We start from the raw sequence: 57,671 nt of genomic DNA, 5'->3' as shown, positions 1-57,671 counted from the left end.
ATGATAAGGACAACATGATGCAACAAGTGGGAATTTATGAGCAGTTAATCACACAGCTCATCGCCAGTCGAATTGATCGAGAGCGATTTTATGTTGGTGAACGAGAGCTCAATAGCAACGAAGCATCTTTATGGTTATCACGCTTTTTATCACACATTCTTGAGTATGCTATCGAATCTGTACCCACCAGTGATGATCGTCTACAGCAGCAGATTGCTTTATCTAACCAATTGTTACTTTGGTTAAAAGAGCAAATCCAAGACAACGGTTTTATCGAAGACAATTTGCTCTCCAGTCAAGGTAAAATTCTGACCGCATTATACGAATTAGAAAATCCTGTCTCTGCCAATTTAAAAAACTATATTAATGAAATATTTCCACTAACAGGCTTAACCCAAAGCGAACTGTTTTGTGGTAGCAATGCTGGGCTTTCGCTTGAATCAGAACTCAAACGAGAGATCTTATCAGCGGATAGAATTTACTGGTTAGTGTCGTTTATTAAGTGGGCAGGGATACGTATTTTCCGCAAGGAGCTTGAGGAGTTTACTTCGAGCGGTCGCGAGTTGAAAATCATTACCACGTCTTACATGGGCGCAACAGATGCTAAAGCAGTTGAGTATTTAGCAAGCTTGCCTAATTCGGAAATCAAACTGAGCTATAACACCCAGCGCGAGCGCTTACATGCTAAGAGCTATCTTTTTCTGCGAGAAACTGGCTATCACACCGGCTATATAGGCTCTTCCAATCTTTCGTATTCAGCGCTAACCAGCGGCTTAGAATGGAATTTAAAAATCACCTCGCAAGAAATTCCGCATATTATTAAGAAGTCATTGAGTACATTTGAAACCTACTGGGCATCTCAAGATTTTGAACTATTTAGTGGCGATGCAAAGTGTAGGGAAAAACTTAAAAAAGCCCTGAATCAGCAGAGGGGCGATAATGAAAGCAGCTCGACACATTTCTTTGATATAACGCCTTTTCCTCATCAAAGCGATATCTTAGAACAACTTGCTGTTGAACGCTCTGTTCATAACCGCTTCCGTAATTTAGTTGTAGCGGCTACAGGCACAGGGAAAACCTTGATTTCAGCCTTTGATTTTGCGCGCTTCCTGAAAACGAAACCGGATGCAAACTTCCTATTTGTCGCGCATCGCGAAGAGATATTAAAGCAGGCCAGGTCAGCTTATCGTGGTGTATTACGTAACGGTGCGTTTGGTGAGCTCTGGGTCGGTGGGCACAACCCAGAACACTATGGACAGCTGTTTGTCTCCATCCAAACTTTAAACAATCAACTTAGCCAACTTAATCTTACGGCTAGCTACTATGATTATATCGTGATTGACGAAGTACACCACATCGCGGCTGCGAGTTATCGTGCAGTGCTTGAGCATTTTTCACCATCCATATTGCTAGGCTTAACGGCAACACCGGAGCGCCATGATGGGGGCGATATTTTAGCAGATTTTGGTGATGTAATTGCGGCTGAGATTCGTTTACCCGAAGCAATTAACCGGCGCCACCTTTCTCCTTTCCAGTACTTTGGCATAGATGATGATACTGATCTTCGTACCGTTCCATGGGCACGGGGTCGCTATGATATTACGCAATTAACCAATCTATATACCCACAACCAAGTACGCTTTAATAAAATATTACTCAGTATGCAGGAGATCATCACTGACATAGACAAAATGAAAGCGTTAGCCCTCTGCGTGAGTAAAGAACATGCTCTGTATATGACACAGCAGTTATTGCTTAAAGGGGTTAAAGCCGATGTACTGACCAGTGATAACAGTCACGAGCGACAACAAAAGCAGCAAGCTATTCGCTCAGGAAACATTAATGTACTCTGTGTTGTCGATATTTTTAACGAAGGCATCGACATTCCGGAAGTAGATACTTTGCTGTTTTTAAGGCCAACAGAAAGTTTGACTATTTTCTTGCAACAACTTGGACGAGGTTTGCGTTTAGCGCAGGGCAAAGAATGCTGTACCGTATTAGATTTTGTCGGAAACTCACGTCCAGAGTATGATTTTGCGAATAAGTTTAGAGCCTTAGTAGGCAAAAGTAGCCGAGCCATCAGCGATGAGATCAAACAGGGGTTCCCCCATGCACCTCTTGGTTGTCGTATTGAGCTAACGAAGCGAACGAAGGAAATGGTACTCAGCAATATTAGTCAAGCATCGTTGACGTTAAAGCGTTTAGTTGCAATGATCAGACAATACCCGCAACATTCTACACTGCCGTTAACATTGGCAAACTTCTTAACACAACACCCTTATATCGACTTAAATGAGTTTTATAAGCGAGGGTGTTGGATGAGTCTCGTTCAACAAGCTCAGGACCAAGTCAACGAAACAACACCAAATGAATCTACTCTAAAGATGCTCAAAAAGGCGATCCACAATCGAATTTTGACTTGTGATGACCACACCTACCTATCGTTCTTAAAGCAACTGTGTCAAAACAATTTTAAAATTGAAGATGCTACCCATCGCCATACCTTGATGTGTCATTACGATTTTTGGCAAAAAACTGGGCCAGAAAGTGGTTTCGGTTCGCTTCCAGAGAGTCTGGCTAAATTAAATTCGCTAGGCATACATGCGGAATTGTTAGATGTGCTTAATTGGCAGCTTGCGCAAACCAAACATGAACAACCTATAATGGAAGCTTTGCCAAACGTATCGTTAAGATTGCATGCACGTTATGCACGAGAGCAAATACTAGTAGCGTTTGGCGCAACATCATTTGAACAGCAACCTCCTTCACGAGAAGGGTTATTTATAATTAAAGCGCAAAACATTGAATTGATGTTTGTGACGTTAGATAAAAACGAAAAGCAATTTTCGCCAACGACTATGTATCACGATTACGCAATCAACGAACATTTGTTTCATTGGCAGTCTCAAAATAGCGCGAGACCCGATAAAGGTCGTGGATTGGATTACATTCAACATCAGAAGATTGGCAAGCGTTTATTTTTATTTGTGCGTGAGCAAACCAAAGATGAATTTGGTCGAACAATGGGTTTTGTCAATTACGGTGAAGTTGAATATGTATCACATGCCGGTTCACAGCCTATGAGCATTACTTGGAAGTTAAAAGAGCCAATGCCGCATTTTATGTGGCAACAAGCAGCTAAGTTGGCCATGGGGTCATAACCAGTACTAGTTTGGTTTAGGCTACATCATCAAGCCGAATCCTTTGATTCACTGGCACAGCTTTTTGAAACCGTGGCACAGCAGCTTGGGGACGCATGACTACTCTGGTCAGCGCCTAATCCACTACTGTCCGCACTTCCTGCGCGCCATTCATGCAGACCCTCACGAATTACCTGCCAAGCGGAGTGCAGAAACAGCCCAGCAATGGCCAAGCCGACTATAATATCGGGCCACAGGGTGTTCGTAAGTGCAACGAGGCCTGCCGCTACAATCACGCTGCTGTTGGCGAATAAATCATTTCTAGAGCATAGCCAGGTAGAGCGCATATTAAAATCGTCTGATCGATGGCGATACAGCAAGGCAAAGCAAATGCCATTGGCGACTAATGCAAACAAGCCAATCGCCCCCATCCAGTTGGCGTCGGGCACTTCCTGAAGTACTAGCTTACGAAGGGCATCGACCACTACCACGAGCCCAAATAGCAACATAAAAGCACCCTTAAATAAGCCTGCACCCGCACGTGCACGACGGCCTTTATCGAGTACAAATAAGGTCAGCACATAAACCGAGGCATCACCAAACATATCAAGTGAATCCCCCAGTAACGCTGTAGAGCTCGCCAACCAACCCGCTGTAAACTCAACCAGAAAGCCAACCAAATTGATAGCAAGCACACTATAAAGCACCTTACTCTGGCGACCCCTTAACAGCGCCAGCTCGCCGGCTTTGTTTTCACAGCAGCTATCCATTTAAATTACTCCAAACTATATAAGTTGAGGTTATTTTAAGGGTTAGTGTTGCTTTAAGGTCAAGAGTACTCAGTAAAAAAGTAACATAATGGATTTTGCAGCAGCAGCAGAAGTCTCGCCCTTTATATTTAAATTATCTTTGAATAGGATATTAATCCTATTTAAACTGCGAAAACGGCAATATAGTCCTACATTCTTTCTTATATCAGTTGCTTAGCTTCGGTGGCTGGACTATATTCCCATTAATGTTTGAATTATGGGAACATAGTCCCTTTGGTTGATATATGGCTAAGCGTGATTTACACAGTGTGTTGTTTCCTAAACAGCGAAAAATCCTTACGCAATTTGGTGAGGATTTGTTGTTAGCAATGAAGCGTCGCGGTTTTACTAAAAAGCTATTGTGTGAGCGAACTGGTTTTGATCCTAAAACAGTGAACAAGGTCTTCGCGGGTGACCCTGGTGTTGCTATCGGTACTTACTTGAAGATCATGGCCGTATTGGGAATGGAGAGTAACTTTGCAGAAATGGCTGCTCACGACGCAGTAGGCATCAAGCTGCAAAACATTAAATTGCTGGAAGGTTCGAGATGAGCCGTGAAATCATCGAAGTCTATGCCGACTGGCACCCAATTGAAGCGCCACTGCTAGTGGGACACCTTACTTACAGTGACTCAAGCCGAGGTGGCGTGTTTAGTTTTGCCTACGATAAAGCATTTCTTACCTCAGCCTATCGCTTGCAAATAGACCCTATGCTGACGCTTCACTCAGGTGAACTCTACAATGACGAAGTTGATAAGAACTTCCGAGCCTTTCTTGATTCATCCCCCGATCGTTGGGGGCGTATTTTGATGCAACGTCGCGCGGCAATTGAAGCGCGTAAGGGTATTCGGGAAACGAGTCGATTAAACGAATTGGATTACTTGCTGGGCGTAAATGATTCTTACCGAATGGGAGGGATTCGATTTAAGCGAGCAGGCTCAGATGCTTTCTTGGATGACAATACTGAGTTTACTGCGCCGCCAATGGCCTCACTACGTGAACTAGAGTACGCCGCCATACAGATTGAAAAAGACAATAACATCGATAGTGACGAGTATTATCGCTGGTTAAAAATGCTGATTGCGCCTGGCTCCTCATTAGGCGGTGCAAGGCCTAAAGCTTGTGTGACAGATGTGCAAGGCCACTTGTGGATTGCCAAGTTTCCCAATTTAAACGACACCTACGATGTAGGTGCATGGGAGATGGTCTGTTATGAGTTGGCTTTGGCGGCGGGTGTGGACATGTTTCCAAGTGAGATCAGGCAGTTTTCATCACATCACCATACCTTTTTAACAAAACGCTTTGATCGTCAAGGAGAGTTGCGGCTGCATTTTTCATCGGCCATGACTCAGCTGCAATACTATGATGGTGAACAATCTCAAGGTGCCAGCTACTTAGAGATTGCGGAGTTTCTTTCCACACAGGGCGCACAAACAGGAGCTGATTTAGCACAGTTATGGCGCCGTATTGTGTTTAATATTGCAGTTTCTAATACGGACGATCACCTGCGTAACCATGGTTTTTTACTGACCAAAGATGGCTGGAAGTTATCACCGGCTTATGACTTAAACCCCATCGTTGGTAAACATGGCCTACACCTAAATATTACGGATAAAGACAATACCTTAGACTACCAGTTAGCCTTTGAAGTAAAGGATTTCTTTCGGCTTTCTCAAAACCAAGCCATTCAAATTTACGATGAAGTACTTGGTGCCGTTAAACAGTGGCAAGCCGTTGCCAAGCGGTTAGGGATCAGCAGAGCAGAGCAAGCTATAAAGGAGTCGGCGTTTAATATTTAATGATACTGTCATCCCCCGATTTTAATCTCAGATAAAAATAATGTAGATGACTTAGTCTGATTCTAATTTGCAAATAAGGTATAGAGTGTTTTAAAAATACAACTCAGCTAAAGGAACCCAACTTTCGATGAATAGCTAAATAGTCTTTATTTGGCGGCATTACATTTGGCACATCAACCGTAGGTGTACAAATAATTCTTCCTTTCCTGAATCGATTTCTTGCAGCACACCAATATCCGTTAATTGCTTTAAATAGGTTCAAGCAGTTTGGCGTTTTGCTATATCACGTTCAACTAGATTACTGATGCGGCAATATGGGTAATTGGTTATAAGGCTGCTCTGCTTGCCAAGTCATGTTTAAATTTCCAGTATAAATCGACATAACTTTTTTCTGTGTCGATACGATCGACATATCAAGGCTCAATCCTAGAAACTCACCAAAAATGGAGTTTTAAGTAGCACGCCACCTCTTGGCCTTTGGGGCTGTAGGGGCAAAGCCTCAATTGCTCCCACGTAAACACCGATTTAACCACCAGCTGGTTGCTTCTTAATGTGTAGAGCGTTAACTAAAACTAACACACTAAGTAATCTACTAATTGAAAAATAAACCAGCTTTATACTCTTTTCTCTATATGTGCTCTTACCTCATAATAAATGGACACTCCTGTATCTAAATGTCTATTTATTACACTATAATGGATATTACTGTATCCATCAGGGTTGAGTATGAAATTTTCACTTTTAGATGACACCGACGTTAGCCAAGCTTTTGCAGCTCATCTTCGTGGCTTACGTGAGCAGGCTAAGCTATCACGACAGGCGCTTGCTCAGCGTAGTTGTGTACCTGCGCCTACCATTAAAAAATTTGAACTCTCTGGGCAAATTTCATTTCGTCAGTTACTACTCTTATGGCAGTCACTTGACTCACTCGATAGGCTTTACCGGCTAACCCAGCTAAGCGAAGACCGCACTGTTTTACCTACCAGTATAGAAGAGGTCCTTAAAGATGAGTTTTAAATCAATTCAAAAACTCAATGTGCAACGAACGCTTGCAACGGGTGAGACTGTGCTGGTAGGCGTATTAGCTCAAAACCGCCAGGGAGTATTCTTTCAGTACTATGATGAATACATTAGTAAATTTGGAAACTTGTCCCCGTTTACTTTAAAAGCTAATGGACAGCTTCAACAAGCACCTAAAGAGCCTCATCAGGGGATTCATGGCGTTTTTGGTGATAGTTTGCCTGATGGCTGGGGGCTATTACTCCAAGACCGAATATTTCGCCAACAAGGTGTTTTGCCTGCTCAAGTAACAGCGATGGATCGTTTAGCCATTGTAGGCAGCCAAGGGATGGGGGGATTGTCATTTACGCCCGTATCAGCGTTTTCACCTGAACAACATCAAAATATTGATATAGCTACACTTGGGCTAGAAGCACAAAACTTGTTTGATCAATCTCTATCTGAAGAGTTAGATGGTAAAACCCAGCAGGTTTTAGCAACTTTAGTCGCTGTAGGTAGCTCTGGCGGGGCAAGGCCTAAAGCACAAGTTTATATGCCTGCTGGTGATGCTCAGCAATGCCGAACGTACGCAAAGCACGGGGATGAAGCATGGTTAGTTAAGTTTACGTCGAAGAACTTCGCACTAGGTCATGAAGAAGGCTTATGTGAAGCCGTGTATCTACAAATGGCTGAGCAAGCAAAGTGCCAGCCACCGGTTTGGCAGTTAATTGATGCACCACCAAGTAGTGGTGCAAAGGCTTGGCTAGCACTTAAACGTTTTGATTATTTACCCAAAGAGCAAAGGTTGCAGGCCGATAAAGCCGATAGCGAACATCATGCGGGTCGTTTGCATATGCAAAGTGCCTGTGGCTTGTTAGATGCAGATTTTCGTACCCCTAGCTTAGACTATAGCGACCTTATTAAAGCCAGTCGTCAGTTGTGTAAGTCTCCTGCTGCAGGGCAACTTCAGTTTCGCCGTGCTATTTTTAATTTATTTGCTGCAAACCAAGATGACCACAGTAAAAACTGGGGCTTTTTACAAAGCGATGATGGTAACTGGCAACTAGCCCCCTTTTACGACATTACATTTAGCCCTCATCCCTTTAATGAGCATGCAACAGCCTTTGCAGGGCATGGAAAAGCGCCCCCACTCAAGGTAATGCAAAAGTTGGCAGCAAGTGCAGGTTTTGCTAATTGGAAAGAAGCCCAACAATGCATTCAAGAGGTTGTTGCGGCGATTGATAACTTTGCATCTCTGGCAATACAACAAGCGGTTAGTAAAACAACTGTGCAAGCAATTGCAGCGACGCTCGCTCAGCGAAAACAAGAGAACGCAGCGCTACTTATGTAGGGCAAGCACGCCAATAGAGAAGTTGCTCACTTAACCAATAAGCTAAATAAATATAGTCCCTTTGGTTTGTGGTATGGCTATGCGCGATTTATACAATGTACTGTTTCCAAAGCAGATGGTAACGGACATCTGCAAACCGATTTGGACGGGTAACTTTCTACCTAGGAAGCTACTCTATATTCTGAACCTGCTCCCGCATCTGCTCGATCAAAACTTTCAACTGAACCGCATTGCGCGTAATGCTTTCTTTAGTAGATTTTGAACCTAGCGTATTCGCTTCGCGGTTAAATTCTTGCATTAAGAAATCTAGCTTACGGCCTACGGCGCCTTTTTGTTTCAGTATGCCTTGGCATTCTTTTACGTGGCCATCTAGGCGGTCTAACTCTTCAGCTACGTCGGCTTTTTGTGCCAGCATAACGACTTCTTGTTCTAGTCGTTCTGGGTTTACTTCTACGCCTAGATTTAAGGCTTTTTCACGTAGGTTGTCGCGGAAGGTTTTTATCCACTCTGGGGCTTCTTCACGTATCGCGGCGACAATGGCGGTAATGTCGGTTAGGCGTTTATTTATGGCGTCTGCCAGTACGGCGCCTTCGCGTGTACGGCCGGCTAAGAAGTCGGTTAGGGCTTCGTCAAACTGCGCTAATAAGGCGGCGTTGACGGCTTCTATGTCGAGTGATTCATCAATCAATACGCCTGGGTATTGCAATAACTCTAGCGGGTTTACTGGCGCGGCGTTGGGTATTTGGGTGCGAACTTTTTCTAGGGCATTGCTGACCGCGGTGAGGCGGGCTTCATCTACGCCAAGGCTGTCTGCGCCTGAGTGTGCGTAGAAGCGAATGTTTACTTCTAGTTTGCCGCGTTTTACTTTTTGCTTAAGCCGTTCGCGCAGTTTCATTTCTACCGGGCGAAGGGTTTCAGGCAACCGAAACGTGGGTTCCAAATAACGTTGATTAACCGACTTAATTTCTATTGAAAGTGTGCCGAAATCAAAACTTTGCTCTTTGCGCGCGAACGCCGTCATGCTGTATGTCATTTGAAACCCTTATTTGTTTACCGTTGTATCTACTTTAATCTGGCTTTAACTGGCTTGTGTTAAGGCTTGTTCTTGCATCACACAAAGCTCTTTCACGCCTTTCTCAGCTAAGGCTAACATAGCGGTTAATTGCTCAGGACGGAACGGTTCGCCTTCTGCGGTGCCTTGAATTTCTACAAAACCACCATCACCGGTCATGATCACGTTAAGGTCTGTCTCGGCGGTGCTGTCTTCTGCGTAATCTAAATCTAGTACTGGGGTGTCTTGCCAAATACCGACAGAAATAGCCGCTAAAGAATATTTAATGGGGTTCTTTTTGATCGCGCCACTGGCTAATAAGCCATTGACTGCATCGGTTAACGCGACAAACGCACCGGTGATAGAAGCCGTACGAGTACCGCCATCGGCTTGAATAACGTCGCAATCAACAACAATGGTGTTTTCGCCTAGCTTTTCCATGTCTATCGCGGCACGCAATGAACGGCCAATTAAACGACCAATTTCAACGGTGCGGCCAGTTTGTTTGCCACGTGCGGCTTCGCGGTTGTTACGAGTGCCCGTTGAGCGCGGTAACATGCCGTATTCTGCTGTTACCCAGCCTTTGCCTTGGCCTTTCATGAACCGCGGCACACCAGACTCTACCGATGCCGTACAAATAACTTTGGTATCGCCGAAGCTAACTAATACTGAACCCTCAGCATGCTTGGTAAAGCCTCGTTGGATGGTAACTTCACGCAATTGATCATTCTGCCGGCCACTTGGACGCATACCTATCTCTCTCTTATTGATTGAAGCGGGCGATTATATCGGGACTGGGTACTAATCACCACTGAGTTCAGTGTATCCGCATCGTTACTCACTGCATTCAGTGACATTATCAATAAGCACCCACCGATAGCTATAAGGCGTTAGCTCTCGCCATTGTTCAACAGATTGCCACGGCAGTTGTGAGAGGTTATTGGTCCAATCTAATGATTCGGCTAATCGTTGCTCTACTAAAACAAAATGGCTTTCTAATTCGAACGACGTGACATCGATATATTGCCCTTCGACTAACTGAGGAAGACTAATAGAATGTGTCTGTTTCGACAGATTAACGATAACCATTGCTAGCGTACTGGGTTTGTCTTTATGACAGTGTGCAGCAACTCGAATATTTTTGTTGTTGTCTAAGGTCATCAACCCCTTTGGCCCCATATTGCGCTGCCAAAGTAAGCTTGCCCAATAATCTGGGGTCGGACTGTATCCATTATTGTAACTTAACAGAGCGTAGTCGCCACCGATTAAAGATTGACGAATGACCGTTTCATTCCCGTTTTTTACAGCAGTCGCAAGGTGCGCTAACCACCAAAGAGACGCTCCAAAGCGATCGGTCAATTTAGCTTTGCCACCGCACTGCGCCGGACCCGTTTCACCTAACCATTGCCGTGAATGAGGCGAATACTGCGCTAACCATTGCTTCACCTTTTTACTGTGCTTAGCAAATTCATCAAAGGTTTCGTGGTCTAGTAACCCTTCCCAATTGGCTCCTTCAATGCGAACAGTGCATCGCGACGATTGCGTTGGATAATAATGCCAAGTAAATACATCTGGGTTAGCTCCTGCTTTTAAAAAGTCTTTCGAAGAACCGACCACCTGCTTTAGTGGCTCGCCAATTTCCGGCCAGAATGCATTACCAGGTGCCGCCAATTGCAGCTCACTCTGTGCCTGTAGATAGGCTCGCGCCTGCTTGTATTCCTCAGCTAACTGTTCAAAACTTATTTGGAAGCGATACCCAAACATTAACCAATGAGCGCCAGGTTCGTTACCAAACTCTAATAAACCAGAAAAGTTTTCTGGTAACCAGGTTAATAAACGCTCCAATTGTAGTGGCTGCCATTGGTCCTCTAACCGAACGCGTGGACCCGTACTGATGGTAATAAAGGGCAGCGCTTTTACCGTGGACACAAAATTTAAAAAACCGGTAAAGTGGGCTCGAGTCAATTGCGGTATGGGCTCATTGGCACCGTCGTCTTCAACTAACCATAATTTATCGGCCTCTGTACCACCTAACCTAACCCAAGCTGGCTGCAATAGGGTTGTCCAGCGTACTAAGTCTGTATGGGTGAAGTCGATTGGACGAGGTGGCGAGTCTGAGCCTTCCCACCATTCGCCGTCAGTCAACATAGCGGCATCAACCGCGACACCTAAAAACTGTTCTGATATTTGATAACCTTGTTCGTCCCATACAATAATGGTGTGCGCGACCTGCTGTTGCTTCACCCAATGCCAAACACTGCTTATAACAATGGCTACCAAAACCAACAACGCAAGGCGCCATTTGTATTGAAGTAGCCTTACTTTTACATTCATAAATCATGCTCACTAAAGCTCTTATTTCACGGCATTATGTGTCGCTTTTATGACAGCTTGCTTGCAGTCCTCGCTTTTGCCCTTATAGTTATTTTATGTTTCCAAGGAATTGATTATGACAACCACCAACCCGTTACTCGAAAATCACGAATTGCCGCCGTTTGAACAGTTTAAGCCGGAGCAAATTGAGCCAGCTATAAACAGCCTAATCAAAGACGCCAAAGCTCAAATTGAGCAACTGACGAAAAATGCCGATCATGCCACTTGGGCCAACACCATTGACCCAATTGACCAGCAAAGTCGCTTACTGGATAACGCATGGGCGGTGTTTAGCCACCTTAACAATGTTGCAGATACGCCAGAGTTGCGAGAGGCCTACGGTAAAGCACTTGCGCAGGTCACTGAGTTCTCGACTTGGATAGGCCAGCATGAGGGTTTGTTTAAAGCCTATCAGAGCATAAATGACAGCGATGCCTTCGCGCAGTTAAGCCAAGCGCAACAAGAAAGCATCAATCAAGCGTTATTGGATTTCCGTTTAAGCGGTATCGACTTACCTAAAGAGCAGCAAGAGCAGTTTGCGACCTTAAAAGGCGAACTTGCAGCGCTAAGCCAGAAGTTTTCTGAGCAGTTACTAGATGCGACCCAATCTTGGTCTAAGCACATCACCAACGAAGATGATTTAATCGGTCTACCAGAAACCGCCAAAGCAACGCTGGCGCAATACGCTAAGCAAAAAGATAAAGACGGCTGGTTAATTACTCTCGAAATGCCATCGGTATTGCCAGTACTTACTTACGCCGATAACCGCGCGCTGCGCGAAGAGTTGTACCGCGCCAACGTCAGCAAAGCTTCAGATCAAGGTCCCGATGCTGGCAAGTTCGATAACGGCCCGGTCATGACGCAAATTTTAGAGAAGAAGCAACAAGTTGCCGAGCTATTAGGTTACCGCAACTATGCTGAAGTTTCTTTGGCAACCAAAATGGCCGACTCGCCAGAAAGCGTTATTGTGTTTTTAAATGAGTTAGCCGAGAAAGCTTACCCGCAAGCACAAAAAGAATTTGCCGAACTCGCTGAATTCGCAAAAGAGACCTTAGGCATAAACGACTTACAACCTTGGGATGTCGGTTACGCCTCTGAAAAATTAAAGCAACAGCGCTACTCTGTCTCGCAAGAAGAGCTTCGCCCTTACTTCCCCGCGCAAAAGGCGTTAGTTGGCTTGTTCGAAACGGCGACTCGGTTGTTTAATGTCACCTTTGAGCCAGCAGAAGATTATGAAACCTATCACCCTGACGTAAAGCTCCACAACGTTTATGAAAATGGCCAGCTGATTGCACGTTTCTATTTAGATTTATACGCGCGTGAAGGTAAACGTGGCGGTGCCTGGATGGACGATTGCCGTGTACGCATGCAAACTGGTGAGGAACTGCAACTACCTGTCGCTTATTTAACCTGCAACTTCACGCCACCAGTAGATGGTAAGCCTTCGTTGCTCACTCACGATGAACTCACTACCCTATTCCATGAGTTTGGTCATGGCCTACACCACATGCTCACCCGTATAGATGTTAAAGCCGTCAGTGGTATCAATGGTGTCGCATGGGATGCGGTAGAGCTACCTAGTCAGTTTATGGAAAACTGGTGCTGGGAAGAAGAAGCCTTAGCGTTTATTTCAGGTCACGTTACAACCGGAGAGCCACTGCCAAAAGAATTGCTCGATAAACTCTTAGCCGCGAAAAATTTTCAAAGTGCAATGGCGAACGTTCGTCAGTTAGAATTTAGCTTATTTGATATGCAACTGCACATGCGCAGCAATGGTTTCTCTGCGCAAGACATTCAAGATGTTTTAAATAATGTACGTGAAAAGGTATCCGTGGTCCCTGCGATTACTGAGAATAAATTCCAAAATGGTTTTGGTCATATTTTCGGGGGTGGTTATGCAGCGGGCTATTATAGCTACAAGTGGGCTGAAGTATTAAGTGCCGATGCCTTTAGTAAGTTTGAAGAAGACGGTATTTTCAACGAGCAAACGGGTTTGGCATTCCGTAATATTGTACTGGCCAATGGCGGATCAAAACCTGCTGGCGAGCTGTTCGAAGAGTTCCGTGGCCGAGCACCTAAGGTTGATGCTTTATTACGCCACAATGGCATTGCCGCATAGAACCTTGTAAGGTTTTAAACGAGAAAAGCCCGCTTAAAAGCGGGCTTTTTAGTTGATTGCTTACGACAATCATTTGGTAAATAAATCAGATAGGAATATCTATCTCGAAGTATTTGTTCATTAATGTAGTATAAATTCTAATACTTTTCAAATCAGGCCGAGAGCATTTCTTGTTTCTTGCTGATATTAAATTCAACGAAATTACTTTAAAGCAACCGATTCAGAGTCAATAGCTGGTTCATCAGTTGGTTGTTTCAGTTCTATTCGAGGTTCTCGAGTCACCATGATCGAACCTAAAATTAACACCGCTCCACCCACGGCTTGCTGCCAAGTCAGTGGAATATCTAACAGCAACCAGTTGATCATTACTGCCGCCACTGGGAAAAACAATTCACCAATGGTGCCATAGCGTGCCGGAATGCGTTTTAAGCCCTGATAGTAAAGCCACATACCCAATAAACCCGACATAGCGACCATTAAAGATAGCTTTGGCAAAGAGCCTGCACTGAGCAAGAAGTTCTCTTGATAAATCACCATTAAAAACAGCAATGTTATAAACCCTAGGGAAAAACGACCACTCATGATTTGATGACTTTTATAGCCCAGTAAAGTGAGTTTACGACCAAATACCGTACTACTGCCCCAAACAAAAACAGCAACCAATGCTGAGCCTGTCGCCAGTGCTATATTTTTCAAGGCTGGGTCATAGAACCATTGACTGGTTTGTAATAATGCCTTGATATCGGGGGCAATCATAAGTATTGAACCGCTTAAACTGACCAACGCCCAAAGTGCAAAGCGCTTACGTAGCGGTTCACCCAGAATGAAAGCCGCCATACTGATGGCCACCACCGGCTGCAGTTTTTGCAGCAAAATGACTAACGTTGGGTTCATCATGGTGAAGGCTTTGGTAAACGCCAGAGTACCTAATGCTGAACCAAGCACACCGATAAACAAAAAGGGAATAACGGCTTCTTTTTTAAACGGAAACTTAGTACGACGATTCAATAACAAAATACCGGCCAGTACAATAACCAGCAATAAATGCTCGTAGAATACAATTTGCAGTGTCGAGTTTGTTTCAAGTAGAGGATAACGAATTAACGTATCGGCAGCCCACAATGTAGCGGCTAGCATGATTAACAGAATACCTGTCACGTTGTATTTCCTTTATGGAGTGTTAACGTAAACAGGGCATAGAAAAGCAAAAAGCACACACTTGCCACGCACTAAAAAACAGCACGCAGGCAAAGCCTGAACCTTAGCAACTTCTCTTTATCCGGACTCTAACCGTCGGCTCTGGAGTTACACCAGATCTGCTTGACCTTACTTGGAGAAGTAAGCGCTCGTGGGCTTTGGCCTCAACCATTTACCACCGGTGGGGAATTTCGCCCCGCCCTGAAGTTGTGCACTTAGAGTGCGAAACACACAATACGGATTTTCTAACAAATGGCAAATTAAAACGACTGTTTTAATTAAAAACTTAGAGTTTAAATTCGATCGGCGGTAGGTCATTTGTATTATCTTCAGCTGCTTCAACGGGTACAGGGCTAGAATGACGGCCAGCAACAGCCTCTTGCACCACCTTTACATTTTGCGTTCCAAACACAGCTTTACCAGTGAGTCGAGTTTCTGCTCCAACTTCAGATTCAGGCTTTGGTGCTGGTGCTGGTGCAATAGCTTTCAATTTATCGACCAAAAGTGCGCACTTATTGACGGCTGTTGACTGGTTGAGCTCTTTTAAGGCGCTCACTAATAATTCATAGGCGGGTACAATATTGACGTACTTTAGGTCATCAACATGCAGGCCATTGATCATCAAGTAAACCGCTTTAAAATCACCTTGTTGATCACAGCTTTGCGCTAACCGATAGCGTAGCTCTGAAGATTGTGGTTTAAACTTAGGTACGACAAAGGCCAAACGGCGATACTGAGAATAAAGCCGGTCTAACTGCTGAGCTTTAGCCAATCGCATGAAGTAGGTTTCAGCAAAAGTTGTTAACGCTTTACTTTGTTTAAGCATTAAAAGTAAATCAAAGTATTTTTCAGAAAATTGTTTTTCATCTGGAAAGTTTGTCGCACCTTCCTTAAGCAAATCTAAACAGCGTGCGTATTCACCTTCTTTTAGCAGCGCGTTAATTCTTGCTGTCAGGTTATCTTGTGCGCTGCGTTGGTTATCGTAACCGCTGATGTTGTTCGTCGACGAAAAACCTAATCTGTCTTGGTATTGATACAACATGTAACCCATTAAATGAAACATCACCACGGTATAGTAGTTAGTTACAATCGATTGCAATACTGTTGAGACCGCTGCAAAGTCATTGCCGATAATAGATGAAATAAGCGCCACCGATGACGACATCACCATGATAAAGCCCAACAAAACCAAGTAGGGAAAGCCAACTCGAAACATCAAAGTAACAAACATTAAAGGGTTTAACGCCTGTAAAATACTGCCACTGTGCGCAAAGGTAATTAAGATAGCCGGCAAGCCAACAACAAATAAAATGGCCAGTAAATTAACCGCTAGCGACCCTAACTGAATAGCCGTAAGAAAAAGCAACACCACCATTAAAATGATCATCAAGATCATCTTAAACGATAGCCCCAAACCACCGACTAACGCATCGATCGCCGTTGGTGGTTCAAAGTCACCTTCTGAAGAAGTGGTCATCGCCATAAAACTGTAGTTGAGCATTGCGCCATAGAGCGCCAGCGTAATAATCAACAGTGTTAACCCACCAAACGGCAAGCTAGATACCACTGCCATCCCAACAGAGACACCAATGATCATCATTAAGGCTTCGCTGTTAACCGGGTATTTAAATGCATCTTCTATGCGACGCCAAAATGGCGCTACGTTATCGCTGTTTGCTACAGACTCTAAATAGCCACCGCACCTTATACAATGTGGGTCACCGTGAGCTGAAGTATCGTCAACACAAGTTGCACAGGTTGATTGCTCACACACATCGCAGTGAAAAGAAGTCGGCACTAAAGGGTGGTACTTACAGGTTTCCATGGGCACCCTCCTTGGCGATAGCCTGATAACGTTCTTTATACAAAGATAAATTTTGCTGGTCTTTGGTTTGAACGAAATACTCTAATAGATTCTTAGTTAGAACATTTAGATCAGCTGGTTTTTTCGATAACACAAAGAGCTTATCGTGTATCGACTTTGAAGCTCTTGCATCACCTCGGGTGACAAGTTTCAGCCCAACACGAACTAGTTCATCGGGTGTGAGTGTTGAAAAGCGATCACCAGACTCCAACCAGACATCCCCTACTCGCTTCTTTTCTGCATCAATGAGTGGCGCCATACTTAATAGCTCATTTAGTTCTTTAGTAAAGCTTTTGTTGCGCAGAACTCGATTTAAATTGTAACGGATCATGGCAAGTTCAAAATCTAAAGACTCTGAGTCGATTAGTTGATTTACTTGAGTTAAGGCAGATTCGAATCGCAAGGCCTCAATGGCTGCGTATATTTTCGAAAGTGCTTTTTGTCGTAGTGTGAAATCTTGGTCTTCTTCAATGTACTCATTATTAAGTATCGTTGGTGTTAAAAATAAAGAAATACCAATTAAGATTGCGCCCGCAACAAAACCACCGGCATGCGCCATAAAAGCTACATTTGAATCAATTGCGGTCATGTAAGAATAGATTTCTTTGCCAATATAGAACGGCAAAATAAGCAATGCGGGCGCTCGAAAGTAGCCAACAAAAAAGAATATCCAGTAAAAAAACTCAATTTTTCGCAAGCGAAATACGGCCAAATACATTGCCATGACGCCCGATATTGCACCCGAGGCCCCTACAAGGGGTACGCCGCTATCTAAGTGAGTGACCACTTGAGCTAAGCCGGCAAACACTCCGCCAATTAAGTAAAACAGCAAGAAGCGTAAATGCCCTATAGCGGCTTCAACCGCGTAGCCAAATATAAACAGGAACACCATGTTACCCACTAGGTGACTGACACTGCCGTGTAAGAATTGGTGGGTAAATAAATCGCCAATGGAGACATCATTAGAAACTAGGCCATGAGCAAATGAGCTAATTGATTCGAATTTTTCTTGAATTTCTTTACGCTGATTACGCCAACCATTGTAAAAACTGGCTTCAAATTCAGTTTTAGCCCGTCGCTCTAAATAAGTGTTAAACTCAGAATGCATGAGTATCATGGCAACGACATTTTGATAATATTCTTCGTAGTACGATTCTTGTACACGCTCTAAGGTGCTGGAATCTTGCTCATTTTCTAAGTATTCAATAAATATTGGATATTCTTTATCGAGATAGTCGAGCTCTAAGTATCGCTCAATCGCTTGGCCGGCACGTTCGTTGTCGTCGATCTGATAAGTAAAATAGACCAAGGTATTGAGTAGTATTAGTGCAATGAGAATAAACGGTGCACGTGATATGTCTAACCGTTTTTCGGTGGGGAAAATGAGCATGCTAAGTTGTTTCCTTACAATCAAGCCGCAAGGTTAACAAACTTTCAAATGAAATTCATAGAATCGTTTTATCTATGTTGATAATAAGGCAGCGAACGAGTCTGCACAGATCTTTGAACCGTTCGCGCCTTACTTACAGAAGAGAAGGCGCCGTCTAAAACTGATAGTTAACCGTAAACACCAGTCTATCTCTATCGTCAGCCCCATTAAGTAATACAAATTCACCCTCGACATAATCAATGTATTGTAACCCAGTGCTTACTTGGTCATTCACATCATATTCAATGCCTAAGCCCTGAATACGACCTGCATCACCACTAATATCGAAGCCAATAAACTGCCCTTTTACGGTAAGGGTTTCACGTAAAAAGGTTTTAGACACCAGTATCATCCACTGAGCACTTTGTTGCTCGGCTTGCATTAAATTTAACGAGTCGTAATCAAGAATAGTGTTGTACTGCAACTCTGCAAACACTCGACCAAGACTGCTGTTATTATAATCAAAGCCAACCACTGATTTGAGTTTTGAATAGTCGACCATTGTGCCGGGCGCACTTGACATACTCTCGTGTTTAGCCTGAGCCACTAGACCCTGTGTGATGCCTGCTTCAGCTTTAAGCAATATGCTGCCCAAAACATAACTTGCGGCAACGTTTGCGGACTGAGTGCGGGCGAATTCAGTACCTACTGGTTGCAGCCCTCCAGGACTGGCTTGCATTTCAATGGCTGGCACATGTTCAAGCTGGGTATTGGCATTTAATTGCCAGTCGAGTGCCCCCGCAACACCTGAGACGGAGACAAAAGCACTCATGTTTTCAACCGCCAGCTTCTCTTCTTGAATATTCATTGCTGAAATAGGCGTTACAAAGTCTGTACCGGCTATGCCAGCCACATTCATTTTATGTTGATGGATAACACCGGTTTTAAGTCGAACATGACCAATTGAACCGGTGGCCATGCTGGTCCATGCGGGAATCAGCGCATCGTCTATTTCGGTAACCCCAGGAATTGACATATCTTGTGCGTATAGGTTATTCGCAATCGACAAAGCATCGGCCAAGCCGAAAGTTACGGTTTGAATGCCGCTACTGTATTGCCAGTTGCCGCTACGACCGGTTGCGATTAATTCGTTAACGGCTAGGGAATATTGACGATTTTCAATATCTTCGTCGCTCCAGTTTTCTTCAGAGCGCAGCCAGAAAATAGCATCGGTGCTTAGCTTTAAGTCTGCTTGCACCGTAAACCAATCATTTGCGACATAGCTAAGTTTGGGTTGATAATAACCCTGCGCACTGCTTGTGCTTGAATAGCGTTGCTCGATGGCATTAGCTTCATTGCTATTAATATTAGCAATCAACCGCGAGCCTACTTCATGAGTGATTGAAAAGTTACTGGCTTCGCTTGAAGCTGGGATTTCGACTTCAACATCACTGAATGCATCTTCATTAAATAAGTCGTCAAATTCATCGGCTTGTGCTTGATTATAGGCTGAGACAGACCACACCAATAGCGTCACAGTGACTGCGGGCAACAATTTTAGCGGTTTCATATGGGTCTCCAATGCTATAAGCCTTGTTCTAATCGATTCAGCGTAAAGTCATTTTGGTTAACATCAACATTCACTTCTATGTTTGAAGTTTTCATTAAAGTTCGGTGCGTTGTGGTACCATTTTTTTGCGAAATCATTTGTACTTCTGTGTTAATCCAATAGCCGTCGAACTCTTTCGATTCGGCAACGTTGAGCAATTTAATTTCGCCATTTTTTTCTAAGTAGTTTATGCCACGTATTGGCTGAAAGTTGTCTTGACGAACATAGGCAATGGTTCTGACGTAACCTGACTTTTCTATAACGGCGTTACTAATCGGTACAGATTCAACAATCCATACTTTAATTCCGTTAACCTCGTCTTCTTTGATTAATGTATAAGTCCACTCTTCTAGGTTTCGCTTCGACATGTCGGCGTAAGAAAAATCACTGCCCATAAAGCTACCCGTCTTATCGGAGCTCGCTATTCGCTTGGCTTTATTTAGAGAAGGTAAAAACATCCACTGGTCATCGTCCTTGCTGGCTGCATCGTAATCCATCATTAAAAAGCCTGTACCTTTGACATCGGAAGGTTCCAAGAAAAACATTAATGATGCGTCATAATCGCCCAAGTCGGCTTTAATAGACTGCATTGAACGAACGCGCTGTTTACCTTTGCTATCGACCAGCACCATGGTCATGTTTGACTTAAGCGACGTTGGTGCTTCATTAGCATCGACTCTCGCCATAATTTCATCGGCCGTCATGGCAAAGGCTGGCATCACTGAGAACGCTAAAATTGTTGCGATCAGTTTTTTCATCTTCATATCCTCATTTAAAATGTTAAATTAACTAACGGCTGCGTCGTGGTTACGGTAGTACCAACGCAACAAGTATGGCGTTAGAGTGAAGTTTGAGATCATCGCTAAAACAAACGAGGTTCCGCATAAAAACCCAAGGTTGAAAATACTGCTGACTTCACTGAATAAAAATACATAGAAGCCAATCGACAGCACAACACAGGTTGTAAATAACGCCTGGCCTGCACCAGAGAACGCATCATCCATCGCAGCACGTAAGTTATGTCCTTTTTCGAGTCCGCGCCTAAAGTGATGCGTAAAGTGAACGGTGTTATCCACAGCGATTCCGATAGCTATTGTCGCAACTAAAATCGTAAGCATGTCTAACTCAATACCCATTGGGTACATTAGTCCCATGACCACTAAAATTGGAGCGATATTGGGAATCATCGCAATTAAACCTAAGCGTGCTGAGCTTAAAAGAATCATCATCATGATCGCGATAACAACCGCTGCAATGATATAACTAAAAGCTGCTGAGTAAATTAGTGCGACCATAGTCCCGGCAAGCAGAGCCATCATTCCGGTTACTGTCACATCTGCAGCACCTTCGAATAACTCATCCCCACGCTCTTGCAGTTCTATCACGAAATCTTGATAAAACATTAGATCACTCCAAGGCAACACCAAGGTCATTCTTGCTTTTTGGAAATCAGAATCCACCAGCTGATATAGTTGATCAGCGGCGCTGTTTTCAAATAGAAATATTTCTTCATTAAGTAAAGCTTGGCTATCAGGCAATGCGTAAAACTCCGTGCCGCCGCCTTGCAACGCTCGGTTAGACTCTTTGATAACATCGATAATAGAGTTAACGCCCTTAACTTCGACGTTGCCTTTTGAATAAGCCTCTAGTTCTTCTTGCCATGCGCCCATTCTCTTTAGAAAGGCAATATCTTTGGCGCCGTTAACAACTCCGGTATCAAACACAATATCCATAGTCATGGTGCCGCTTAGTTCATCGTCTATAATTTGTGTTGACTTCACTATGTCTAAGTCAGCAGGCATCCAATTCAGCGGATCGTGGGAGAACTGCAACTTGACGACTTGCGTTAAAGCAAGCAACCCAGCAACAAGCCATATCAAGGCAATTTTTCCGCCATGCCGCCAAGAAAATGCGGCCAAACTCTCGATGAGTTTCGAAAAAGCAGTCTGACTATTCGTGTTTTTGGGTTGCTTTAATGGCAAAACCATAATTAACGCAGGAATCACCGTCACGGTAAGTAAAAATGCAATCATCACGCCCAACCCAGCATAAATGCCTAGATTTCTAATAGGCACAACCTCAGCAATAGATAGCGACATTAAGCCCCCTGCTGTGGTTAGTGAGGTCAACAGCATAGGAATAGAGGTATTTTGCACGGCAACATGCATGGCCGTTTTACGCTCTTCACCCAGTTGAATTCGTTGATAAAAATGCGTTAACAAATGCACCGCATCGCCGATGGTTACTGCCAATAGGAAGGTTGGTAATAACACTAACGGTATCTGAATTTTATTACCCGCTAACACATATATTCCCATCGTCAGCAACAAGCCAGCCATCACAGCAATTATCGGGGCAACCACGGCGCTTAACTGTCTAAAAAACAGCAATAGGGTCAAGATGATGAGCGCTAATGTGATTTGCAAAAAGAAAACCATCTCATCTTTCATGGTGCCCTCTAATTGCACGTTCATCGCTGGCATGCCTGCCATTATGGGTTCTAACTGAGGATAGTCGGCCATTATCACTTCAATATCCGCGATCATATCCATGAGTTGAAATTGAGTTACAAACGGCACTGCTTCTTCAACTGTGCTCGCTGTATTTACATCTGCTGAGAACGCATCGGTGGAAAACGCATCATCAGAAAAGGCATCGTCAAAGTTATCAGTAGCAAATGGATCGGCATTTGCACTACTGCCATAATCGTATGTCGCTGGCTCAACCATCACCAATGTCATGGTGCGCGCTTCATTAACTAAAATGCTACTCGCCATGGTGCTTTCTTGTATGCGTTGCTCAATTTGGGCAAGGTCGGCTTCGTTTTCGGGGGTTTTTTCTATCAGGTCCAATACCAAAAGGCTGTCTTCTGTTCCTTTTTGATAAGGCGCATTGACTATTGAGGTTACGTCGTTGGCATAACGCACTTCTGTTTCTAGCCGGCTGTGTAATTCTTGTAAGTCTGTTATAAATTGTGTCGACAGTACATCGCCACGAAGCCCAAGCATCACAATATCATTGCGTCCGAAGGCCTCTTTTACCAGGTTATAATCAATTCGTACGGGTGACGTTTCTGAGACAAAGTTTTCCATCTCTGGATCAAACTCAACATTACGCAAGTTCTGGCTGAAACCGATAAATACCACTAAGAAAAGTAGCAATGAAAGCTTAGGCTTATTAATAATCGCCAGGCTAAGGTTGGCTATCTTATTTTCTAGCCAATTTTTCCATGAGGTCATAACTACTTCTCCAGATTAAAATAGGTTGCGAATAACTTGGCATTAAAGTGGGCGAGATCACGATAAAACGCCTCATTAAAAACACCGGGATCTAGGTCATTCATTGGTTTTTCTAGCAGTTTTGGCCCCAATAACAGGGATTGAAATGAAACCCGAACGACCATGGTTATTTCTTCACGGCTGGAATTCACAATAACGTTACCGAAGTACTCTTCTGCCAAAGCAAGCGTCGGTCTGATCAAGGTTTCTAGCATCCACTCGCGCATTTCACTTTGCTCAAAGATCAGGGTGCGAAACACCAACATGGCTAGCTCGGCGGGCATACTTCGATAGAAATTCAGCAAAATATCCTCTAGGGAGGACTCCTTCGGGATGACACCAATATTAGCTTTTAGCTCCGAGGTCACTTGAGCAACGTAAGAAGCCATCATCTCGCGAAATAAACCGCTTTTAGAGCCAAAATAATAGGCGATCATGGCTGAATTCACCTTGGCTCTATCGGCAATTCTACGAATAGAGATATTGCTATAGGCATTTTTAAGAAACAGTTCACGAGCCGATTCTAACAAGGCGGCTCGGGTGCTGTCGGACGGTGTTTGAGCTGAATCCATCGAATACTCAACTTTATTAATCGTTTGATTAGTAGATTAGTCAGCAATACCACAATTACCTAATGCTTTCGTTCATCGAAATCAATCGTTTGATTAATACCAGATACAGACCTGAAATCGACCGTAGTTTTGGTCACAAAATCGTCTATACTCAATGATTCAGTCGTTAGCAACGCTATGCAAATAGGTTTATTCGAAGATGTCTCAAGCAATACCGCCCACCTCAGAGCGCTTGGAAAAAGCATGGATCTCTATGATCCAAGCCCCTCGTGCGACATTAAAGCAACTCGATACCCTCATTGCTGAGCTCGATGAATCTGATCCGGGCTATGATATGGCCCTATTTTACCGTGGTAATTGTCTAATATTTACAGCAGACTATCGTGCCGCGATCAGCCAACTTAAAACCGCTTTGCAGCGTGCCGTAAAAGTCAACGATGAATCTCAAGTACGAAGGGTCAATAATGCGCTAGGTATGGCTTACAAAAGCACAGGCGAATATGGCAAAGCGTTGCAAGCACTCGAAACCTCTATTGAGCTATCTAAAGCACAGCATTACAACTACGGTCAATTAGCTGCTCAGCTCAACCTTGCCGATCTGTATTACGATGCACAAGACTATGTCATGTGTGAACAAAACATAAATGAGGTTATGGGGCTAGATCATTCCGATTGCGATGACGAGTCCATTGCCGAGCTGTATTTACAGCAAGCCAAAATATTCCTATTGCATTTAGACTTTGAAAGCGCCGAACACTCAATCAAAAATACACTCAAACTTGCTTACCAGCTTAACTACATTCACTTAACCATGACTGCGTTGGTCCTCAAAGGTCGGCTGTATCGCCTTAAAGGAGACTTGGCCGATGCTGTCACCATTTTAGAGAAAGTAATAAGCGACCCTAACTTTGAACTCGAAGGTTCCATGGGGTTAAGCGCTTACGTCGAACTGGCAAAGGCGCTCTTTAGCCAACAAAACCAGCCAAAAGCCTTATCTATCATCAATGATGCATTGAGAATCAATAGTCATCATAGCGACCCTTCTGCCTTACGCTTACAAGTGTATGAGTTAGCCGCGACCTGTTATCAAGAATCGGGCAACCTAGAGTTGGCGAATCGATATTTGCGTTTAACCATAGAAATGGAGCGTTCGGTTGTCAACCAACGCAATAAGAAAGCACTTGAACTGGGTAAAGCGCGACTGCAACGTGAAAACCAAATGATTAAGCAAGAGATCATTAAAAAAGAAAACGCCTACTTAAAAAGTGCGAGAAGCCAGTTAGAAGTGATAAACAAAATTGCTATCGAAATTGCAGAAACGCTCAATGTCAATGCGCTCGGAGATCGGTTATATTCATTACTTAGCGAATATTTAGATGCACACTTCATTGCCCTTTCAGAAAATGATCCTGAGCAATCACGGGTAGTTTTCCGGGCGATTATAGATGATGGCCACCCGCAAAAGCTCTACTCTATTCGGTACGATGAAGAAGGCAGTAAAACCATCGAAGCGGTATTAACACATCAAACAATCTCACTGGATGGTCTCAACCCAAAACGCAAACAAGTCGGCGATAGCGGCTTACAACCGCATTCGCAACTTTTTTTACCTTTGTTAAATAAAAATGATGTCATTGGTGTATTATCTATTCAGAGCGCCATTCCAAACCGATTTAAAGGCGACGAATATAAATTGGTCCTCGCCATCACTCCCTTTATTTCACTTGCCTTTAGTAACGCGCTAAGCCATGAAAAGCTTCAAAAACTCAATAGAATTTTGGTTAACGACAAAAAGGAGATCATCGAAGCCCAAGAAAAAATTGAATTTCTTGCCTTACATGACCCTCTCACAGAATTGCCTAATCGCCGTGCCTTGAGCCAATACTTGGACACTGCAATCGCCAATTTAGATGCCAATAAACCCTTCGCTTTAGCCTATATTGATTTAGACAAATTCAAACCGGTGAATGATTTATATGGACATCAAGTTGGTGATTTAGTATTGCAAATAGTTGCAGAGCGAATTAATAGTGTACTACGAAGTTCTGATTTTTGTGCTCGTGTTGGTGGTGATGAGTTTGTTTTGGTTATCGACCATATAGAAGATAGGTCACAACTAGTAAACATGTGTAAACGCATACTCATAAGCATTGAAACGCCCATCAGTGTTGAACAGCACCTGGTAAATTTGTCAGCAAGTATTGGTGTTGTTGAATACGAAAAACATGGACTCAATTTAGATGCCTTAATTCAGCAAGCAGATCGGGCAATGTACCAAGTTAAACAAGGCAGACAAGGTGGTGTGCTCTTAGCACCGTAGTAATAATGTTGATACTAAAATAATAGGTAATGTATGAATAAAATAATATTAGCGATTGTATTCGTTCTTTTTTGCTCAGTCTCTTTGCAGGCACAAGCTGTTCAGAAGTTTCCAAATATAATTAACGCGACCTATACCGTCACTGGCAATATCTATCGTTTCGATGTAACAATTTCATCTGAATACGACTCTGCGCAACGCTATGCCGATGCTTTTCGTATTTTAGATGAAGACGGCGTAGTTTACGGCATAAGAGAACTGGCACATGACCACGCTAATGAGCAACCCTTTACTCGATCACTTTCTGGCGTTAATATCCCCGACCCTATTAATACCTTGATTATCGAGGGTCGTGATCAAAAGTACGGTTGGGGCGGTGAGACGTTCTTAATTAAACTGATAGATAATTAACGACTAATTCTATTCATTTAGTGCTTTTTCATGAATGGAGATGATTGTTTTACTCGATACTGATTTCGCAAAATGAGTTTTCTGTATTGTTTGATATTCAGGGTCTGAAAAAAACGATTCCATGATGTCTATGCTTGGAAAGTCTATCGTAAACACTCTGTTAATATCGCCTTCGGTTTTTGAGATAAGCACCTCAGATACTTTAAAGTCGTAACCAAACGAACCTCCGTAAGTGTGCAAAATAGGCACCATACCTTCGCGATAGCGTTGGTACTCTTCATCATCTGTTACAAACAAACCCATTATTCGTTCTACTGCCATACTCTACTCCTTGCGCCAATATGTGCTGTATTCGTTATTTTAATCAAGCTTAGCTTTGTTACCGGCCAAAAAACCGGAATCTAATTCAGGAATATAATTTATTTTAGTCGCATCACTATATTGGGCAATGACTTGAAATGTTTCTGTTAGATAGACCATTAGACTACAATGAAGCCCAAGCGACTCATGACGATAAATGGCAACCATGTTTTCTGGCTTGCTATTTTTATTATAAATATCGGTCAATTGTATGGCTATTTCATCTAGTGCCATTGCCGCCATCATGGCGTCACCTAAATCTATTTTATACCAATCACTCATTAAATCACCTCCTGAAGTAAAGCTTAGTTACGCCCCCAGAAGTGGTAGATGTTTTAATTCATGATAGCGTAATGCCATTGTTAAACAGCCACGTAGTTCCTGAGTAGGTAGCGGCTGGTCAATTGGAATGACAATTTCTCTATTACCGACAAACTGAAAAGCAGAACCATAAATCTCTTTAGAGATTTCTACCAAGGTAGTCTTGCAGTTAAAGAATATAGACACTGCATTTGGATGTTTGGCTTTCCAATCCATTCGTATCGGGCTGCCTTTCTTTGACGCAAAACTCGGCTCACCCCACTTTAAGGATTCGGTAATTGAACCCAGGCTTTCTTCGTCTGCGATGTCTAGAATCATGTCTCTAATTTGCAATAAATAACGGCGTGCAGGTTCTGGGTAGGTTTCAAGTAATGACTGTATATCTTTATCCATTAGATTTTCCTTGCTTTATATTAGAAAACCCTTATATTGAAGAAATATAACTACTAGGGTGATTTTATGTTCGGTTTTCTTAAAAAACTATTTCAAGACGATACCACAGAATTAACAGCTGCAATAAGCCAAGGCGGTACCATTATTGATGTTCGCTCTGCAGCGGAATTCAGTGGCGGCTCAGCTCCAGGTGCCATCAATTACCCGCATGACACCATAGGCAAGCACGCTAAAAAAATTGCCAAGATGCCACAACCTATCATTCTATGCTGCGCCTCAGGCATGCGTTCAGGCGTTGCACTGGGCACACTAAAAAGCGCAGGCATTACCAACGCAATCAATGGCAAAACCCATGGTCGTGTAGCCCAAGCCGCCGCTAAAAAGTAAGCACTCTTTTACGCTCCACCTCACCAGGTAGGAGCCCGCGGAGACGCGAGTTTTTACCCCCGCACCACTTCACGCCTAGCCGCCCAATTACCTCAGCACCTCAAGGTAGGAGCGTTCGGAGCCTGCGGAGACGCGATTGTTTACCTCCCTGTAAGCTAAGCCTCGCCATCCATGGCTCGAATTCCCGATCAAGGGTAATTGGGCACCTAGGCTAACTTCTGTGGTTTTTTGATCTTTTAGACCCGAAGCCCGCAGCAAAAAAAATGTAAACAAAATCCTGATAATGCTAAGTTAATTAAACCTAAAAGGAGTTTTTATGAAACCACGCATTAGCATGATCACTTTAGGCGTTGATGATTTGACGCGCGCTATTAATTTTTATCAGCACGGTTTGGGGTTTCCGCGTCATGGCGAGGGGGAAGAGGCCAATGTCGCTTTCTTCAATTTGGACGGTACTTGGTTGAGTTTGTATGGTCGACAAGCACTGGCTGAAGATGCTCAAGTTGCGTTTGAGCCTGCGGCCTTTAACTCTTGTTCAATGTCACACAACCTCGCTACTGAAGCCGATGTTGATGAGGTGTTTCAACAAGCGCTTGATGCCGGTGCCACACTGGTTAAAATGCCTGAAAAGGTATTCTGGGGTGGTTATAGCGGTTATTTTAAAGACCCTGATGGCCACTTGTGGGAAATTGCATTCAATCCGTTTAATTGGATAGGACCTGAAGATAAGCCCTAAAAAATAAAGGCCCACGATATAAATAATATGGGCCTTGCCTGCTAAGTAGTGGGCTACTTATATTTGCCTTTATTTAAACCTCGCCAGTGAATTCGCCACGTGCTGGGTAATTATTTTTTATCACAAAATCCAAAGCACCGACTAACTCGGCAAAGTTTGGTCGAATAAACGGCATCGTTTGAATGGAAGAGAAGTACAAGCTTTGATCTGGGCCTATTAAGAACAAACCCGGCTCAGAAAATAAAGCAGGCTCTTCGATGCCTAACGATGTTTTACCGCGTGAAGTCGAGATAAACAAACCCCATTCTTTTGCCACCGGCAATGGTAAATCATAAGCAAACTGAAGCGTATCCGAGCCAATTTTATCGGCCATGGTTCGAGCGCGATGCTCCGGGTCACTGCTCACTGCAATCACATTAACACCACGCTCATTCAATGCTGGTAATTGTGCAGCAAGCTCAATTAAGTACTTGGCACAGATAGGGCAATGCAAGCCGCGGTAGAAAACCACAAGCGTGCCACGCTCGCCACTGGCGGTAGATAAATTAAAATCTGGGCCAGATAAGGTAGGCAGGATTAAGTTTGGCGTTTTCAGACGTGGAATTAGCATTTGAATTACCTCAGTTATGTGTTTAGTCACACCACTTTAATGTACAATTAGCTATAGTTTATACTTATTTAATGATGGATCGTACTTAATGCACCTTGATCGCCTCAGTACTTTGTTTCAACACGCAGAATTCAACGTCATAAGCAGCACGGCGACAGAGCTGGCTCCAGCCTTAGATATACGTGAAATAGATGCCGACTCTATCAAGGTAACCTACCTACGACATACTCAAAGCCAAGCACTCTCACCCGCGGCAGTTAAACTCGATTTCGGTGGACCACAAAGCGCACTCTATCAAGCTATCCCTGAAACCCTAACCATGACCCTCACGCACAATAGCAGCGCATGGGCCATGGCGCATACCGTGCTATTAGAAACCAACGCACCTCGCTGCGGTAGCCCTGTCATGCTCAATCGACTTATCGAAGTCTTACTAATTTACCTGCTTAGAGACGCCATAGAACACGGCACTCAAATGCCCGGAATGCTACTTGGCTTAGCCGATGACCACTTAAAATTCGCACTCGTCGCGGTACACGATTCACCCGGCCACCCTTGGACCGTTGATGAACTCGCCAGAATCAGCGGTGTTTCAAGAACCCTATTTTACAAACGATTCAACGAACTCGTCGGCTGCTCACCTCTTCACTATTTACGCCAATGGCGCATGACTCTCGCACGCGGTTATTTAATCAAAGGCAAACGCATCACCAGCGTAGCGCGCGATATGGGGTATCGATCAAATGAAGGTTTTTCCCGGGCATTCCATCAGCATTTTGGGGTTTGGCCGAGTGAGTGTAGGTAGAGATTGGTTTTTGGCTGCTGGCTTCGGGCTGCGTGTTAAAAACTAAAACCCGGCACCTTGGTTAGCACCTAGACTCGCAATTACCTTTGATCGGGTATCTGAGGCGTGGATGCCGAAGCTTAGCTTACAGGGATGTACTTGCAGCGACCGAGCAAGGGTGATTGGGAGGCTAGGGGCGGTTTTTGGCTGCGGGCTTCGGGCTACGGGTTCAAAAAACTAAAAATCGGTACCGTGGTTAGCACCTAGACTCGCAATTACCCTTGATCGGGTATCTGAGGCATGGATGCCGAAGCTTAGCTTACAGGGATGTACTCGCAGCGACCGAGCAAGGGTGATTGGGAGGCTGGGGGCGGTTTTTGGTTTCGAGCTGCGGGCTGCGTGTTAAAAGCTAAAAGCCGGCTCTTTGTGGTTGCCGGCTTTTAAAATTTCTACCTGACTATGGCAGTGGGAAGCCATCTGCGGCTACCCAAATTTCGAACCAGGTTTGACGATCAATTTCGATATCTAGTGCGCCCGCTAAGCCTTTAATACGGGATAAATTATTGGTGCCTGCTACTGGTAAAATATTTGCTGGGTGAGCTAGGAGCCATGCGATAGCGACTAAGTCTATGCGAGTATTTTGCTCTTTAGCAACACGTTCAAGGACAGGGCGAACTCGAACCGCGGCGGCGCTATCGCCGAACAATTCACCACCGGCTAACGGCGACCAAGCCATGATCCGAAGATCATCATTTAGCAGGGCAGAAACATCACCATTGGTGAATGAATTTTTTGCCATTACGTTCATTTCAATTTGGTTTAGCACTAACTTGTGCTGCATATTTTTTTGCAACCAACGCCAATCTTCAGGACGAAAATTTGAAACACCTACTGATTTTACCTTACCCGAATCGATCAGTTTATCTAGCACTGCACCGGTTTTTTCGGCATCCATCATCGGATCAGGGCGGTGCAATAACAACGTATCAACCATTTCAGTTTGCAGCAAACTTAACGACTGATTCACACTGCTTTCAATATAAGCCGGAGTTGTATCATAAAAACCGACACGGCGATCAGGAAACTTATCTGTCTTCATGCAGATATCTGTTTTGGTAACAATTTCCATCTGATCACGTAGCGATTTATCTTCAGCCAACGCCAAACCAAACAGCTTTTCACATTCATGATTGCCATAAATATCAGCATGATCAAACGTAGTAATCCCCTCCGCCAGCGCGGCATCTATTTTCGCTCTAACGTGTTTAATGCTTGTATCTGCATCATCTGCAATACGCCAAGCGCCATAAACCAAGCGGCTAAAGCTGACATCAGAGTTTGGTAAAGAAATACGTTTCATATTAAAAGCCCAATTATTTATAAACTAACCGACACTTTAAACTCCTGCTATTCAATAGCAATATCAAAGCCGACAAAACCTCGCACTTTAGTCCGACACCGACCCGGTTATCTACCTTAAAATCTGTTAAACTGCCCCAAACCCAAATGAGTAAGCACGTTGCTTTATATATCCAATCACGTCGTCATCCCCGACGACGAAATAGACCTAAGCGCCATTCGCGCCCAAGGTGCCGGCGGCCAGAACGTCAACAAGGTGAGCAGTGCAATCCACTTACGCTTCAACATACACGCATCCTCACTGCCTTATTTTTACAAAGAGCGATTGTTAGCGCACAAAGACAGCCGCATCACCGCCGATGGCACCATCATCATCAAAGCCCAAACCCATCGAACCCAAGAAAAAAACCGAAACGACGCTCTAGAGCGTCTAAAAACACTCATCTTAGAAGCCACCGTCATCCAAAAAACCCGCAGACCCACCAAACCAACCCGGAACTCGCAAAAGCGACGTATGGATAAAAAGACTAAACACAGTAAGACGAAAGCGTTGCGTGGGAGAGTTAAGGGGGATTAAGGCGCCCAGCCAGTATACTCAGACATATCGTATATGTAGTATTGGAATAGGTTTCAGGAGTCAAATACTTATCCCTCGCTATGCTCAGCGAGCAGCTCTGCAATCGTAGGGGCTTGTGATAATTTCCAGCCTGAAGGAAATTTAATCTCATCAAAGAATGCAATAGCGTTTTTAGAGCCTTTTTCATCTGATCGGTAGCTCAGTATGGCTAACTCATCTAAAATATTCATTTCTCTTTCACTACTGATAGCTTGGCTGGAATTTTTAAGAATCCCCCAACCTGTATCCCATGCCATAAGTTCAACTTTTCTTAGTGCATAAAGGTCACGTACTATATTTCCTTTAATAAACGAAAGGCCATTAAGGTTAAAAATCCCGAACTTACTCGGACCTTCCTTTTGCTCTCTGCAAAGCCTCCAAGCCTCCCCTGCATAAATAAATTCACTTTTAGGTACATCATATCTATCGAATTTTAAATCAAGTATATCTGAATGCACATCATCTAATTGCGCGTCAACCATTACCCAACGTTGATCAGCTTCTTGCCAGTACTCGCATATCCAATGATCTTCAAACCTATCAGGCGTTAAGTATTTCGAAAAACCACATCTAATCCTTGCTGGAATATCTTTTTCTCTAAAAATGGAACATAGCAACAATGAGAAGTCTCTGCATACACCAACCACTCTGTCTTGAGGCCGATGTATTTCAGTTATAGTAGCCCCTGCTTTGGACTCAGATGTTATCAAAATTTCATTTGCATATCGTATTTGCATTTCGGTTAATCGAGTATGGTTATCAATTTCGACACCATAGTGCTCAAGCCAATACGAATGAATCAAGTTATTTTGGACAAAGCTACAGATAGCTTCAACATTTTTTGGTATGTCTTGAATGACATCAACAAAGTCATTCACACTACTATAAGCGCTGTGTGATCGATAAAAATATAAATCCATTAATCGTCCTTAACAGAGCAGTATCTGGTTACGCAATACGTTCCAAAAGTATGGAACTCTCTTCACTTTCTAAAACAGTAAAGCCATTGTTCAAATAAAAACACAATGCTCGCTTATTCACATGAAAACACCTCAACCTTAATCGCTTATCAGGCTGAAGGTTTTGAATTAGGTGGAGCGCCTCCCTTCCTAAAGCCTCACCCTGAAAGCGTGGGTCAAGAACAATCATATTCAAGTAAGTGTCATTTTCATTTAACTCATACTGTACGTAACCGATTTTACTTTCTTTATAAATCACAAAGGAGGTATTTAATTCAAAAAATCGACTGTTAAACTCATTTGCTTGCCACTCTATTTCCCAGCTCCAAATTTTTTCGATATATGGCCTCATCGCAGGAACAAACATGTCCCATACTTCAGCCTTATCTTCCTCATTTGCGGGTAGTAATCTTACTTGCATAATTCCCTAAACATAACAGATAACTATTCGGCTGACGCCAATGCTGTAGCGTCATATATGTAATTTCGGTCATCGTGGCACTTAGCGCTTTTTCTGTCAATTGGGAGATTGAAAGGTGGTTATTGGCTGCGAGCTGCGGGTTAAAACCAAAAAAAAACGCCACCGGCGCAGTATCTGTTGGTAGCTGAGGCTAGACGTTGTGGTTAGCTGTCGCGTCTTCGCTTTGCTTCGAAGGCTCCTACGGGGTTTTTTACCAACAAATGCCGCGTTGGTGTATCAGATGTCAGCTTGGGTGAGGGGGTGAATTTAAAAGTGAATGACTGTTTGAGCAAAGCGAGTTGTTATGAACGGCTTAAATTTCCACCGGAACCCAAAAGCCAGCATCGTGGCATGGGCTTTGGGGAACGGTGGCTGTGGTTGGCTGTCGCGCCTGCGCAAGCTTCGGTCGCTCCTACAGGCTAAGCTATTGGTTTTGGGGTTAACTTGCAGCTGGCAGCTTGAAGCTCACGGAGCCCATAGGGCGACATTCTATTTCCCCTCAAAGGGCAACATTCTGTATTTCCCCCAAATAGCTTCTATACTGAAAAAACGACAATTTTAGACAGTAGGTTTAACCATGGCAGAGCAAAAATACAGATTGGTGACACGCAGTGATTTTGATGGGCTTGTGTGTGCGGCGATTTTGAAAGAACTTGATATGATCGATGACATTTTGTTTGTGCATCCTAAGGATATGCAAGATGGCAAAATAGAGATTACCGCAAACGATATTACCACCAACCTGCCTTATGTAGAGGCCGCCTACCTGTCGTTTGACCACCATTTGAGTGAAACCATTCGCAACGAAAAACGCGACAATCACGTGATCGACCCGGAAGCACCTTCAGCTGCCCGAGTTGTGTATGACTATTATGGCGGCAAAGAAAAGATAACCAATATTTCAGACGAGTTGATGATTGCCGTCGATAAAGGCGACTCAGCAGATTTCACCAAAGACGAAATTTTAGACCCACGTGGCTGGGACTTAATGAACTTCTTGATGGATGCCCGGACCGGGCTCGGCCGCTTCCGAGAATTTACCATTTCAAACTATCAACTCATGATGAAACTGATTGATGAATGCCGCAGAAACCCGATAGAAGAAATTTTGAAGATGTCCGACGTACATGAGCGCGTTGAACTTTATATGGAGCAACAAACGAAAGCCAACGAACAAATAATGCGTTGTGCCTCCGTTCATAAAAACTTAGTCGTACTAAACCTACAAAAAGAAGAGACCATTTGGGCCACCAACCGATTCATAATTTATGCGCTGTTTCCACAATGCAATATATCTATTCATCGCATGTGGGGCTTAAAACAGCAAAATACCGTCTTCGCCATTGGTAAATCTATCTTAGACCGATCCTCAAAAACCAATGTTGGCGAACTATGTTTGCAATACAACGGCGGTGGTCATCATGCAGCAGGCACCTGCCAAGTCAGCAATGAAGAGGCCGGAACAGTACTCACAAGATTGATTGATAAAATCACCAGCGATGGCTAACAATTGGCCATTGAACTGACCTAAATCAAGGCCCTATTGGTGTTAACATAGACACTGTCAGGGCTAATCAAAAAATGGGGTGAGTAATGATTCGACAAGCGACGGACACAGACTTTCCTGAACTAGCTGACATTTATCATGATGCCAGCTTGTTAGCGCATCCATTTATTGACCCTGAGTTTATCAGTCAAGATAAGAAACGCCTGCGTGATGAGTACTTACCTTTAAATAAATCTTATGTTTACGAAAAAAATGGCGACATACTCGGTTTTATTTCGCTCACCCTCGATCATATCAACGGGCTATTTATTTCTGTGGATGCACAGCGTTTAGGCATTGGCACTGCACTATTAGACCATGTTAAAGAACGCCATGAACATTTGGAGCTATGCTGCTTTATCGACAACTACAATGCGCAACGATTTTATTTCGCGCAAGATTTTGAAGTTGTCACCGAACAAAAAAATGAAAAACTACCCTTCGATGAATACCTAATGCGCTGGCCAGCTCAATAAACTGCTTGAATCTAACTTGGCGCAGTAAGAGGAGTAGCCAAAGGGTCTATTTTAATAAGCCTCAGCGAGAGGGATCTCGCTGTGGAGTGTCACATGGATGTGCTTGAACGACTTATTAAAATAAGCCTTTGGTTGCTCCGTAACAAACCACAGCTTCTGCCTATGCCTAGGTTCCAACTAGCCTAAATAACGGCTGTTAATGTGGTTTAGAAAATAAGCTGGGTTTAACGTCTCGCCAGTTGCCTGCACCATTAACTCATCGTAACTTAATGAGCTGCCCTTGCTCCAAATATTCGTAGCAAGCCAGTCAAAAATAGGTTCCAAGTCTAATGAAGCTACAAGTTGGGGGGCGTTTGGAATTTGCTTTAACATCGCCTCATGAAGCTGCGCTGCATTGAGTGCACCCAGCGTATAAGACGGAAAATAACCAACGGCTCCGCTTGGCCAATGCACATCTTGCATCGGGCCATTTTTGTAATCGCCTTTTGTGTCTAAGCCCAAATAACGACTCATAGATTCATCCCAACGTTCTGGAATATCGCTCACACTGGCTCGGCCCAAAATAATGTCGCGCTCTAGTTCGTAGCGCAAAATAACATGCAGTGGATAAGTCACTTCATCGGCGTTAACTCGAATTAATCCTGGTTTTACATGGGTGTACATTTTACGCATGTTGTCGGCTTGATAAGCTGCTTCGTTGCCGGAAAATTTTTTTACTATGGGTGCAATGGCGTCAATAAAAGGCGCGCTGCGGCCTAGCTGCATTTCAAAAAACAAACTTTGGCTTTCGTGTACACCCATGCCCATGGCTTGACCTACCGGCTGAAAACGCCAGTCTTTTGGTAAGCCCGTTTCATAGCGCGAATGACCGGTTTCATGGATCACGCCCATAATGCCCTCGATCACATTGTTTTCATCGTAGCGAGAAGTTATACGGCTATCGTCACTGACTCCACCACTGAAAGGATGCGCTGCTTCATCTAATCGGCCGTGATTAAAATCAAAGCCTAAATTGCTCATCAACTCTTTAGCTAAGGCAATTTGCTTGGCTTTGTCTACCGGGGCAGACGGCTGAATAATCGGAGATGCTGCATTTTGTTTTTCAGTAATCTGCGTAAGCAAACCGGGTATGGCTTCTTTTAATTGGGCAAATACTGGGTCAATTCTGCTCATGGTTGTGCCTGGGTCAAAAATATCGAGCAGAGCTTCGTAGTCGTTGGCGTAACCCCTCTCTGCACCTAAGGCATTATTTAACGCTTGAGCTTTTTCTTTAGTGAGGTCAAAAACTTTTTGTAACAACGGTTCAAAATCGGTCCAATTATTATCGGTGCGTAAAGAGCGCCAGGCGTATTCACATTCATTTGTCGCCATGGCATAGGCTTCAACCAAGTCTTTAGGGACAGACGTTGCTTGTTTCCAATGACTGCGCATTTGCTTTAAGTTGGCTAACTGCCAGTCATTTAGGTTTGCTTTGTCTTGCTCTGCCTGAGCAAAGGCATCGGCTAAGGCGGGGGCTTGAAGAATTTCAGTATTTAACACGTCGAGTTCGGCTAAGGCGCGACCGCGAGAATCATTACCGCCGCTAGGCATCATCACTTGTTGATCCCAACCTAACATTGCTCCGGCATGTTCTAGCTGGGCTAATCGGTAGAAGGTCTTTTCAAGCGTGCTGTAACTCATGGTTATTCTCTCCAAGTGATTGTCGAAACAGATTTAATTCGTCAGTATATAGGCTTATTCTTTGTTTAATAATGAGTAGCACTATGTTGTTGTCTGACTTGACTGTCAAAATAGGTTCACAGTCACTGCTGTCCATTGATCATTGGGCGATTGAAACTAACCAAAGCTGGTTAGTCATGGGAACCAACGGCAGCGGTAAAACCACCTTAGGTCGAGTACTGGCAAACGAACAAAAATTAAGCAGCGGCTCCTTGACCCATACGCCTAACAAGGTGCAGTTTTTGTCGCTAGAAAGCCAACAAGAACTCTATGAGCGCGAACTGTACCGCGACGACACTGACTTTATTGATCAAATAGATAACGGCACACCCGTGCGCGAATTGCTTAGTGAGGTTCATGCATGGTCAGACCGTCATGAGCAATTATCGGCCAGTTTACACCTGGAGCCATTACTCGATCGCGGTTACCGCGTGTTGTCCAGTGGCGAAGGTCGCCGAGTGATGCTCGCCCGTGCATTGCTCGATGAACCTGATCTCCTCATTCTCGATGAACCTTTTGAAGGCCTCGACCTGGCTAGCCGTAAGGAACTGCATGCATTAATTACCAACCTAATTAACGCAGGGCATTGGCTAATTTTGCTGGTGAACCAGTTTGATGATGTTGTGCAAGGCTTTGAGCACATGGCCTTACTTGATAAAGGCAAGTTACTTTATCAAGGCCCTTTATCTGCCGAATCGTCTGAATCTCAATGGCTTCACTTAGCCGCCTTGAATAAAACGCCTATTAGCTTGCCACCGACACTGGGCGACACAACGCCCTGGCCTGCAGACAAGCCACTGGTACAGCTCACCCGTGGTTTTGTGCAATACGATGAAACTTTCCAGTTTCAAGGCCTAAACTGGATGTTAATGCCCACCCAGCATAGCCAAATTCATGGCCCAAACGGATGCGGCAAGTCAACATTGCTTGGCCTAATCACTGGCGACCATCCGCAGTGTTACCGCAACAACTTAGAGGTATTGGGTTACCAACGTGGACAAGGTGAAAGCATTTGGCAGGTCAAGAAAAACATTGGCTATGTGTCTGGTGCATTGCATCGTGACTATCGTGTGTCGGGCAATGCGGTCACCGCGATTATATCGGGCTTAACCGACTCCATTGGCGTGTACCAAGCCACCGGCGATTCGGAGCACCATTTGGCGATGCAGTGGTTAGAGATCATTGGTTTAGCCGAAAAAGCCAACCGGCCTTTTAAGAAGCTTTCTATGGGTGAACAACGCTTGGTATTGATCGCACGCGCGCTCATAAAGCAGCCAAAGTTACTCATTCTCGATGAGCCTACGCAGGGTTTAGACGACTTTAACCGTCACTATGTTATGCAAGTGGTGAACACCTTAATAACAGGCAATGACAGTACTTTATTGCTGGTATCTCACCGTCAAGACGAGACCTTAGACTGTATTAAGTCTCGATTGGTGTTTACACCCTCGACACTTAAGAACACCTTATTCGACGTTAATTTTCTGGGCCCGGAATATCGAGAAGCTTAAAGCTGGTATGTCGCAGGCGATGGCTGATGGTTTCAGCCATTTTCCACAAAACTCTAAAAGCTAAGGCTGGTTCATCTTCTGCCATTTGTAATAATTGTCGCTTAGTGGTGATGACAAATTGCGTTTTCATGGTTGCCTCGGCTAAGCCAGAGCGGGGAGCCCCGTCGATCAACGATAGCTCACCAAAGGTTTGCGACTTTTTTAGCAACGCCAATGATCTAACCTGGTTGTCAGCTCCAGTCTTGCTGATCCGAATAGCGCCCGACACAATTAAACCCATGTAATCGGCTTTTGCCCCTTCATAAAAAATAATCTGGCCACGTTCGGCTTCGTAGGCAGTGAAATACCGCCCGATGAGCAATATATCGCTCCATTGGAAATCATTTGCCCAATTTGTTTTATCTATCAATTCCGCAACACTATGAGCAGAAAAGTTAGTGGCTTTGATTTTTTCCATCAAGTAAACCCTAATACGCTAAAGTTCAGTTAAGCATTCATTGATTGGCGGGGCAATGGCATAGGCGTTTATTTTAATTTTTAGAGCCAACTCACAGAGTTAGCGAAGCGATGCTATGATTTCATATTCTTCAATTGACACTGGAGATACCGAGAGCCGTGATTGCTTAACTAGCTTCATCTCAGTCAATTCAGCAATGGTCTTTATCAGCGCAAGCGTTACCGGCTTGCTCCATTTTTCGACAAAGCTGACATCAACCAAGCTCCAACGGTTATTTTCTGAACTGCTTTTCACATCAAAGTATTTGGAATTAACGTCAAGCGCATTGTAATCGTCATAGGCGGTTTTAATAATTTTACCCTCGCCAACAATCGCGGGTATTGCACATGCGGAATGATAAATAAGCACGGTATCGCCTAATGCCATCTCGCGTAAAAAATTTCTTGCTTGGTAATTACGAATACCATCCCAAGGTTCCCCTTTATTACCTTTGGCTTTTAAATCGTCAATGGAGAATTCGTTTGGTTCTGTTTTTAATAACCAACATTGTCTATTCATGCGTCTAAATTCCTTAAAAAATAGGGTATATGTAGTCTTTTACCGTTATTTGTCACAAAAGAAAAACAAAATTTGAACTTACGCACAGAACTAGGTTATAAATAGGGGCAGAATAATAAAAAGAAGTCAGAAGTAAGCACTTGCTCGCTATCTGAACATTGAGTAGTCACTAACGTAAGTTAATAATAAGAAAAGCTATGATTCAAAAACGAAGCAAACCCGATATTATTGTGTTGCTCGTATTGATGTTAGGTTTAGGGGTCACGATGTCGAGCGTGTCCAATAGCGATCAGCGTAAACCATTAAGTCAGGCTCAAATTCAAGCGTCTGGCATTATCATCAGTAACAACCAATAATTAACATACTCGCGAAAAGGAGTTCGCGGTGTTAAACCTCCCCCTCTCACTTTATTCGTATTCAACTAGAACTCTAATTCTTAAACCAGCCACGGAACGAGGACTGGCCCAAGGGGTTATTTTAATAAGCCTCAGCGAGAGGGATCCCGCTGTGGAGTGTCACATGGAAGTGCTTGAACGACTTATTAAAATAACCCCTTGGGCCAGCCCGTAAAAAGCCACAGTTTCAGGTTGCGAACTAGCTTAAAGACTAACGAACCCGGTAATAGCGTTGATCTGTGACTATACCTTTGAGCGAAATATCCCAAGGTTCCAACGGAACAATTTCTAACTTTTGACATTCATGCGCTACGCCAATTAATTTTGGCTGATGCGGCCAAGAAAGCGCTTGAGCGAATGTTCGATCATAAAAGCCACCACCCATGCCAATACGACCGCCATTTACATCGAACCCAACTAGCGGCAATAAAACGGTACTTAGCTGCCAAGGCTGAACTCTATGCGAAGTTTGTGGCTCTGGAATACCATAATGGTTGTTCAATAACGGTTCGCCTGGCAGATAACGGGCAAACCACAATCTAGGCTTAAAAGGGTGCAATACAGGCAAAAACACCTCTATTCGCTGCTCGAAGCAATATTCCATCAACGGTTGCAGTGATATTTCACCATCCATCGCCCAATACATGGCGATACGCGGGGTTTTAGAGGCTGATAGATGTGGTTTTAATGCATTGACTAAAGAAGTCGCTGCAAGACGCTGCTGTTCGGCAGATAAAGATCGTCGTTTGCGTCTTAGCTGGCTTCGGAGAGTTGTTTTTGATTGCGCAACTGTTGAGTCAGACGTAGAGGATGAATTCGACATAGTGCTGACTAAGCCTGCTTTTAAGAAGGTAAATAGAGCCCCAAATTACCGCTGCCATGTGAGACCTTGAACCGTAGAGTTCAAGTCGGGGCCTTCCGAACTGAATTAGGCTTTCTGCCGGAGCAGACATGCACACATCAATTACAGGCCGACCCCTGGATAAGATTTATCGGCAGAGGACTTAACACAGCTGGCGAGTAACCCAGGGTTAAGTTGATTATAACGAATATTTAAAAAATCACAGCCTTGACATGACTGTTTTAACAAAGAAAAACAACACAATTCACGGTAAGCCAGCCTAGGCCTACCGTACAGCGGTTAAAACTTATTCAACCAATCCGCATGGCTGTAGGTTTTAAGCAAAACGGTGTTGAGATAGGTCGAGACACCGTTAGCATTGTAGGCGACTCGCAAGACGTTTCCGGCGCTATCTGTGTAATTTACCACGCCCTGCACTGCACTCAACTGACCATTAATTAACCGCCATTCGATTTCGGTTACGGTTTGCGCAGTAATGGTCCCTTTGTACTGGTGGGTGTCGTAGTTATATTTGCCGCCATGTTTGTAGTAAATGGTATCGTCCAGACCTGCTTTGCTGCTGTATCGGGCGTCTGCGCTGTAATCGGCAACCTTGATGGTTTGTTTGCCCGCTTTAAAATCAACATCGCCCTTGGCACTGTATTCAATATCAAGTGCGCCAGTACTGATCAGTGCGATAAAAGAGCCGCCAATGACCCCTTCAACAAGGCCTTTGGGTGTTTCGCATTGACTCAAAGCTAAGAAGTAATCGCCAGTCACACCGTCTTGAATGTCATCGTATTGGCCAGTGAACTGATATTTACCACTGGTTTGGCAGTCATCGACCACGTTGAAATTACCGAGCGTACGCACAGACATGCGTGACAGGCTTTTGGCCAAAGAGGCTTGTGAACCCACACCGACTTTTATAGTTTCATTAATTTGATTGGATACCGCCGTGGCAGCCAAAATAGATTCGGCGTTCTTAGAACTTATTTCGGTCTCTGGCAAACAAGCGGTCAGTATCAAGGCAGCGATGATACTCGTCAGTCCCTTAATATTCATCAACATCCCCAATGAGAAGCATTTTCATTATGATTGAGCAATATAGCATCAATTTTAGCCAGTGGTGATGCATTTTTTTAGTACTGAGTCGCAAATATGGCGATTGCACATAAGAAAGTAGAGCGACCTTTTTTACACTACCGCAAAAGCAACCTCTAGATATAAAAAGGCCTTAACCGGGCACCGCCGTCCCATAGTTTAGAAGCGGCCCATTGCTTGGAATTCGGGTGTTTGAAACATGGATGTTTCAAACAAGCCCCCATGGACGGGTTTATGGCGACCGAAATTTCAAGCAGTGGGCCGCTGAACCCCGCCTAAAGCCTGGGATATTTATGGGGCAACAGTGCCCAAAGGTACAACTTAACAACGACATAGCTTAAAAATAAGTATTTCTTAGTCCCATGAACAACTAATCCAGCAACGCACGCACTTCTGCCGCGGTTCCTTTAGATAGAGCAGCTTGAGCTAAGCGTCGACAGTCAGCTAAATCTAGCGAGCGTACCTTTTCTTTTACCAGAGCCAACATCGGAATGCTGGCCGATAATTCAGTAACGCCTAAACCAATGAGAATAGGCACGGCTGATACATCGCTGGCGATACTGCCGCAAATACCGGTCCACTTACCTTGTGCAACACTGGCTTTTGCTGTTGTTGCTATTAATCTTAAAACGGCTGGGTGTAGGGCATCTACTTGGGCCGCTAATTTAGGGTGGCCGCGATCCATGGCTAAGGTGTATTGGGTTAAATCGTTGGTGCCTATTGAAAAGAAATCGACTTCTTTGGCAAACTGATCTGCCAGTAATGCCGCTGAAGGTACTTCGATCATGATGCCAATTTCAATAGCCGTTACGTCTGCAAGTTTTTGCTCTTCTAAGACCAACTGTTTCGCCGCTCTAAATTCTTCTAAACTGGCAATCATCGGAAACATTATTCGCGGTTTACCCGCACTGGCTGCGTTCATAATGGCGCGGACTTGTTTACGCAATATGTGTGGGCGATTTAAACCCACTCGAATACCACGCTCACCAAGAAATGGATTCTCTTCCGCGGCCATAGGCAAATAGGCTAATGGTTTATCACCACCCACATCTAACGTACGAATAATACAGCTGCGCTGTGCACCTATGCCACTGAGAATGCCTTGATAGACTTTTGTTTGTTCTTCTAAACTTGGCTCGCTGACTCGATCAAGGTACAAAAATTCGGAGCGCACCAAACCTATACCATCGGCGCCGGCCTGTTCTGCTGCAATTGCGTCGTCTACACTACCTACGTTGGCGGCCACTTCAATGACAGTGCCATCAGTCGTGATAGCAGGTTTATTGGCATCTAGTTTTGCTTGTGCCAGTTGGTCTCGTAGGGCTTGTTGTAAATTGTTAAACGCAACCACGTCTTCATCGCTTGGGTTTAGTACAACAGTACCCTTGTTTGCATTTAAAATAACGCGCGTGCCCGCCGCTTGTTTGGTAATAGACTCTGATACGTTTACTAAATATGGGATATTTAATGAGCCAGCCAAAATGGCCGCGTGTGATGTTGAACCGCCACCCGTCGTGATGATTCCGACAACATTTTCTCTATCTAAACTAACCACTTCAGAGGGTGTGATGTCTTTCATGACCAGCACGGTATTTTTTGCCACCGATTGGGTTTGATCATCTATACCCAAAAGGTTACACATAACGCGGTAACCGACATCTTCAATATCGCTCGCTCGAGCTCTGAGTAAAGGACTTTCAACTGCGGCTAATGTTTTTACTTCTGCAGAGTAGGCACGATGCCATGCGGCTGCCGCACTCAATCCCTGCTGAATATTTGCGTGCGCCGTATTAATAATGGCGGGATCTTCTAATAACTCTAAATGCGCTGAAAACACTTCGGCTTGTGTGGCTAGTTTATCTTGCGCTAACTTTTCGACCAATTGCTGCAACGATTTCTTGGTTTGTGAAACCGCGTAATTTAGCTGCGCCGTTTCATCGTTAATATTGATACCTTGCTCAGGGAAACTTGGCAACTCTTTGTGGCGATACTCTAATGTACCCACCGCAATACCAGGCGCTGCTTTCACACCCTTAAGGCTGTTTCCAGTTGCATCATCTAAGGATAATAAAGGTGGCTCTTCTGGAAATTCATTGTCATCTGCTTGAGTCGTTTGGTTAACGTCTTCACCTAAACCAGCTTCAATCGCTGCGATTAATTCAGACAATGCTGCGGAGGCATCGGCACCGGTAGCCGTGACTAAAAGGGTGGTATTGAGTTTGGTTTGCAAACCCATAATGCCGGTAACGCTGGTTGCGAGACTGGTGCGTTCTGTCCCCGGAATTGTCAGGATGACAACGCTATTAAAACGTTTCGCCACTGCAGTTAATTGAGCCGCAGGCCGAGCATGTAAACCTTGTGGATTCTTAATAATAACTTCGCCCGATACGCTTGATTCATCTGTGCTTGCAACGGTATCGGCACTGAGCTTCGCCTGACTTAAAGGCAAAGCAAATAATTCATCTTTGTTGGCCGCAATAAGACGCGGATACGTTAAATTTGGCACGGTTTGTCCGCTGGTGATTAGTACCACCGTCTGGGCACTTAAACCTTGCTCTTCTATATAGCTTTTACTGAACTCAATTAAGGGCTGACCTTGGCTAACGGTCTGCCCTATTTTTACTTGAGGCTCAAAACCTATTCCTTTGAGTGTCACGGTATCAATGCCAATGTGCATCAATAGCTCAACATCATCTGTTACTTTGATCGCGACCGCATGTCCGGCATCGTGCAGTTGACTAATTGTGCCATCACAAGGCGCTAGCAGTACTACACCGCTAGGCTCTATGACAACACCGTCGCCTACCAGACGCTGAGCAAACACAGGGTCTGCTGAGCTTTCGATTGATAACAAAGTTCCATCTAATGGTGCTGACAGAATAAGGTTTTGAGCGTTCATATTTTTACCTAGTTTCGGTTACGAATTTATGTCTCAGGGTTTAGCAATTTCATTTCATCGGCAATAATTTCTGCCTCTGGGCCAATCACAACCTGAATGTTATTACTGCCAATTCGAACGACCGCTGCTGCACCTAAAGCTTTAAGTCCGGCTTCATCTACAACACTGGTGTCTTTCAACGTTAAGCGTAAACGCGTAATACAAGCGTCAATCTTAGTCATGTTGTCAAAACCACCGAGCAATTTCGCATAGTTTTGAGCTTGTTCAGTCTTACCTGAGCTCTTCGTTGGTTTAGCAACTTCTGCAGATGCAACACTTGCACTGCCACTACCGGCAACGGCTATTGTTTCTTCACGGCCTGGAGTCGTTAAGTTGAACATACGGATCAGCGTATAGAAAATACCGAAGTAAGCTGCAAAGTACACTAGACCAATAATCACCAAGGTCACTGGCTTAGTCGCTAAGCCCCAGTTTAGCACCATATCGAACAAGCCAGCTGAGAAGCCAAAGCCTGCCAAGACACCAAATAGGTTAGTCACAACAAGTGAGATACCTGTTAACACGGCATGAACGATATACAGCATCGGCGCCATGAACATAAACATAAACTCAAGCGGCTCTGTGATACCTGTTAGGAACGAGGTCAAAGCAACAGAGAACAAAACACCACCAATTTGCTTACGGTTTTCTGGCTTAGCGGTTAAGTACATTGCTAAAGCGCCCCCAGGAAGACCAAACATCATCACTGGGAAGAAGCCCGTCATGAATACACCGGCAGTTGGATCGCCAGCGAAGAAACGGTGTAGATCGCCATTAACTAACGCGCCTGCGGCGTTAGTGAAATCACCTAGTCCGAACCAGAAGTAAGAGTTTAATACGTGGTGTAAACCAAGCGGAATTAACGCGCGGTTCAATGTGCCGTATAAGAAATGCCCTAAAGAACCAGATTCAGCAATGCCATGGCCAAATGCATCAATACCGTTTTGGATAAATGGCCAAATATAACCTGCAGCCCAAGCAATAATTAAAATAATGAGGCCAGTCATGATCGGCACTAAGCGCTTACCGCTGAAGAAGCCAAGGTAAGTTGGAAGCTGCGTCGCTGAGAAACGGTTGTAACTGTGACCCGCTACGATACCAGCGATGATCCCGCCAAAGAACGACATGTTGATGTCAGGGTTAATTGTCCCTGCCGCTGCCGTTAATACGAAATAACCAACGGCGCCAGCTAAAGCTGCCGACCCTGCGCTATCTTTGGAGATACCGACTGCAATACCCATGGCGAATAGCAATGGTAGATTACTAAAAATAGCATCGCCGGCTGCGGCCATGAATGCAATATCTAATAAATCGCCCTGCCCAAGTCGCAACAGTAATGCTGCCACCGGTAAGACGGCGATGGGTAGCATAAGTGCTTTACCCAGTTGTTGGAGATAACCCAAGATGTTCATAAGCTTGCCTCATTTTTTTATGTTTTTGTTTGAACCCATTAATTCACGCTATGAATTAATGGTGAGATTAGACCTCCTAGTTATGTATTTCAACTGTAAATATAGAATAAATTGACTTTTGAACGACTTTTTTCACAGCATGAATTAATATATTGGTACTTTCATCTAATTGGTCTTAGGAAGCGCAACCAATTATGGGCAAAAACAAACATTTCGACTTGGTCGACAAAAAGGATTTATGAGCATAACCCCAGTGGCGAATCTCGATCGCGTTAAGCAGCATAATCTCGCACGTCTGTTCAAAATAATCGTAGAGTACGGGCTTATTTCACGTACCCAGCTCGCCGATGTTTCAAAAATGGCGGCAGGCAGTGTGACCAAATTAACTCGACTCTTAATTGAGCAAGGCTTAGTACACGAAGTCGATCACATTGCCTCTGAACGCGGACGCAAAGCAATTTTGTTAGCGCCAAAATCGGATGATATTCAGGTGCTCGCTGCTCGTGCTGATCGCGATTTTATCTATATCGGCTTATGCGATTTATCAGGAAACTTATTACACCGTATCTCTGTGCCGTTAAAAGCCAGCACCGAAAAGGCTTTCGTCGCGCAAATAACCAAAACATTACAGCGCTTTCTCGATAGCCAAAAAAGCATGATCAAACACATTATTGGCTTAGGCATTACGATGACAGGTATTGTGAGTCCAGAACAAAAAACGGTCTTTGCAATGCCAAAGATTCACATTAATCAGTTAAAGCTGGCTGATATTCTTGAAAAAGAGCTAAATTTGCCATGCCACCTTAATAACTTCAGTTCTGCGATGGCCTTGGCAGAGAAACAGGTAGGAGCCTCTTTCCATGCAGAAAATAGCTTGTTTGTTGAAGTACATAACGAAGTCAGCGCTGGGTTAATTGTAAACAATAGACTGGTGAGTAACTTAGGCGTGGGCGAAATAGGTCATATACAAATAGACCCTCAAGGTAAGTTGTGCGAATGCGGTAACTATGGCTGTTTAGAAACCTTGGTATCCAATGATGCCATTGTGGCAAATTACTGTAAGCAAGCTGAACTACCTAACAAAAATAAAGTGACCATCCAAACCATTTTAGAACTCGCTGATGCTGCCGATGAGTGTGCGATTTCGGTGTTAAACGAGGCTGCGCAACACCTAGGAAGCGCGCTTTCGAACGCGGTTAACCTATTACGCCCAGAGGTGATTATTATTGCAGGGGAAATAACGCAGGCTTGGTCGATAATAGAACCGACACTCCAACTACAATTAACCTCGAAGAGCTTGCAGATAGAAGGCGTAAAACAAGTCACCTTATTGCGCTCAGAGCTTTATGAAAGCCCTTGGTACAGTGGCTATGCGTTGGTTCGGGAGGCGCTTCTAAGCGGTGAATTGCTCCCTAACCTACTAACTGAAGAGCAACCGATAGATATGAGTAAGTTTTAGCGTTCGTCTGGTTGCTCAAAGTCTAGGTCAAAACGAGAATCATCAGCTTCAGGTAAAAGTGCTTCAATTTTAGCGCTTAAACGCTCAATCGCTATGCTGTTATTCTCAACATTGGGGCTGGCTTGCAATAGTTCATGGGTGATGTTTAGCGCAGCCATAACAGCAATACGCTCAATACCAAAGACCTTACCCGTGCCGCGAATTTCTTGCATTTTTGCATCAAGCTTGCGGGCGGCTTCAGTTAACTCTTTTTCTTGACCTGAAGGGCACGCAACGCGGTAATCTCGATCTAAAATCGATACATTCAAAGTATTTTGTTCAGACATCCGGCGCCTCCATCGTTTTTAGCCGCTCGATCATGGCTTCTACACGGCTACGTGCAAGCTCATTTTGTTTAATTAACTTGGCACGCTCCGTCTTCCATGCTTCTCGTTCAGCACCGAGCAAGCGATTTTCCTGTTCTATTTTCTTATACGCCTTGATCAACTCGTCTATCTTGTATTCGAGCGCAAGCAAATCTTGATTAGCCATAATGTAAGGTATCTCAATGTACGACATTAGGGTGTTATTTTTAATAACACCAAAAACCCTTTCTTTTTACAGCACTGGGGCTGAAAAATCATCCTTCGCTTTAAGTTTAGCAGCCTGTTAATGGTGATGCATTGCCCAAACGTAGTGATTGTGTGAGGAAATCATCAAAAACGAGCTTTTTACAGGGAAAATACAACAATATAGCCGCGAAAGTTTAGCAACCGCCTTGAATACAGTATTATCCACAGCATTAACTTGCACATGATGATTTTTTAAAGCCTAGCCCAATACATAAACGGCTTTCAATTAATCGTGTTAACCCATTAATTGGAGAATGTATGACCAACTTAACCCAAACGGGTATTGCGCTGTCTTATGATGATTTGGCCGCTCTTTTTGTAAAGCTAGGCTCTAGCTTAGCACCCAACTATTTACACGGTTCTATTTGTGGTGTTTTAGCAGCCGGGAAGCGCATGGCACAAGACGATTGGCTAGACTGGGCGCTCGATCAAATGGCGCCTACCCAAGAAGTTGAAGAAACTCACGTGACCATTTTACAAGGTCTCTATTTTAAAGCACTGACCGAGTTCGAAGACCCTGGGTTAAGTTTTAGCTTGTTATTACCCGATGAAGATACGCCCATGCTTGATCGACTCTTTGCACTGAGCGAATGGACAGGAAGTTTCCTAGGAGCTTTTGGCGCTGCAGGCACCGTGCAAGAAACCAGTGATATGCCTGCAACTATTCAAGAAATACTTGAAGATTTAGCAGAAATCGCGCAAGTTGATGCACAAAGCGGCGAAGAACTTGAGAACGCCGAAGAAGATTATTTGGCCATTGCTGAGCACGTAAAGGTAAGCGCAATAACCGTTTACTTAGAATATAACGAGCCGCCAGCAGCTGAAAACCCAGAAACCGTTGTTCACTAAAGGTCACCTACATGAAAACTATCAGCCATAGCGAATTTTCGGCACGACGCGCGAAATTGATGGAACAAATGGAACCTGGCAGCATAGCCATAATTCCATCGGCTAAAGAACAAATTCGCAACAACGACGTACATCATTTGTTTCGTCAAAACAGTGATTTTCAATATCTAACTGGCTTCGAAGAACCCGATGCACTGTGTGTATTAATGCCCGGCCGTGAACAAGGCGAATATGTATTATTTGTTCGTGATAAAAACAAAGAACGTGAGATTTGGGATGGTTACCGCGCCGGCCCAGATGGCGCGGTTAACGAATTCAAAGCAGACGACGCCTTTCCTATCGACGACATCGACGACATCATTCCTGGTTTAATGGAAGGTAAAACCCGTGTCTATGCGCACATGGGTGTAGACTCCGGCTTCGATCATCAGTTGATGGCTTGGCTCAACCAAATTCGCGGCAAAGTGCGTCAAGGCGCGGTACCTCCCGATGACTTTTCTGACATTGCACATTTGCTTCACGATCAACGCTTGTTCAAGAGTAAACAAGAAATTGCCATAATGGCAGATGCCGCTCGTATTTCAGCACGCGCTCACACCCGTGCCATGCAAGTTTGCAAACCGGGCATGATGGAATACCAACTGCAAGCCGAAATTGAACATGAATGCATGATGGCCGGTAGCTTACGCCCTGCTTATACCGCCATTGTGGGTGGCGGTAAAAACGGCTGCATTCTGCATTACATTGAAAATAATCAGAAACTAAACGACGGCGACTTAGTACTTATCGACGCCGGTTGTGAACTGCAATTTTACGCCTCAGATATAACGCGCACCTTCCCTGTAAACGGAACGTTCAGCCCAGAGCAACGCGCTATATACGATTTAGTGCTTAAATCGCAACTTGCATCCATCGCTGCAGTCAAACCTGGCAACAGCTGGATAGAACCGCATGATGTAGTGGTGCAAATATTAACCGAAGGCTTAGTCGAGCTTGGGTTACTAAAAGGCAACGTTGATCAGCTAATTGAAGCTGAAGCTTTTAAAGAATATTTCATGCACAAAACCGGTCACTGGCTAGGTATGGATGTACACGACGTTGGCGATTACCGAGTCGGTGGAGAATGGCGAGTATTAGAGCCCGGCATGGTATTGACCATTGAACCTGGTATTTACATCTCACCCAATAACATGGACGTCGATGCAAAATGGCGTGGCATTGGAGTCCGCATTGAAGACGACATAGTCGTCACCAAAGACGGCTGCGATGTACTCACCAAAGATGTTATTAAAGACCCAGCAGACATAGAAGCGTTAATGAAGGGTGGGCAGTCTAGTTTGTTTTGATTCTTTTAAGCTGCAAGTTTGTAGCTGCAAGTTTCAAGCAAGTTCAAAAGATAGCGCGCTGTTCATGGGGTTGCTTGGTTCTTAGTTTTTGACATTACTTGCAGCTTGCAGCTCAAAACTCGCGGAGCCCAAAGGGCGCCGTTCTATTTTTTTCAAGGAAAAAAATAATGCACATCATCATTGCCGGTGCGACTGGATTAATTGGCCAGTCGCTTTTGAATTATTTAAATGAAGACCAGTGCGATAAAGTGACGGCTTTGACTCGTCGTGATATTACATTACCTTTTAAGCATCAGAACGTTGCTATTATTGATTACGATGAGCTGACGTTAGAGTCGGCGACTGATGACTCTGATACGGTTATTTGTACATTGGGAACAACGATCAAAACGGCTGGCTCTAAACAGGCTTTTGAAGCTGTCGATTACGGCATGGTGATTGCCCTTGCCACTAAAGCAAAACAACAGGGTTATAAAACCTTTGCCGTTGTTTCTAGTTTAGGGGCTGATAAACCTGGTAATAACTTTTATTTAACAACCAAACATAAAATGGAATCGTCTTTGCAATCTTTAGGTTTCGATACTCTAATTATTGCCCGACCTTCTTTGTTGCTTGGTCAACGAGATGAGTTTAGATTAGGTGAGCGAATGGGTGAATGGGTGTCATTTATCTTAAGCCCGTTGATGGTTGGACCGCTGAAAAAGTACAAACCCATTCAAGCGTCACAAGTTGCCAAAGCAATTGTAAAACAAAGTCAAAGCCATTCGCCTGGTTTGAAAATCTTAGAGAACAATCACCTGCACGCTCTATAGAATGTTTTTCTACCCAAGCAATGTTCCGCATTTAGACTATCGGACAGTAGCGGTTAAGACTTTGCTTTTTCGTTTAACCAATAAAATACCTTATTTTCGAATATGTCTGGGTCTACGGGTTTGGCAATAAAATCATTCATACCAGATTCTAAGCAAGCATCTCGCTCGCCTGCCATTGCGCCGGCAGTTAGCGCGACAATCGGGATATTTATACTGGCTTGACCTGCATGACCGTTTCTAATTTCACGGGTTGCGTCAAAGCCGTTTAAAACCGGCATCTGGCAATCCATCAAAATTAAATCGATCTTGGGATTGTTCGGGTCATTCAGAAATTCCAATGCTTGTGCACCATCGTTGGCGGCAAATGCCTTAATTGGAAACTTACCAAGTAGCCCCTGTGCGACAACGCGATTAATTTCATTGTCATCAACAACTAATACGTTGTAATTGGCACCTTCTAAACTTTGAATATCCTTGTCATCGGCTCCTGTAGTTAGCTTTTTCGGGTCTACATGAGGGTGCCGTAGTTTTTTATAGGTAGAGTAAAGTTGATAGGGCAGTATTGGTTTAGATATTTTACTACAGGGCACATTACCCCTAGCGGAATATTGCTCACATAGACTACATTCACCGACCACTATCAATTTACTATCGCCTTCGCTTTCTAGTTTGCTATAGAGAAGTTCGAACAACCCACCAAGTAAACCACCATCTACAATGACTAAATCAAGCGGCTCCCCCGCGTGAATGTTTAAGCAGCTATTTACATCATTATGAAGTGAAACCTGTATGCCCCACAGTTCAAGTTGTTTTTGTAAAGTGCTCCTTTCTAAATTGTCTGTCATGACAACATGACAGTGAATCTTGATATTATCTGGGAACCCCGTGTAAAAAGATTTAACCTCAAGTGCATGCGCTGAGAAGGAAAAGGTAAAGTGACTGCCTTCATTGATTGTGCTGTCTAAACCGATTTCCCCGCCCAGTAACATCGCTAATTGCTTGGAGATTGATAGGCCTAAGCCAGTTCCACCATAATTACGGGCTGTTGAAGTCTGAGCTTGAGTAAATGGTTGGAACAATTTTTTTTGCTGATCAGTAGATATGCCAACTCCGGTGTCAATGACTGAAATATTAATATTCGATTGACTGGTTAATTGATCGGGTTTCTTAGAGGATACCTTAATAAGTACATGACCATGCTCTGTAAACTTTATCGCATTCCCGACCAAGTTGGTTAAAATTTGTTTAATTCTATAGGGGTCAGACACTATAACTTCGTGCTCTAATTCAGTACTATCAAACAGTAATGTTAAACCCTTTTCATGTGCTTTCAGTGACATTGTTTCGGCAATACTACTGGTTATCTCTATAAGGTTAAGCTCTGCCATTTCAATATCGAGCTTGCCTGATTCAATTTTTGTTAAATCAAGCAAATCGTTGATCAGTACAGATAAGGTCGCGATACTGCTTTTTGCCATTTGAACATAACTATGTTGATTGTCTGTTAAGGCTTCTCTTGCCAATAGCTCTAACATTCCTCCAATGCCGTTCAGGGGAGTTCTTATTTCATGGCTTATATTCGCTAAGAACGCACTTTTTGTTTTGTTAGCTGAAACAGCCTCTACTGTTGCAAGCTCTAGCTGCTCAGTTCTCTCAACAACTTGCTGTTCCAACGATTCATTTATAGATATAATTTTCTCTTGGTTTTCTTTTGATTCAGTAATGTCTCTAATAAGTGCAGCTACACTCGGTTTTACAGCCGAACCTTTTGGCGCAACCGGTGACAAACTAATACTTAGAATCTGACTTTTACCTAATGAATTCTTTGAATTTACTTCGAGTGCCTTAGTACTATTTTCGGAAACGATGGTTTTAAATACTGGTGCTGTTAATTGGCTTCCACTTGCCGAAGTTGGAATGAGATCAGAAATTCGCTGACCCTTGCCCTTTTTATCATTCAGTCCAAACATATAGGCAGCAGAATCATTCCAGCTTAGAATTCGGCCGTTGATATCAATATTTATAATTGAGTCTGATGATCCCGATACAATTGCCTCATAGCGAGACTGATCTTCATACAATTTAGAATTTCTATTCAGGTATCTTTGATAACCACTAATGAGAAGAAAAACTGCGATGTAAATTGCGATCACAAAATAGATTACAATACGTCTTTGTTCATCCCACAATGCAATTAGGTCTTCATCTGAAAACGATGAAACTAATACATTAGAACCGCCAGCTATATTCGACAAAAACAGCCTATTAGCCGCTATATAACTAGGTACTCCATCAATAACTACTTTCGAAGTTTCTTCAGTTGAAGGGAGTGTCGCTCCCGATGTTAAATTGCTCCAATTGGCAGAGAGGTTATCTAAGTCAAAACCAAATTCTAGGGATGCTTTCGGTGCAGTAATAAAAAAGCCATCATCATTTAGAAGATATATTGACAGGTTCTCTCGTTGATAGTTTTCTTTAAGTGTCGAAATGAGTGACGTTGCATTAAAGTTGATTATAACGAAACCGAAAAAATTATAATTGTCGTCATATACAGCCTTCGCTACTCGATAAGTCGGCCAAATAGGCTTTTCAACAACTCCATATTCTCGATTCAAACTAATGGTAGATAAATAAGTTTCATTTGGATTGAGCTTTTCAATCGCTTTAAAATAGTCAGTATCACCTTTTTCTTGCAGTAACTCATCGGGAATAGCCGTCACTAAACTTGACCTGCTCTCTACTCTAACCAATTCTCGGCCATTATTTTGTTTGCCAATAAATCGAATTTGCCGAACATCTGGGTTTCCTCCCAAAAAGGCAACCAGTGTCGTTTCAAGCTGGGACTTCCACTGATCCGTGGTAAGACCAGATGCTGGATCTAAATCACTATTAAGCATCGCCCTAGTAATGCCTGTAATTGAAGGAATGGCTCCTAGAAACTCCACCATTCTTTTAGATTTGGCTACCTGGCCTTGAAGCGCACTATGATTCACTTGGTTTACAGAGAGAAGTTTTAGTTGATGGCGCTCTAAAATATTGTGCTTTGTATATTCGCTCAAGCCATAATAAATACCCAGGCAAACCACAAATAATATTAGGGCGCTTCCAACAGGAATGCTTTTTTTGCTTAAACCCAGCGAGTTAATTAGACTAATTTTCATTTAATGTATCTTCTGATTCTGAATAAGCTCTAAAAACTCATCGAAGGCGATTGGTTTACTGAAGAGATAGCCCTGGCCTACCTTGCAACCAATATCCAATAAGGCATCGCATTGCCCTTGTGTTTCAACACCCTCAGCAACCAACTTTAGGTTTAGGGAATTGCCAAGCAAAATTATTGTTTTTACTATTTCTAAGTCTTGCTTGTTTAAAAGTATTTCCTGTACAAATGACATATCGATTTTTAAAACATCAACATCGAATTTTCTTAAATAGGATAAGCTGGAATATCCAGTCCCAAAATCATCTATTGATATATTAATACCCAGTTTTTTGAGCTTTGTAAGTTTAGCTTGTGTTTGAGTAGCATCGGTCATAATAGCAGTTTCAGTAATTTCTAACTCAAGTAAGTGAGGAGGTATGTTATTTTCCGCTAGCGCTAATGCAATATGGTCTTCCAAGCTTTCCGATTCAAATTGCGCTGCAGCAACGTTAACAGAAACAGGCACCTCAAAACCTAATTCTAAAATCTGTCTTGCATACAAGCACGCTTGTCTCAGAACTTGCAAACCCAAATCTACAATGAGTCCAGTTTCTTCTGCTAGCTCTATAAAACTATCAGGAAACAATATCTCATCATTAGTTGCTTTCAACCTTACTAGAGCCTCTGCTCCTACTATTTTTTTGCTGTCTAATTCAAACTTAGGTTGGAAATAAACTAAAACTCGCTCATCTACAATGGCACTTCTAAGATCTACTTCTTGCTTAAAACGCCTTCTTACAGCGTCTTCAAGGTCAAATGAATAGTAGCTGTATCTATTCCTGCCCTCTTGCTTTGCTCGATACATTGCAACATCGGCATGGTGCATTATCTGCTCCGCATCTTTCGCATCATCTGGATAAACACTAATTCCCATACTAACGCTGACCGAATGGCTCTGCCCATCAAGCAAGTAAGGCTCCTTCATAGCCTCAAGCACCTTATTCGCTAGCTGCGACGGTGGGCTAGCCATATGGTAATCACTAGACAGTATGACAAATTCATCTCCACCTAATCTTGCCAAGGTAGACGAATCAGGGATTACCAACTTAAGTCGCTCCGCTACTTGGCATATCAGGTCATCACCAACTTGGTGGCCGAAAGAGTCATTTATGTATTTAAAATTGTCTATATCGAGCAACGTTACATAAACTTTTTGTTTTAGAGAGTTGGCTTTTTTACAGGCGACAATAATTCTATCTTGTAACAAAATTCGATTAGGCAAGTCGGTAAGTTGATCATGATTGGCGAGGTGGCTCATTTTTAGAGCCATCGCCATCATTTGGCTGATGTCATGAAATACAATTATCGCGCCAATTACGTTGCCGCTTACATCATTTATAGGGGCTGCTGAATCTTCTACGGCATGAACACTGCCATCCTCTGAGACCAGTTCACAATTAGTCCCCATCGCCACGCTACGGTTTTCCTTAATCGCAAAATGGATGGGGTTGGTAACCATATTTTTAGTATCTTTATCTCTTAGATTCATAACTTCATCGATACTCTTCCCTTCTGCTTTCGAATACCGCCAACCTGTCATGCGCTCTGCGATGGGGTTCATAAAAGTTACCCGCCCATCACGGTCTGTCGCTATGACTGAATCACCTATTGAATTTAGCGTTACTCTTAAATGTTCTTTTTCGGTGACTAAAGCTTGCTTAGCATTTTTTGACTCAGTAATGTCTACGAGTGTAATTAGGCAGCTCTGTTGTTTGGTTGGATTAGTAAAATAAGATTGATAAACTTGATAGTGGTAGATTACAGAATCTATAGATACTTGAACTGAAAAATTCAGATCATCTTCGTTCTGATTTTTAGATCTGATTGTTTCCGCAAGCTCCTTAGGCAACACATTCTCTATTGATCTCTCATCTTTAACAACATCCTGCATAGCAAACCAACTATTGTTTTCATCGTTCGAAAACAATAGTTTCCAGTTTTTATCCCAATATGTAATCAATACTGGAACCTGTTTTACAAGGTGCTTAATTTCCTTTTGACCACATTCAATCAGTCTGTTTTGGCGCTGTATTCTTAGTAAATTGCCTACGCGTAGGCGGCAGATTTCTGCATCGAAAGGCTTGGTGATAAAATCAACTCCACCCAGCTTTAGAGAGAAAACCTCTACGTGCGGCCCTGTATGGCTAGTTATAAATATCACAGGGATTCCGGACAACAGTGGGTCCTGCTTGAGTATATTAATCATTTCCCAGCCGCTCATTTCCGGCATTTCTATATCGAGGAGTATTATATCGGGCATTAAATTAGGGATGAGCGTTAACGCATCGCTCGCAGACTCAGAGAAATGAACATCACCGCATTCTTGTAAGATAGTCTTTATAACCAATACATTTTGTAAGTTATCATCGACAACCAGAATCGTACTCTGATAGTCATCTCGCTCTGTTAAAAGCACTCTTTTAACCTCTTAAGCACCATTTACTGGCTTTAAAACAACATTTTGTTCAGTTTCGATTATATTATTCAAAAAGACATACTAACATGAAGATTAGTACAGTTTATTAAAAGCGCAAGGTCATAGAGATGGTCAGACTAGGTGGAAATACTCAAAGTGGTCATCTAGAGTTATACCCATGCAGCCAAATTGAAAGATTTTTATAGAGATGCCTAATGAAGGCTAGGAAAACATGTTATGAATAATAGGTTAATTTTTAGGCTGTGGCTTCCACTTGGAATACTATTAATCGGTTTAATCAGTGCCTATCACGTTAGAACATCGGTCGACCATGATAACTCAGATACCATCAAAGAGACTGTAAAGGCAGAGCTTAGCCAAATTAACAACGATATTCTCACTGCCGTCGGCCGCTACGAATACGGAGTTAGGGGAATACGTGCGGCTGCAGAAACAATCGGTTTTGAAGCATTCAATTACAACGAGCAATTACGCTATTTTCAAAGTCGCGAATATGCTGTTGAATTTCCAGGTGCTAGAGGGTTTGGGCTGATTAAAAAAGTACCGCAATCCAATTTAACCAATTTTCTACAAGCCGCTAATGCAGAGCGAGATAAACCGTTTAGTTTAACGCAATTAGACAATCCACAAGACCCTCTCTTTATTATTCAGTACATTGAGCCACAGGCCCAGAATGAACAGGCTATTGGCTTAGATATTGGCTCCGAAGCCCTTCGTCGGCAGGCGGCTTTAACCAGTGCAACGTCTAAATCA

Annotated in this window: 50 protein-coding genes, 1 other RNA gene, 1 pseudogene and 1 riboswitch (1 of these 53 only partly in view); of the genes and pseudogenes, 21 read left to right on the top strand and 31 right to left on the bottom strand. The window is 43.6% G+C overall.

The window, feature by feature from the left end; genetic code table 11:
* Positions 1-14: 14 nt before the first annotated feature.
* On the top strand, positions 15-3,161 hold the full coding sequence (locus ACI882_RS02645) for a DUF3427 domain-containing protein (protein WP_411742851.1): 3,147 nt from the start codon (positions 15-17) through the stop codon (positions 3,159-3,161).
* A 29-nt stretch (positions 3,162-3,190) separates the two neighbouring features.
* On the opposite strand, the gene ACI882_RS02640 is transcribed toward ACI882_RS02645, so the two are convergent.
* Positions 3,191-3,910 (bottom strand): cation transporter, encoded by a 720-nt coding sequence (locus tag ACI882_RS02640; protein ID WP_411742852.1) that lies wholly within the window; start codon positions 3,908-3,910, stop codon positions 3,191-3,193.
* A gap of 284 nt (positions 3,911-4,194) precedes the next feature.
* Here ACI882_RS02640 and ACI882_RS02635 point away from each other — a divergent pair, with 284 nt between their 5' ends.
* Positions 4,195-4,500, top strand: coding sequence for a helix-turn-helix domain-containing protein (locus tag ACI882_RS02635; RefSeq protein WP_411742853.1), 306 nt, complete (start codon positions 4,195-4,197; stop codon positions 4,498-4,500).
* Positions 4,497-5,747: a type II toxin-antitoxin system HipA family toxin gene (locus tag ACI882_RS02630; RefSeq protein ID WP_411742854.1), complete on the top strand. Its 1,251-nt coding sequence runs from the start codon at positions 4,497-4,499 to the stop codon at positions 5,745-5,747. Before ACI882_RS02635 ends, ACI882_RS02630 begins: the two co-directional genes overlap by 4 nt.
* Positions 5,748-5,906: 159 nt before the next feature.
* On the opposite strand, the pseudogene ACI882_RS02625 reads toward ACI882_RS02630, so the two are convergent.
* A pseudogene (locus tag ACI882_RS02625) lies at positions 5,907-6,077 on the bottom strand (hypothetical protein).
* A gap of 396 nt (positions 6,078-6,473) precedes the next feature.
* Here ACI882_RS02625 and ACI882_RS02620 point away from each other — a divergent pair.
* Both ACI882_RS02620 and ACI882_RS02615 read left to right on the top strand, forming a co-directional pair.
* The gene (locus ACI882_RS02620; protein WP_411746627.1) at positions 6,474-6,764 is read left to right on the top strand and encodes a helix-turn-helix domain-containing protein; all 291 of its coding nucleotides are present in this window, start codon (positions 6,474-6,476) and stop codon (positions 6,762-6,764) included.
* On the top strand, positions 6,754-8,097 hold the full coding sequence (locus tag ACI882_RS02615; RefSeq protein ID WP_411746626.1) for a type II toxin-antitoxin system HipA family toxin: 1,344 nt from the start codon (positions 6,754-6,756) through the stop codon (positions 8,095-8,097). Before ACI882_RS02620 ends, ACI882_RS02615 begins: the two co-directional genes overlap by 11 nt.
* Positions 8,098-8,266: 169 nt before the next feature.
* On the opposite strand, the gene ACI882_RS02610 is transcribed toward ACI882_RS02615, so the two are convergent.
* The 3 genes from ACI882_RS02610 to ACI882_RS02600 all read right to left on the bottom strand — a co-directional run bounded on the left by ACI882_RS02610 (position 8,267) and on the right by ACI882_RS02600 (position 11,482).
* Entirely contained in the window at positions 8,267-9,130 is an 864-nt protein-coding gene (locus ACI882_RS02610; protein WP_411746625.1) for a YicC/YloC family endoribonuclease, read from the bottom strand.
* Between the two features lie 45 nt (positions 9,131-9,175).
* Positions 9,176-9,898, bottom strand: a complete 723-nt coding sequence (gene rph, locus ACI882_RS02605) for a ribonuclease PH (protein WP_411744316.1) — start codon at positions 9,896-9,898, stop codon at positions 9,176-9,178.
* A gap of 84 nt (positions 9,899-9,982) precedes the next feature.
* Entirely contained in the window at positions 9,983-11,482 is a 1,500-nt protein-coding gene (locus ACI882_RS02600) for a hypothetical protein (RefSeq protein ID WP_411744315.1), read from the bottom strand.
* A 115-nt stretch (positions 11,483-11,597) separates the two neighbouring features.
* Here ACI882_RS02600 and ACI882_RS02595 point away from each other — a divergent pair, with 115 nt between their 5' ends.
* Entirely contained in the window at positions 11,598-13,640 is a 2,043-nt protein-coding gene (locus tag ACI882_RS02595) for a M3 family metallopeptidase (protein WP_411744314.1), read from the top strand.
* Between the two features lie 201 nt (positions 13,641-13,841).
* Here the strand turns inward: ACI882_RS02595 and ACI882_RS02590 are convergent, their stop codons facing one another.
* The 7 genes from ACI882_RS02590 to ACI882_RS02560 all read right to left on the bottom strand — a co-directional run bounded on the left by ACI882_RS02590 (position 13,842) and on the right by ACI882_RS02560 (position 23,529).
* Positions 13,842-14,798 (bottom strand): DMT family transporter, encoded by a 957-nt coding sequence (locus ACI882_RS02590; RefSeq protein WP_411744313.1) that lies wholly within the window; start codon positions 14,796-14,798, stop codon positions 13,842-13,844.
* A 104-nt stretch (positions 14,799-14,902) separates the two neighbouring features.
* Positions 14,903-15,050: riboswitch (FMN riboswitch) on the bottom strand.
* Between the two features lie 73 nt (positions 15,051-15,123).
* Positions 15,124-16,662: a B-box zinc finger protein gene (locus tag ACI882_RS02585; RefSeq protein ID WP_411744312.1), complete on the bottom strand. Its 1,539-nt coding sequence runs from the start codon at positions 16,660-16,662 to the stop codon at positions 15,124-15,126.
* Positions 16,649-18,091 (bottom strand): rhomboid family intramembrane serine protease, encoded by a 1,443-nt coding sequence (locus tag ACI882_RS02580; RefSeq protein WP_411744311.1) that lies wholly within the window; start codon positions 18,089-18,091, stop codon positions 16,649-16,651. Before ACI882_RS02580 ends, ACI882_RS02585 begins: the two co-directional genes overlap by 14 nt.
* A 154-nt stretch (positions 18,092-18,245) precedes the next feature.
* Positions 18,246-19,640: a hypothetical protein gene (locus ACI882_RS02575; RefSeq protein WP_411744310.1), complete on the bottom strand. Its 1,395-nt coding sequence runs from the start codon at positions 19,638-19,640 to the stop codon at positions 18,246-18,248.
* 14 nt (positions 19,641-19,654) lie between these two features.
* Positions 19,655-20,437, bottom strand: coding sequence for an outer membrane lipoprotein-sorting protein (locus ACI882_RS02570; RefSeq protein ID WP_411744309.1), 783 nt, complete (start codon positions 20,435-20,437; stop codon positions 19,655-19,657).
* A gap of 27 nt (positions 20,438-20,464) precedes the next feature.
* A complete protein-coding gene (locus ACI882_RS02565; protein ID WP_411744308.1) occupies positions 20,465-22,918 on the bottom strand; it encodes an efflux RND transporter permease subunit in 2,454 nt (817 codons plus the stop codon).
* A gap of 2 nt (positions 22,919-22,920) precedes the next feature.
* Positions 22,921-23,529 carry a TetR/AcrR family transcriptional regulator gene (locus ACI882_RS02560; protein WP_411744307.1) on the bottom strand — a complete coding sequence of 203 codons (609 nt, stop codon included), beginning with the start codon at positions 23,527-23,529 and terminating at the stop codon, positions 22,921-22,923.
* Between the two features lie 199 nt (positions 23,530-23,728).
* On the opposite strand from ACI882_RS02560, the gene ACI882_RS02555 reads away from it, so the two are divergent.
* Together ACI882_RS02555 and ACI882_RS02550 are read left to right on the top strand one after the other, a co-directional pair.
* Positions 23,729-25,849 (top strand): diguanylate cyclase domain-containing protein, encoded by a 2,121-nt coding sequence (locus ACI882_RS02555; RefSeq protein ID WP_411744306.1) that lies wholly within the window; start codon positions 23,729-23,731, stop codon positions 25,847-25,849.
* Positions 25,850-25,882: 33 nt separating this feature from the next.
* On the top strand, positions 25,883-26,260 hold the full coding sequence (locus ACI882_RS02550; protein WP_411746624.1) for a hypothetical protein: 378 nt from the start codon (positions 25,883-25,885) through the stop codon (positions 26,258-26,260).
* A gap of 9 nt (positions 26,261-26,269) precedes the next feature.
* Here the strand turns inward: ACI882_RS02550 and ACI882_RS02545 are convergent, their stop codons facing one another.
* Genes ACI882_RS02545 through ACI882_RS02535 form a run of 3 tightly spaced genes read right to left on the bottom strand, consistent with a single transcriptional unit; the run spans position 26,270 to position 27,334 of the window.
* On the bottom strand, positions 26,270-26,581 hold the full coding sequence (locus ACI882_RS02545; protein ID WP_411746623.1) for a DUF1330 domain-containing protein: 312 nt from the start codon (positions 26,579-26,581) through the stop codon (positions 26,270-26,272).
* A 39-nt stretch (positions 26,582-26,620) separates the two neighbouring features.
* Positions 26,621-26,902, bottom strand: a complete 282-nt coding sequence (locus tag ACI882_RS02540) for a hypothetical protein (RefSeq protein WP_411746622.1) — start codon at positions 26,900-26,902, stop codon at positions 26,621-26,623.
* Positions 26,903-26,929: 27 nt separating this feature from the next.
* On the bottom strand, positions 26,930-27,334 hold the full coding sequence (locus ACI882_RS02535; protein ID WP_411746621.1) for a DUF1801 domain-containing protein: 405 nt from the start codon (positions 27,332-27,334) through the stop codon (positions 26,930-26,932).
* 66 nt (positions 27,335-27,400) lie between these two features.
* On the opposite strand from ACI882_RS02535, the gene ACI882_RS02530 reads away from it, so the two are divergent.
* Together ACI882_RS02530 and ACI882_RS02525 are read left to right on the top strand one after the other, a co-directional pair.
* The gene (locus ACI882_RS02530; RefSeq protein WP_411746741.1) at positions 27,401-27,721 is read left to right on the top strand and encodes a rhodanese-like domain-containing protein; all 321 of its coding nucleotides are present in this window, start codon (positions 27,401-27,403) and stop codon (positions 27,719-27,721) included.
* Between the two features lie 316 nt (positions 27,722-28,037).
* On the top strand, positions 28,038-28,457 hold the full coding sequence (locus ACI882_RS02525; RefSeq protein ID WP_411743841.1) for a VOC family protein: 420 nt from the start codon (positions 28,038-28,040) through the stop codon (positions 28,455-28,457).
* Between the two features lie 73 nt (positions 28,458-28,530).
* On the opposite strand, the gene ACI882_RS02520 is transcribed toward ACI882_RS02525, so the two are convergent.
* Entirely contained in the window at positions 28,531-29,067 is a 537-nt protein-coding gene (locus ACI882_RS02520; protein WP_411743842.1) for a peroxiredoxin-like family protein, read from the bottom strand.
* An 88-nt stretch (positions 29,068-29,155) separates the two neighbouring features.
* Between ACI882_RS02520 and ACI882_RS02515 the strand changes: the two genes are divergently transcribed.
* Positions 29,156-29,872: an AraC family transcriptional regulator gene (locus ACI882_RS02515; RefSeq protein ID WP_411743843.1), complete on the top strand. Its 717-nt coding sequence runs from the start codon at positions 29,156-29,158 to the stop codon at positions 29,870-29,872.
* 436 nt (positions 29,873-30,308) lie between these two features.
* Here the strand turns inward: ACI882_RS02515 and ACI882_RS02510 are convergent, their stop codons facing one another.
* On the bottom strand, positions 30,309-31,211 hold the full coding sequence (locus tag ACI882_RS02510) for an aldo/keto reductase family oxidoreductase (protein ID WP_411743844.1): 903 nt from the start codon (positions 31,209-31,211) through the stop codon (positions 30,309-30,311).
* Between the two features lie 159 nt (positions 31,212-31,370).
* Between ACI882_RS02510 and arfB the strand changes: the two genes are divergently transcribed.
* Positions 31,371-31,787 (top strand): alternative ribosome rescue aminoacyl-tRNA hydrolase ArfB, encoded by a 417-nt coding sequence (arfB, locus tag ACI882_RS02505; protein WP_411743845.1) that lies wholly within the window; start codon positions 31,371-31,373, stop codon positions 31,785-31,787.
* 68 nt (positions 31,788-31,855) lie between these two features.
* Here arfB and ACI882_RS02500 read toward each other — a convergent pair whose 3' ends face one another.
* Together ACI882_RS02500 and ACI882_RS02495 are read right to left on the bottom strand one after the other, a co-directional pair.
* Positions 31,856-32,746 (bottom strand): transglutaminase domain-containing protein, encoded by an 891-nt coding sequence (locus tag ACI882_RS02500; RefSeq protein WP_411743846.1) that lies wholly within the window; start codon positions 32,744-32,746, stop codon positions 31,856-31,858.
* A 28-nt stretch (positions 32,747-32,774) separates the two neighbouring features.
* On the bottom strand, positions 32,775-33,206 hold the full coding sequence (locus ACI882_RS02495) for a GNAT family N-acetyltransferase (RefSeq protein WP_411743847.1): 432 nt from the start codon (positions 33,204-33,206) through the stop codon (positions 32,775-32,777).
* Positions 33,207-33,822: 616 nt separating this feature from the next.
* Here ACI882_RS02495 and ACI882_RS02490 point away from each other — a divergent pair.
* Complete coding sequence (locus tag ACI882_RS02490) at positions 33,823-34,752, top strand: exopolyphosphatase (protein ID WP_411743848.1); 930 nt, start codon at positions 33,823-33,825, stop codon at positions 34,750-34,752.
* Positions 34,753-34,838: 86 nt separating this feature from the next.
* Positions 34,839-35,267, top strand: coding sequence for a GNAT family N-acetyltransferase (locus ACI882_RS02485; RefSeq protein WP_411743849.1), 429 nt, complete (start codon positions 34,839-34,841; stop codon positions 35,265-35,267).
* Positions 35,268-35,444: 177 nt separating this feature from the next.
* Here the strand turns inward: ACI882_RS02485 and ACI882_RS02480 are convergent, their stop codons facing one another.
* Positions 35,445-36,947: a carboxypeptidase M32 gene (locus ACI882_RS02480; RefSeq protein ID WP_411743850.1), complete on the bottom strand. Its 1,503-nt coding sequence runs from the start codon at positions 36,945-36,947 to the stop codon at positions 35,445-35,447.
* 83 nt (positions 36,948-37,030) lie between these two features.
* Here ACI882_RS02480 and modF point away from each other — a divergent pair, with 83 nt between their 5' ends.
* Positions 37,031-38,497, top strand: coding sequence for a molybdate ABC transporter ATP-binding protein ModF (modF, locus tag ACI882_RS02475; RefSeq protein WP_411743851.1), 1,467 nt, complete (start codon positions 37,031-37,033; stop codon positions 38,495-38,497).
* On the opposite strand, the gene ACI882_RS02470 is transcribed toward modF, so the two are convergent.
* Together ACI882_RS02470 and ACI882_RS02465 are read right to left on the bottom strand one after the other, a co-directional pair.
* Positions 38,463-38,954 carry a Crp/Fnr family transcriptional regulator gene (locus ACI882_RS02470; protein ID WP_411743852.1) on the bottom strand — a complete coding sequence of 164 codons (492 nt, stop codon included), beginning with the start codon at positions 38,952-38,954 and terminating at the stop codon, positions 38,463-38,465. The two genes, modF and ACI882_RS02470, sit on opposite strands and share 35 nt — an antisense overlap.
* 99 nt (positions 38,955-39,053) lie before the next feature.
* Complete coding sequence (locus tag ACI882_RS02465) at positions 39,054-39,512, bottom strand: EVE domain-containing protein (RefSeq protein ID WP_411743853.1); 459 nt, start codon at positions 39,510-39,512, stop codon at positions 39,054-39,056.
* Positions 39,513-39,709: 197 nt separating this feature from the next.
* Between ACI882_RS02465 and ACI882_RS02460 the strand changes: the two genes are divergently transcribed.
* Complete coding sequence (locus ACI882_RS02460; RefSeq protein WP_411743854.1) at positions 39,710-39,868, top strand: hypothetical protein; 159 nt, start codon at positions 39,710-39,712, stop codon at positions 39,866-39,868.
* Between the two features lie 250 nt (positions 39,869-40,118).
* Here the strand turns inward: ACI882_RS02460 and ACI882_RS02455 are convergent, their stop codons facing one another.
* The 5 genes from ACI882_RS02455 to nagE all read right to left on the bottom strand — a co-directional run bounded on the left by ACI882_RS02455 (position 40,119) and on the right by nagE (position 46,202).
* Complete coding sequence (locus ACI882_RS02455) at positions 40,119-40,730, bottom strand: 5-formyltetrahydrofolate cyclo-ligase (protein WP_411743855.1); 612 nt, start codon at positions 40,728-40,730, stop codon at positions 40,119-40,121.
* Between the two features lie 33 nt (positions 40,731-40,763).
* Positions 40,764-40,942, bottom strand: a non-coding RNA gene (ssrS, locus tag ACI882_RS02450) — 6S RNA.
* 106 nt (positions 40,943-41,048) lie between these two features.
* Complete coding sequence (locus tag ACI882_RS02445) at positions 41,049-41,813, bottom strand: hypothetical protein (protein ID WP_411743856.1); 765 nt, start codon at positions 41,811-41,813, stop codon at positions 41,049-41,051.
* A 409-nt stretch (positions 41,814-42,222) separates the two neighbouring features.
* Positions 42,223-44,751 carry a phosphoenolpyruvate--protein phosphotransferase gene (gene ptsP, locus ACI882_RS02440; protein WP_411743857.1) on the bottom strand — a complete coding sequence of 843 codons (2,529 nt, stop codon included), beginning with the start codon at positions 44,749-44,751 and terminating at the stop codon, positions 42,223-42,225.
* Between the two features lie 26 nt (positions 44,752-44,777).
* On the bottom strand, positions 44,778-46,202 hold the full coding sequence (gene nagE / locus ACI882_RS02435) for an N-acetylglucosamine-specific PTS transporter subunit IIBC (RefSeq protein WP_411743858.1): 1,425 nt from the start codon (positions 46,200-46,202) through the stop codon (positions 44,778-44,780).
* A gap of 238 nt (positions 46,203-46,440) precedes the next feature.
* Here nagE and ACI882_RS02430 point away from each other — a divergent pair, with 238 nt between their 5' ends.
* Positions 46,441-47,661: an ROK family protein gene (locus ACI882_RS02430; RefSeq protein WP_411743859.1), complete on the top strand. Its 1,221-nt coding sequence runs from the start codon at positions 46,441-46,443 to the stop codon at positions 47,659-47,661.
* Here ACI882_RS02430 and ACI882_RS02425 read toward each other — a convergent pair.
* Positions 47,658-47,987, bottom strand: coding sequence for a cell division protein ZapA (locus ACI882_RS02425; protein ID WP_411743860.1), 330 nt, complete (start codon positions 47,985-47,987; stop codon positions 47,658-47,660). The genes ACI882_RS02430 and ACI882_RS02425 overlap by 4 nt on opposite strands.
* On the bottom strand, positions 47,980-48,219 hold the full coding sequence (locus tag ACI882_RS02420) for a TIGR02449 family protein (protein ID WP_411743861.1): 240 nt from the start codon (positions 48,217-48,219) through the stop codon (positions 47,980-47,982). Before ACI882_RS02420 ends, ACI882_RS02425 begins: the two co-directional genes overlap by 8 nt.
* A 311-nt stretch (positions 48,220-48,530) precedes the next feature.
* Here ACI882_RS02420 and ACI882_RS02415 point away from each other — a divergent pair, with 311 nt between their 5' ends.
* From ACI882_RS02415 to ACI882_RS02405, 3 genes are all read left to right on the top strand, one after another.
* Positions 48,531-49,121 (top strand): UPF0149 family protein, encoded by a 591-nt coding sequence (locus tag ACI882_RS02415; RefSeq protein WP_411743862.1) that lies wholly within the window; start codon positions 48,531-48,533, stop codon positions 49,119-49,121.
* Between the two features lie 11 nt (positions 49,122-49,132).
* Positions 49,133-50,467 (top strand): Xaa-Pro aminopeptidase, encoded by a 1,335-nt coding sequence (gene pepP, locus ACI882_RS02410; protein WP_411743863.1) that lies wholly within the window; start codon positions 49,133-49,135, stop codon positions 50,465-50,467.
* Between the two features lie 167 nt (positions 50,468-50,634).
* Positions 50,635-51,279: an NAD(P)H-binding protein gene (locus ACI882_RS02405; protein ID WP_411746408.1), complete on the top strand. Its 645-nt coding sequence runs from the start codon at positions 50,635-50,637 to the stop codon at positions 51,277-51,279.
* A 53-nt stretch (positions 51,280-51,332) separates the two neighbouring features.
* Here the strand turns inward: ACI882_RS02405 and ACI882_RS02400 are convergent, their stop codons facing one another.
* The gene (locus tag ACI882_RS02400) at positions 51,333-54,440 is read right to left on the bottom strand and encodes an ATP-binding protein (protein WP_411746407.1); all 3,108 of its coding nucleotides are present in this window, start codon (positions 54,438-54,440) and stop codon (positions 51,333-51,335) included.
* Positions 54,441-56,897, bottom strand: a complete 2,457-nt coding sequence (locus tag ACI882_RS02395) for an EAL domain-containing protein (protein ID WP_411746406.1) — start codon at positions 56,895-56,897, stop codon at positions 54,441-54,443. It abuts the gene before it with no gap.
* 237 nt (positions 56,898-57,134) lie between these two features.
* On the opposite strand from ACI882_RS02395, the gene ACI882_RS02390 reads away from it, so the two are divergent.
* Positions 57,135-57,671: the 5' portion of a response regulator gene (locus ACI882_RS02390; protein ID WP_411746405.1), read on the top strand. 3,624 nt of this gene lie beyond the right edge of the window; only the first 537 of its 4,161 coding nucleotides appear in the window; it begins with the start codon at positions 57,135-57,137; the stop codon falls past the right edge of the window.

The organism is Reinekea sp. (genome assembly GCF_046710285.1).
GTDB lineage: Bacteria > Pseudomonadota > Gammaproteobacteria > Pseudomonadales > Natronospirillaceae > Reinekea.
The sequence above is the reverse complement of the archived record's forward strand: the minus strand, read 5'-3'. Positions and strand labels throughout refer to the sequence as shown.

Bases quoted from the DNA above. Each gene is read 5' to 3' on its own strand.
- ACI882_RS02645 (WP_411742851.1), top strand. From the start codon at position 15: ATGATGCAACAAGTGGGAATTTATGAGCAGTTAATCACACAGCTCATC.
- ACI882_RS02640 (WP_411742852.1), bottom strand. From the start codon at position 3,910: ATGGATAGCTGCTGTGAAAACAAAGCCGGCGAGCTGGCGCTGTTAAGG.
- ACI882_RS02635 (WP_411742853.1), top strand. From the start codon at position 4,195: ATGGCTAAGCGTGATTTACACAGTGTGTTGTTTCCTAAACAGCGAAAA.
- ACI882_RS02630 (WP_411742854.1), top strand. From the start codon at position 4,497: ATGAGCCGTGAAATCATCGAAGTCTATGCCGACTGGCACCCAATTGAA.
- ACI882_RS02620 (WP_411746627.1), top strand. From the start codon at position 6,474: ATGAAATTTTCACTTTTAGATGACACCGACGTTAGCCAAGCTTTTGCA.
- ACI882_RS02615 (WP_411746626.1), top strand. From the start codon at position 6,754: ATGAGTTTTAAATCAATTCAAAAACTCAATGTGCAACGAACGCTTGCA.
- ACI882_RS02610 (WP_411746625.1), bottom strand. From the start codon at position 9,130: ATGACATACAGCATGACGGCGTTCGCGCGCAAAGAGCAAAGTTTTGAT.
- rph (WP_411744316.1), bottom strand. From the start codon at position 9,898: ATGCGTCCAAGTGGCCGGCAGAATGATCAATTGCGTGAAGTTACCATC.
- ACI882_RS02600 (WP_411744315.1), bottom strand. From the start codon at position 11,482: ATGAATGTAAAAGTAAGGCTACTTCAATACAAATGGCGCCTTGCGTTG.
- ACI882_RS02595 (WP_411744314.1), top strand. From the start codon at position 11,598: ATGACAACCACCAACCCGTTACTCGAAAATCACGAATTGCCGCCGTTT.
- ACI882_RS02585 (WP_411744312.1), bottom strand. From the start codon at position 16,662: ATGGAAACCTGTAAGTACCACCCTTTAGTGCCGACTTCTTTTCACTGC.
- ACI882_RS02580 (WP_411744311.1), bottom strand. From the start codon at position 18,091: ATGCTCATTTTCCCCACCGAAAAACGGTTAGACATATCACGTGCACCG.
- ACI882_RS02575 (WP_411744310.1), bottom strand. From the start codon at position 19,640: ATGAAACCGCTAAAATTGTTGCCCGCAGTCACTGTGACGCTATTGGTG.
- ACI882_RS02570 (WP_411744309.1), bottom strand. From the start codon at position 20,437: ATGAAAAAACTGATCGCAACAATTTTAGCGTTCTCAGTGATGCCAGCC.
- ACI882_RS02565 (WP_411744308.1), bottom strand. From the start codon at position 22,918: ATGACCTCATGGAAAAATTGGCTAGAAAATAAGATAGCCAACCTTAGC.
- ACI882_RS02560 (WP_411744307.1), bottom strand. From the start codon at position 23,529: ATGGATTCAGCTCAAACACCGTCCGACAGCACCCGAGCCGCCTTGTTA.
- ACI882_RS02555 (WP_411744306.1), top strand. From the start codon at position 23,729: ATGTCTCAAGCAATACCGCCCACCTCAGAGCGCTTGGAAAAAGCATGG.
- ACI882_RS02550 (WP_411746624.1), top strand. From the start codon at position 25,883: ATGAATAAAATAATATTAGCGATTGTATTCGTTCTTTTTTGCTCAGTC.
- ACI882_RS02545 (WP_411746623.1), bottom strand. From the start codon at position 26,581: ATGGCAGTAGAACGAATAATGGGTTTGTTTGTAACAGATGATGAAGAG.
- ACI882_RS02540 (WP_411746622.1), bottom strand. From the start codon at position 26,902: ATGAGTGATTGGTATAAAATAGATTTAGGTGACGCCATGATGGCGGCA.
- ACI882_RS02535 (WP_411746621.1), bottom strand. From the start codon at position 27,334: ATGGATAAAGATATACAGTCATTACTTGAAACCTACCCAGAACCTGCA.
- ACI882_RS02530 (WP_411746741.1), top strand. From the start codon at position 27,401: ATGTTCGGTTTTCTTAAAAAACTATTTCAAGACGATACCACAGAATTA.
- ACI882_RS02525 (WP_411743841.1), top strand. From the start codon at position 28,038: ATGAAACCACGCATTAGCATGATCACTTTAGGCGTTGATGATTTGACG.
- ACI882_RS02520 (WP_411743842.1), bottom strand. From the start codon at position 29,067: ATGCTAATTCCACGTCTGAAAACGCCAAACTTAATCCTGCCTACCTTA.
- ACI882_RS02515 (WP_411743843.1), top strand. From the start codon at position 29,156: ATGCACCTTGATCGCCTCAGTACTTTGTTTCAACACGCAGAATTCAAC.
- ACI882_RS02510 (WP_411743844.1), bottom strand. From the start codon at position 31,211: ATGAAACGTATTTCTTTACCAAACTCTGATGTCAGCTTTAGCCGCTTG.
- ACI882_RS02500 (WP_411743846.1), bottom strand. From the start codon at position 32,746: ATGGATTTATATTTTTATCGATCACACAGCGCTTATAGTAGTGTGAAT.
- ACI882_RS02495 (WP_411743847.1), bottom strand. From the start codon at position 33,206: ATGCAAGTAAGATTACTACCCGCAAATGAGGAAGATAAGGCTGAAGTA.
- ACI882_RS02490 (WP_411743848.1), top strand. From the start codon at position 33,823: ATGGCAGAGCAAAAATACAGATTGGTGACACGCAGTGATTTTGATGGG.
- ACI882_RS02485 (WP_411743849.1), top strand. From the start codon at position 34,839: ATGATTCGACAAGCGACGGACACAGACTTTCCTGAACTAGCTGACATT.
- ACI882_RS02480 (WP_411743850.1), bottom strand. From the start codon at position 36,947: ATGAGTTACAGCACGCTTGAAAAGACCTTCTACCGATTAGCCCAGCTA.
- modF (WP_411743851.1), top strand. From the start codon at position 37,031: ATGTTGTTGTCTGACTTGACTGTCAAAATAGGTTCACAGTCACTGCTG.
- ACI882_RS02470 (WP_411743852.1), bottom strand. From the start codon at position 38,954: ATGGAAAAAATCAAAGCCACTAACTTTTCTGCTCATAGTGTTGCGGAA.
- ACI882_RS02465 (WP_411743853.1), bottom strand. From the start codon at position 39,512: ATGAATAGACAATGTTGGTTATTAAAAACAGAACCAAACGAATTCTCC.
- ACI882_RS02460 (WP_411743854.1), top strand. From the start codon at position 39,710: ATGATTCAAAAACGAAGCAAACCCGATATTATTGTGTTGCTCGTATTG.
- ACI882_RS02455 (WP_411743855.1), bottom strand. From the start codon at position 40,730: ATGTCGAATTCATCCTCTACGTCTGACTCAACAGTTGCGCAATCAAAA.
- ACI882_RS02445 (WP_411743856.1), bottom strand. From the start codon at position 41,813: ATGAATATTAAGGGACTGACGAGTATCATCGCTGCCTTGATACTGACC.
- ptsP (WP_411743857.1), bottom strand. From the start codon at position 44,751: ATGAACGCTCAAAACCTTATTCTGTCAGCACCATTAGATGGAACTTTG.
- nagE (WP_411743858.1), bottom strand. From the start codon at position 46,202: ATGAACATCTTGGGTTATCTCCAACAACTGGGTAAAGCACTTATGCTA.
- ACI882_RS02430 (WP_411743859.1), top strand. From the start codon at position 46,441: ATGAGCATAACCCCAGTGGCGAATCTCGATCGCGTTAAGCAGCATAAT.
- ACI882_RS02425 (WP_411743860.1), bottom strand. From the start codon at position 47,987: ATGTCTGAACAAAATACTTTGAATGTATCGATTTTAGATCGAGATTAC.
- ACI882_RS02420 (WP_411743861.1), bottom strand. From the start codon at position 48,219: ATGTCGTACATTGAGATACCTTACATTATGGCTAATCAAGATTTGCTT.
- ACI882_RS02415 (WP_411743862.1), top strand. From the start codon at position 48,531: ATGACCAACTTAACCCAAACGGGTATTGCGCTGTCTTATGATGATTTG.
- pepP (WP_411743863.1), top strand. From the start codon at position 49,133: ATGAAAACTATCAGCCATAGCGAATTTTCGGCACGACGCGCGAAATTG.
- ACI882_RS02405 (WP_411746408.1), top strand. From the start codon at position 50,635: ATGCACATCATCATTGCCGGTGCGACTGGATTAATTGGCCAGTCGCTT.
- ACI882_RS02400 (WP_411746407.1), bottom strand. From the start codon at position 54,440: ATGAAAATTAGTCTAATTAACTCGCTGGGTTTAAGCAAAAAAAGCATT.